Below are 57,671 nucleotides of genomic sequence, written 5' to 3'. Positions count from 1 at the left end.
CTGAGAAATTTTTTTCTGCAGATGAATTTGTATCTTGTGAGGAAAATTTAGTGATTTCTTGCTTTTTTGGTACTATTGATACCTGCTTGTCAGAAAATTCCTTGTTGTAGAAATCCGCAACGGAAGTTGTTGGATAATTACTCACCCAAAGGTATAGAGTTTTGATCAAATAAAACAATATTATCAACGAGAATACACAAAACAACAATCTGAAATTATTCATTGATAGTAAAGAATTCTCACCAAAATCATTGGTACTCAGATTAAAATAAGCAGTATCGCAAGGGGGAAATAATGCAAAATCAATATATACAAATTCTAAAGCTACTACTCTTAAAAACTTAACAGTTAAATTTTCTGTCTTCCCACAAAATTCCAAGAAAATTAATCCAGTTGAAATCAAATAAATATACCAAAGATTTAAAAGCGATGAATCGTTAGCTTGAAGAGACAAATATTTGTAAAATTTTAAAAAAGGATACTTATCTATTATTTTTCCTGCAGTAAGTAATAAATCCATCATGTTAGCAAATACTGCTAAACTTAAAATCAAGCTGATAATTCCTAGAATTGGGAACCAATGTTGGCAGTTTTCTTTATTTAAATTTTCGTTCATTTCCTATCCTTTTCGGATTCGATTTTTAGTGCTTTTTCTTCTAGAGTTTTCTTCAAATAGGTATCAGAAGTATTACTTGATCTCTGCCTCATAAGATCGATTGAGTCTATGTCGTTGGCTGCAACAAATATATCAGCTACCAGACCAGCTCCAAAATCATCCAATCTTAAAAATTCTGCACGGATTTTTTTTACAACAGTATCTGGCTTGGTTTTTTCGATAACTTTAGCTGCTGCATTTCTGATGTGAGGAAATTCACTAACATTAATTAATAAACCATACAATTCTTCGTAAATCAGATCATTATTAGAAAACGAAGCTGCCATTACAGAATTGAACCTGACCACTCTTTCATTAGATTTCAAACCCCTTTCTATAAATGGTATTGCTTCAGATGGGCTGATTTTAGCCAAACTTAACATCGCTACACCTCTCGTTTTTTCGGAGTTATTACTGTCGCTAATTATTTGTTTTAATGAACTCACAATTACTTCATCTGAATTAAAACCTCTTAATGAATAACTCGCAGCAGTAATAATTTCATCGCTTTCTGGTGGATTACTATGAAGTATTTCAAGCAAAAGATCTTTTGTTTTGTCTCTTGTATATTTCCCACCGATTAATGTTATGGCTATCTCACGCAAGTTATCTTTTCTGTCTGCCGAAATTTTAAAGATTTTTTCTTCAGATCTCTCATCATCAAAAACAGCTAAAGCTTGAATTGCTGTTGACCTGATCTCTTTTTCTTCGATTTTGTCACTCAGTATCACAAGCGGATCGATCGCACGCGGATCTTTGCTCCGCCCCAGCAGTTCGATGGACACAGCTCTGAGATAGCCGAGAGTATTATCCTGCGCAAAATCGATCAGCGGTTCTACCAGCTCTTTATAATGCAGAGCCAGAAAATTCATGCCGTTTTCGAAACCTTTTTGATCTTGATTCTGCATGGCCTGCAGCAAATCATTCAATGCTTTGAGATATTCATCCTTTATCTTTCCGATATATTTCTTCAGATAATCCCTGAGCCATACAATCTTGTTTAGATCAATTTCAGAGGTAGACACTGTCTCTATGGTTGGTGCGCTGACCGTAAGGACAGACCCTTGTGTCTGCCCAGTATCCTGCGTCTGGCCAGGTTGCGACGATACTGTCTGCGGTTGATTAATCGGCTGCACCGGGGTTTGGGTGACCTTTGGTGTGAGGTCACCTCGCCCATCCTGTTTACATGCCACTGTCTGCCTGATCAGAAAATACAGGCCCAGGGAAAAAAGAATGGCAATCAGGGTGATTTTCAAGCGATTGTGCATTTATCCTCCAGGGATTTGTTTTCAATGAATCTTTGGCCGTTTGTTCGGTCTCTTCTTCAGACCGGCAATTTGCTTGTTGTTTTGATTAGCTGAGATTTTTTTGCCTGCCACTACTAATTTTATCCGATTCACCCAAAAAAACCAGGTAAAAATAAGGTGGAGTTTTGGAAACCCGTAGTATGAAGCAACCCGTGTTGGTTGTAATGCAACTGTCCGGTTTTTTCCGGCCAGTGCTGCCTTACTTTTTCAGCACAAGTTTGTCGGCCGGGATGTTGGTGTAGATTATTTCCTCACCGAACACTGTGCAATCGTATTTCAGGGTAGCCAGCAGTTCCACGTCATCACCCTGAGTGGCGTCTGTCAGGGTAATATCGTAATCGCCGGGCGGCAGATAACCGGCAGAGTCGTTTCCCACAAAGTAGAAAAGGCGCTTCCCCTTCATCAGGTATTTGTCCTGCTTCCTGTCGTGGATATTGATCATCAGCCCCATCTTGATTGCAGGCGGAATCTCATTCCCGTCATAAGCCACGATCACCTTGGAAAATCTGTACTTCAGCACCTGCGGTTTCCCTTCTTCCACATTTACATCAGCGTAATAAATCGTCTGCCCGTTGTCTCCGATTTCCATGATGTACTCGCCCGGCTCCACGTCGGCCAGCCGCTCATTGTCGCCCAGGCCGTCGGGTGTAGTGCTGAAATTGTAATATTTATGATTGTAGCGTCCCCTGAGCTTGGCCTCGAATTGGACGAAGGTATTGTCTTTGGTGACTGTATATACATAAAGTCTGGAAGGCTTCACGAGCGGCCGCTCATGCACGACTTTCTGGTCGCTGAGAGCAGTGAAATTCTCGTTCACAGCATGCGGTTCGAGAGTGAAGTTCCCTTCCCCGTCGTTGATCCGGCCCTTGCCTGCCACCTGCCCGTTCACCAGCACCTTGAAATTGCCGTTGACCGGATGCCCGTTGGCATCTGTGATGATCACCTTCACACCCTGCTCACGGTCCGGCTTTGTCGGCATCACGTTCTCATAGTTGAAATACTTCCCCTCTCCAAAATCAGGTACTTTGAACTCGCGGCTGGTGTGAAACTCAGCGTCTTTCTGAGTGAGGTCCATTCCCAGGTTGAGGGTTCTGCCGTCATAGACGAGATAAGGAGAATAGAACCGCAGGGTATATTCCCGCGAGAGGTTGTCAGCGAGCTTTCCATACAATGCGCTGAGATCCTTGCCCTTGGGCATGTAATAATAAAAGCCGTCGCCTGCTTCCGAGATCTTCACCAGCACGTCCTTGTCAGAATCGGCTCCCAGTGCGATCGTATAGACAGGTATCGAAGATTCCTTGATGAAATCAGTCAGCTGCTTCATAGTATGCTTGGAAAGCGGCGGCGAACCGTCATAGGTCTGATCTATGCCGTCTGTGAGAGCGATCAGATAACGCGGCGCGCCTTCCATCCGGTTGAGCGATTCCAGGCTGTTGTAAACACTGTCGTAAAAAGCTGTCGCTCCCTTAGAAGAAAGTTTATCCACAGCATCCTTGAGATAAGTCTTGTCCTGGCTGAAATCGCAGAGCGGAGTCATGGTGCGGTCAAAGGCGATCAAAGAGACTTTGAAATTGTCGGGCAGCAGGTCGATGAAATATTTGGCGGCTTTTTTGAGGCCCGGAATCTCATCGCGCATGCTGCCGCTCTTGTCCAGCAGAAGCAGCACATAACCCTGGCCGGACTGGCGTTTCAACTCAAAATCGCTGATCGGGGAGCACAGCCTCAGCAGCAGCTTGTCGTCTGCCCCGATGCTCTTGGCTTTTCCCTCGTCGTCCATCACCGCGAAATTGATCTCCACATAAGGATAATTCTTGGTGTCCACCTGATGGACCAGGATCGACTGGGCTTGAAGTGACAGTGCAGTGATAGTCAGTAAAAAACAGACGATCGTTTTCATTTTTATCTCCTTGAATTATTTATTTTATGGCGATCCACCCGTAAAGACGTGCCATGGCGCGTCACTATATTTAATCGATCATCTTTCATTTCGATAAGTCCAGATAAAAATAGCACAGAGCAGTACAGCGATAATTAATAATATTTTTTTTCATAGACTTATGATGGTAAATATTATTTCGCTCCAGCACGCAAAAGTAAGCGAACAATTTCGTTGTGTCCATCCCCACTTGCGATATCAACCAAGCTGTCTCCATTCTTATTCCTGAAACTCAAGTCGGCTCCTTTTGAAATCATAAGTTCAACCATTGAATAATCATCATCTTGGATGAAAAAAAGTATTGGAGGTGCGATTTTCTTCCACTTTGCATTGACATCAGCCCCTTTTTCGATCAATATTTTTGCTGTTTTTCTTTCTCCGGCTTTTTTGTACATGTTATTACCCTTGATAAGCGAACAATGAAAAGCAGTTTCTTCATTTTTACTCACTACCTCTATTGAAGCACCGGAATTCAAAAGAAGTTCAACTATATCCGGATTATCGACAACTGCAGCGAACATCAGAGCAGTTTCGCCTTCGTTGTTCACGGCATTGACATCTGCTCCCTTTTTAATCAAAAGAGCTACAATTTCAGAATACTGATCATACGCTGCATTCATCAGAGGTGTCTGCGTTTTAGCATCTTTGAGATTCACATCTGCGCCATTTTCGATCAGCATTTTCGCTATATCAAACGCAGCAAGATTTGCTCGGGTTGTGAATTTAGTAAGCATCACTTCTGTTGTGTTTCTATCACCAGCTTTTTCGGCAAAGTAATTTCTATGAAATGGCCATTCTCTTCTTTTCAAGGCATAATGGAGAGCATTTTGACCGGATTTGTCGCATAGATTGACGTCCGCTCCTTTCTTTATCAATTCGACTACTACTTCTTTTAATTCATATCGAGTGGCGATTATCAACGGAGTGCGCAAATTCCGGTCTGTTTCCTGATAGTTATCTGTTTTGCAGATCAATTTAACTACCCTGTCATTGTCAAATTTCAGGTCTGGATTCAATTTCCAGTCTTCAAGAGCGTCAATCAAAGTCTCCTTCTCAGACATGCCGGATATTGACCATGAAAAAAAAGAATGGGCTGGACAAAGACATTTGACGCCTCGCGACCTGGAGTTTTTGATCAGATACTGGGTCACCCGCCAGTTCGGAAAGAAACTCAGAAGCTGGCATTCAAGAGACTGATGGCGATCGGCAATGTCAATTTTATATGTATAAAGAGACGCAATACTGTCTGGAAGATACCCAATATCTTCTATCCAAGTGTTTGCCTGATTTTCAAGATATCTCCGATTTTCCCGGCAAGTCCTGTCTGTCCAGATAAAAACAGCACATATCAGTATTCCGAAAATTAAAACCAGTTTTTTCATAGATTTATTATGGGAGTAAGAGATTTTCATTCCCCTCGATTTTGTAAGGCATGTTCGGGACCTCGCTACCCGCCTGTTCGCATGCAGAATACACGGATGTGGGTATTTGCTGTTTCCACCCATCTTTCACTATTTTAAAAAAACTGGTAAAAAACACTTCTGCTGTTGGAACTTGGACAGTGTCCGTCCAGCCAACCAGGGCTTTAGATTTAAATACTTCTAACCACTTTCCACCATTTTCACCTAATGCAGATTCACAGGCATTCATTATCACAAACTTTGGGCACTGCTCATCTTCAAAAAATAAAGTCAGAGCCTTAATAGTATCAGGGAAAATCTCGCCTTTGGGTTCTATTCCTGACCAGACATCACTCTTGTCTTTGAAAACATAGAACATTGTTACATCAGAAATAGTTGCACTATGCCCGATAAAGTAAATCACGGCATATTTCGAGAGATCATAAGCATTCTTGCTGAAATTATCAAAGTTGCTGACAAAAGGCACGAAGTTCACTGTGACATTGTAATTGCAGTCAGTCATTTCCTTTACTGTTTTGAGCACTTCCTTAATGCCTTCAATGACCTGGTGATATTTGCCTGTGCAATGATAAAAAATCCGCTCAGTGTCCCAGAATATTGATGAGGCTGAAGGCATTTCGTCATTCTGCAAAGCGCAAATCACAAGCGCGCCCTTACCAGAAAATTCTCTTCTATTGATGCTGTATTTCCCGGAAGAATACTTCAACTCAATTTCACCGGCAGTAGTATTGTTGCTGGGATTGACTTTCAAGACGGTATATTCTTTTCCATGAAATTTTATCTGAGGATTGACGTAGTTCCATTCAATCGGGACTATTCCATCAGATAAATAGGTGCCTGGTTTGATTTTTTTGCATTCCAATTCTCTTTCTGATTCAGCACTGCTTGATATCTTTACTTTTACCGAATCAGTGCGGGCAAGACTATCTTTGATTTGAACATGAACCACAGTATTTTTTGTTGAATAATCTTCAGGACTTAAATCTCCGCAACTTGATATGTCGATAATCTGATTGGAAGCCAGATAAAGGTCATCTCTGATCTCACTTGTACCAATGCCCGGGCCTTTCCAGATTGGCAGTTCGATTGGCATTACAGCATCGGAAAAGTATATTTTGAATTTAATTTTGTCTTGTCCGGGTAAAATATTGCGGGTATTGCTTTGAATATCTGGCAGGGGATAGATTATCTCAATAGTGCTTAAACCATTCTCAGATTGGAAAAACCTGGAGTCTTTTCCAGTTTCCGTAAACTTTAAAACAGTTTCGTGAGTATCGTCATCTCCCAAAAAAATCAGTGTGAATGAATCAACTGAATCGTCAGTATATTTTGTCAGAAATTCAATTGCGTTTGATACCGGAGTTTCAATGGCAGGTGGTGGCCCACAATGAGAACCATCGTAAGGGATATACATCGGAGCTTTTCTGATCCTCTTCCCATCCTCATTCACCAAACTCACCGGCACCTGGTTGTCGCCTTCAATCCATATCTCAGCAGAAACTGCACGGGCACCATAACCACCGGCATCGATCAAGACCTTGGCTGTCAGGATCGTGTCCATGAAATCGCCGCTGCCGCCTTTGTAGGTCGCGGAGTTGCCTGTGAAATCAAAAACGTGGTTGTCGCCTTCATTCCCGCTGCATTCCCATTTCCATTCCCTGATCGAACCTGACGGCACCATGGCTTGGGTGTCGTCTGGGTAAACTACGGTGGCTGTGAAGGTTTTGCTTTCACCTTCAGCGATGGTGTCTACCATGGGGTCGATTTTGATACGCAGTACTTTACTCAGGGTCAGCTCCTTGGCTTCCAGCACATATTCGTCAAACCAGGTGCTGGCTGAGTTATAATCTTTCACAACCTTTGCCAGGTGCTGGTGTGCTGCCTGGGGATTGCCGAGGCCGAGTTCACACTTAGCCAGGCCGAGTTCTGTGCGACAGTAAAAATAAGGCTTTGAAAAGTTATCGATGTTCAACCCGTAAATTTTATTGTACCAGTCTTTTGCTTCAGTGTATGAGGCTTTGCCGTAAAGGGAATCCGCTTTTCCCAGGTGGCTGTATTGGTAATCACTTGTAATGTCTGAATAACCTGCTATGACCTGATCATAATTACTGATCGCCTTGTCATACTCTTCAAGCCCCAGGAAGATATCGCCGCTTGAGCGTAAACTACCGGCACAATAATAACGGTAACCGTAAAGAGTGGAACTGTAGCCTGGAACCTTGGCAAATTCGTCCACTGCGATCAAGCCGTATTTCCGCTGTTTTTCCTTGTCATTGGCGATCGAATTAAATGCATCGGACAGGTATTTGTAGTTTTCGCCGAGATGGTACTGGCTCTGCAGCTTGGAACTGTCGTCAGCTTCATTCATGTTTACAACCATTTTCCAGTAATCCGAACTGAGCAGAAAGTATTTTTCCACATTGGCTATGTCTTTCTCGTTTTGATACGAAAAGGCTATGTCGCTGCAGCTGGTAGCTGCCTGCATGGCGCTGGCAGGGCGGTATCTTCCGTTTGGAAAATCTTTCAGGTACTGGTCGCAGCTTTCTACAGCGAGCAGTAAATATTCACGTCTGTAATTCATCATGCCATTTTCATAATAACTTCCCATGTTGCGGTAACAGACGCCGATATCGAGAAGCGTATAATCATACTGCGCATTAGTAGGATAATTTGTGTAGAGTTCCTTATAAGCAGCGATTGCCTTGAGATAAAATCTGTCCTTGTCAGCTCGATTGTCCAAGATCGCTTGAACATCGTATTGATAAACGTAAGCTGCAGTATGGTAATTCAAAGGACTATCGCCACTCTCCGGGTAATCACGGGCTGCTTTCAAGTATTCCTCTCCGGCCTGGTCGTAGTATGAGATCCGTTTTTCTTTGGCCAGGCTTGAAATTCTCCCCAGTTGTGAGAAAGAGTAACCGGCTTCCCTGCGGGCATTCCATTGGGCAGGAGTGCTGTAGTTTGTATTCACAGGTTGCTGATACTCTGCGATGAAAGTTCGATAAGCATCGATGGCTTTATTGTAATAAAGCTCCTTTTTCTCGTCGCTGATCCCGGAAAGTGAGGCCAGCCAATTCTGGTAAATCGCACCGATCTGGTAGCGGCAATCATTACGCATATCCTGCAAGGGTGAAATTCCGATCACATCCTGGCAGAACTTCACTGCTTTCAGATAAGTGTCTTCAGTCGTGGGCAGATTACCACCAAGATGCCAATCCAAGCCGTATTTATAGGAATAATATTTTGTCGAATCACTTGAGTCTTTGACGATGCTTTCCTTGAAATAAAAAATGGCGTTATCATAATCGTTCAGCTCGCGATAACATTCTCCGATACGTTGATGGCAGTCATGTTTGATGCCATACTGGTAATCCACACTCAGCACTTGTTTATACAGACCAATGGCGTCCGAATAACGGCCTTCATTTTTGGCTTTATCGGCTTTACTCATGACAGTCGCAACTGTGTCTGCCTTTTCATTTCTTTTATCCAAAGACAGACCAAGAATATGATAAAGATCAAAAGCTTTGATGAAGAATTTCCGTTTTTTTCCGTAATCAGCGAAATTTTTTGTGGCAGTCAATTCGTTCAATGCCTGGGATTGGTAATTCACAATCAGCATGCCGTAACAGTCGAGCATCTGCTGCAGGGTAATGATACTTGGAGCAAAGCTGACCTGGGCTGAGTTTGCTTCTGAGATGATTTCTTTGATTTCACGGAGAAAAGGTTCGAGGTTCGGTGTACGAGGAGCGGGGTTCAAATTTTTATTCCGCAGGTTTTCATCAATTTTCATTGCTAGAGTAGAAAGGCCACTTTTCTGGTTCTCGGTTGAACGGTGGAAGAAATCAGTGAATTCGCGGAAAGGATGATCATCGTCGTTTTTCAGGGACTTGGCTATTTTGATGGCTATGGAAGTGGATTCGCGGTCGATTTCGTCGAGTGAGGCGGAGTAGATTTGCTCGATGGACTCCTTGAACATCTGTTCAGTGATCTGTTTGGAAAGATAAAGAGTCCAGAGAGAAGTATCGATCAGTCCATTCAGGGATTTAAGTTCGGTTAGACATGAAACGGTTTCAGAAGTATCTGAAGAGAAAGCTGCTGATTCGTTCAGGATAATGGGGGAAGAAAAAGAAGGTGAAAAACGGGGATTTGATATCTCTGTTTGATGCTGATCGGCTATATAATAATTAGAGAAAACAATGGTTGTCTGTGATGAACATATAAATGCGAATAAAAGCTCAAAACAAACAACAAACTTCACGAGACCTCCCTTTTCATTTACAAATAAAGATTACCGGATTTCTCTTAAAAATCAAGTTATATAAAACTTGGATTTTGATAAATTCTCTCGTGATTTCTATAGCTTCTCTTTAACGATAATTTCCAGGGCTTTCCGATAGTCTTCCATGGTGTCAATCCCGAATCCCTGGTATTCAGTTACCACTACCCTGATCCTGTGTCCCCTCTCCAGTACTCTGAGCTGTTCAAGCTTTTCCAGAGATTCCAGTTTCCCCTCAGGCCAGCCTGCGAATTCGAGCAGAAAGTTCCTGTTGTAAACATACAGCCCGATATGTGCTAAAGTCTCCACATCGGCTGAATCCCTGGGAAAAGGAATCAGGTTGCGGGAAAAATAGAGGGCATTGCCTGACTGGTCCAGCACCACTTTCACCTGGTTGTGATTGACTGCGGCCTTGCCAACTTTGACCTGGGTTGCGATGGTCCCCATTTCCAGCGACTGATCTGAAAAAAAGGGTTCGACTGCTTTCCTGATCACAGCAGGGTTGATGAACGGCTCATCCCCCTGCACGTTCACAATCAGCCGTTCGGTCAGGTCTTTTGCCACAACTGCCACCCGGTCTGTGCCGCTCCTGCAGTCCGCAGGTGTAAGCACAGCAGTCCCGTCAATATCTTCCACTGATTTTTTAATCCGTAAATCGTCGCAGGCAACGATCACGCGGGGAAAAGCCTCTCTCGCCTTCAGAAAGACGCGCTGGATCAGATTGTATTTTCCAAGCTGCAGCAGGCATTTTTCCGGCAGCCTGGTCGAAGAAAGACGGGCTGGGATTATCACTGCAACATCACGGTCAGTATAATTTGCCATGCAGGAATTTTATCAGAAATCAACTGAATGTACCAACGGTTAATCCACCCGTAGGGGCACTCCTCGCGGGTGCCCGAACTACCGAGGCAATCTCCAGCGATGAAAACGTACAGGACACAACCCCTGGAGAACGGGCACCCGCGAGGGGTGCCCCTACAGCATAAAACAAGGACTCCGTGAAAATGCCTCCTATCATTCGTTTGACAATTGCATCCAACATGAATTAATTTGAATCAAAACCTGCAGAAATCGGGAAATCCGGTGAAAATCCGGTGCAGTCCCCGCTACTGTAAGGGGAACGAAAGCGGAACGCCACTCTGTAAAGGGGAAGGCCCGCAAGTAGATACTGGGTGAAATCAAACAGTAACTCAGGCCTGCATGCGAGATTCAAGCCTGACGAGGCGGACATGAACGAGCGAACGAGCCGTACATAGAAGTACTGTGAGGAGCGAGTGAATGGCCAACGAAGTCAGGCGCAGAAGATCGCATGCAGGATGCCTCTAAGCCAGGAAACCGATTCTGCAAGGTCATCATTAAACCCTACGGAGGCATAGGCGTTATGAGACTCTCAATTTTTCCGATTCTCCTCTTCCCTCTTCTTCCAGCCCTGGCATCCACATCCACAGAAATCCTGACTCTGCCGGAAATCACAGTTTATTCCTCCCGCCTTCCTGCTGCGGACTCGTTTTACTACAAGCAGCGGCTTGGCAGGAACGACTTCAGCGGAGCAGGCGAATTGACCACAGCCCTGAAAACGATACCTGACCTTGACCTTTCATTTCACAACACACCATCCGCTTTGGCTACAGCCAAGCTCGAGGGAACCGATGCCAGGCATCTGCTGGTGAAATTCGACAATCTGAAACTCAACGATCTTTTCAACGGCACATTCGACCTGAGCCTGCTGGAGCCGGAAATGATCGGTAACCTGCAGGTTGTGCACGGCAGCGCTTCCTCGCTGTATGGCGGTGACGCACCGGGCGGGGTGATCGATGCGGCAAGTCCGGACTGCCTGGAAGATTCCGCAGGGATCAGTTTGGGCAGTTACGGTTATCAGAAGATTCAGGTCAGCCATAGGCTTTCTCCAGAATCATCGATCCTGGCCCTGCATAAGGATTATTCAGGAGACCGGCCGGAAGCTGACGGCAGGCAGAACACTTTTTTTCTGAGCGAAAAAAACGCTGCCTCTTCTTTCACAGCCTTGTTCACCGATAAAAACACAGGAACTCCCGGGAGCACTTCCAATTTTTTCTGGAATACGCTGGGAGACAGGGAAATGGACGATCTCAGACTGCTGTCCTGGTCCGGAAATTACACGGAGTATTGGAAATTGTCGCTCGGGCTTTTCGACAGCAGGCAGAAGCAGCTCGATTCGAGCATGCAGGCCACCAACTCTTTCCGCAGTACCAGAAGTAACTGTGAACTTCTCTGGAAAAAAAGCAATACTGCGATCGGTATCTCCAGGGAAAATTTCAGCGGGAACGCGGAAATACACAGTGACAACGACTATTCAACTACCTGGAATCCTCCTGTGGATACACTCGATTCGATCAACAGATCCTGTTTTTGCAATTCTATTTTTTCCGAGACTGTGATCTCTCACCTTTATCTCAGCGGCAGACTGGATGATGACTCAGGTTTCGGAAAAATTTTCTCGGGAAACGCAGGATTGAAATTCGGAGCTCTGACTCTGACTGAATACCTGGGCTACAAACTTCCCACTTTCAATGACCTTTACTGGCCGGGCGGAGGAAATCCAAACCTGACTGAGGAAAAAAGCCGCGGCTGCAGCGCCAGAATCAGTTCGGGAAAAGGATTTTCAGTCCGCTGTTTCAGGACAGATTATCGGGACCTGATCCAGTGGGCTCCAGTTAATGCCTGGCTCTGGCTTCCCTCCAATGTCGGAGCGGCCAGAGTCAGCGGTGTTTCTCTCGCATGCAAAAGAGGACATTTCACGACTGAAGGCAATTTCTGCAAGCCGGAAAACAGGGTGACTGGCGAGCGTCTTCTATATAAAGAATTCCGTTCAGCCAGAGTCTCTTATCAGAATTCCTGCACTGCACTGTCATATAATTACAGAGGCCGGGAACGGCTGCAGGATAATTTCGACATTCTGGGGAAAAAAGTCCCTGACTTCAGGAATGGGACAGGCACCTGGGACCTGAGGCTGTCAGGGCACAGGGCTTTCCTGGAAATCGACGATCTCTTCAACAGGGGGCTTTTGACAGTCAAAGAATACCCGAAAGTGAGAAGAACCTGGAGGTTGGGTTTCAGCGCGGAGTTCTGAGGTTCTGACACATTTTCATTTTGTGATTATCCACTATTCCATGAATTCCCGTTCGCTCCTGCTGGGAATAATGATGCAGTAATCGGTCTGGCTGTTGAAATGATATCCCCCTACATCCGGAGACGAGCGGACAAAGATTTCCTTACCCTTTTTTTCTCCCATGATTGAGCGCAGCCGTGAAATGTTCACCCTCAGAGTCACTCCGTCGCTCTCCACATCGTATTTTCTGCCCCAGACAGCTTCGAAGAGAGTAGCGAAATCGAAGATCTTGCCCGGCTCGGCGGCCAGGACATATAAAAGGGGTACCAGGGTGCGCTTCTTGAAGAATTTCACCTTCTTGCCTCTGATCAGCAGCTCATGCTCGATGAAATCTATGAAAATCTCGAATTTATCCCTCTCAGCTCTGGTATTGCCGAGATCCCGGGTGTCTGCGGATTTCTTACCCTTGGGAGTAATCAGGAAGAATCCTTTTTCTTCAGTGGTAAAAACGTAGTCCTCATACCATTTGAAAAGCTGCGCCACCCGTTCTTTAAGGGGATTCGGCACTTCAGCGATTTTTTTCTGATATTCCGCCGAGTAGTCGCAGGCATGTTTATCCTGCAGAAGTTCTCCTGTCCGGTACAGGAAATAAAGCGATTTGACCAGAAGCTCCTTATGGGTCGCAGCCAGAGCGAATTCCCGAACTTCTTCCAGATACTTAAGGGCAGGCTCACGCTCTCCTTTGACCAGCAGGTACTGGGCATATTCCTGTTTAAGCATGGCTTCGTACAGCCGGCTGTCCGCTTTAGTGCTGATTTCAAAGGCGGTGTGAAAATTTGCTTCAGCCTCTTCCAGCTTGCCCATTCTGGTCAGAGCCCGGCCGAAGTCGCAATAAATCACGGTCTTGAGCTTGATTTCACCGCATTTCTCGGCCAGTTTCAAAGCCTGCCTGTTATGCTGGAGGGAAGCCTCGTATTCGCCTTCCAGGAAAGAGATCCCTCCCAGCAGATTCAGATGGTAGATCATTCCCTGGTTGTCAACGATCTTTTCCTTGATTTCCATGGATTCTTTAAGCGCTTCCCGCGCCCGATCCAGTTCCTGCATATTGATATAGGTCATGGCCTTGTTATAGATCACATTGGAAAGCAGGCTGAGATTGTTGGTCTGGCGATAGAGTTTTTCCGCTTCCTGATAATATTCGATGGCTCTGTATAAATCTCCTGTGGTAGACAGCATCACTGCGAAATTGGAGAGTACCCTGCCTTTCATCAGAGGCCGTTCATGCTTTTTCAGCAGTTCCAGTGAGGAAAGATAATATTGTTCGGCTTTTTTCCAGTCGCCCAGATAATAATTACAGATAGCCATGCCGTTGAGGATTTCCAGCTGCTGAGCATCACCGTTGGGATTATCCTGCGCTTCAGTGAAGCCCTTCAATGCTTCGTGATACTGGCCTTTCTGGAGGCTGATCTTGGCACCGATGAAGATCTTGTCCTGGGGATTCTTGACTTCCCCGGCGAGTTCCTCGGCCTCCTTGAACTTATTCCAGTATATCAGCAGCCAGATCTTGATCTTGATCAGGTCTTCCCGGAAATTGTCGGCACAGTTCGCGATCGCATCGTTGACCAGGTGATAGAAGTGTTCGGTCTCTTCACCCTGCAGGATGAAATGCTCGTTGATCTTGATGATGACCTGGACTGCTTCCCTCACTTTGCCGGCTTCGTGGTAATGGTAGTACGCTTCCTTGAGCTCTGCAATCTCAGGAGGTGTTTTCTGGTGGAAATACTCGGCAGCCTGCAGATGCAGTTTTTTCAGGAATTTATCGTCCAGCTTATGGCTGGCATAGTCCTTCAGAAGGTCATGGATGAAAATCCGGCCTTCCTTATTGTATTCGATCAGATAATTATCGATCAGCTGGCGCAGGGCTTTTTTCAGGATCGGGGTGGCAAGCAGGGGATACTCCTCAGCCTTGATCGGGATCCGGATGATGGACAGGGACTTCAAAACTTCCTGTTCGCTCTTTTCCAGAATTTCCCAGACCTTGTCGAGCAGGAAGCGCTCCATCTCCTCCTCGAATTCTGATGAAGTGTCCAGCAGGGAATCCAGGGAGAATCCGCCTGAGACCATCAGGCTGATAAATAGTTTGATGGAAAAAGGGTGACCTTTGACTTTGTAATAGATCTTCGAGAATTTCTCTTCAGTCAGATCTTCGAAACCATGGAATTTGAGGAGCTTTTCGATCAGCTTGCGGCAGTCTTCCAGAGCCAGGCCGTCCAGGCGCCGTTCAAACAGGTCCACTCTGTCCAGCGGAGACAGGGCCACCCGTTTTCTGGTTGTGACCACCAGTTTACCTTTGGAAAGGAATTCCTTGGCCAGGCGGATGAAACTCCTGGAAGTTTCGTTTTCCACCAGGTGGAAATCGTCGATGAAAACCGCCAGGCAGTTCTTCTCGATCAGCCTGATCACGCCTTCAGGCGAACCTTCAAGCGTATCCGAAATTTCCTTGATTTTTCCGGCAAAAGTCGCCAGCTGCTTGATGATCTGGGCAAACAGGTCCTCCGAATTCCAGCCGTGCTGGCAGGTGACCCACATCACCTTGTCCTGGTATTCGGGCATCCTGGAAACCGAGTCTGCAAAGGTCAGGGCAAGCGCAGTTTTGCCGATCCCGGCCAGCCCTGCTATGATCATCACCTTCTGGGTAGGGAAAAAAGAGAGCAAACGGGCAATTTCCCGCTGCCTCCCATAGAATTCTCCTGGCGGAGGCGGTATGTATGGCATGGCAGTAATTTTATCGTTTTTTCAGCTGTTTGTAAAACGACCTAACCGGAGACCTTGGAAATAAAGGCGGAAAAGTTTAACTGATTGTAACAATTTGTAACAGACCGGTTTTCCGCTCTTCAGATTGTAACAATCTGTAACAAAGGTATAACTCTACTGAATCGACAAGTTACTCTTCGATCTTCTGGAATCCCAGGCCCAGCACTTCATGGGCGTCGCAGACGATCATGAAGGCGTGCGGATCAATGTCCCGCACGAATTCCTTCACATCATACAGCTGCCGCCGGTTGACCACGATCATCAGCATCTTGTGGGGCCGGTCAGTGAACATGCCTGTGGCATCGATCAGGGTAACTCCGCGTCCCAGTTCGCCCATCACTTCTTCGGCGATGAACATATACTGTTCGGAAATCACGAACACCACTTTGGAATATGAAAATCCATGCTGCACAGCGTCGATGATCTTGGAAGTGAAGAAAATGGTTATGATGCCGTATAGGGAAAGTTCGATCTTGCCAAGGATCGCTCCTGAGATCAGCGAAATTGTGAAATCCGTCATGGTCAGGGAAACACCCACAGAAAAGCGCATGTATTTTGAGATTATCTGGGCTACGATATCTGTGCCGCCTGTAGTCCCGCCGAACTTGAAGACAATTCCGATCCCGATCCCGCAGAGCACGCCTCCGAACAGGCAGGCCAGCATCGGGTCAGCGGTCAACCCCTTGTTTTCTGTGATCTTCATCATCACATCGATGAAAACGGGCTGTAACAGGATCACGAACACAGTCTTCATAGAGGATTTGCCGCCGATCAGCTTCGCCTGCAGCAGGATCAGGAAGACGTTCATGAAGATCATGGAAACGCCCACCGGGAAATGCCTGCCTGACATGTAATAGATGACTGTAGCTATGCCTGAGACTCCCCCGGCCACTATCTTGCAGGGGATCAGGAAGAAAACCAGGCCAAGTGCCGAGATCGCGGCTCCGATCATGATCGCTGCAAAACTCAGAAAATTGCGCCTCAGGTCAATTTTTTTCATGTGAGTATCTTACATCCGCCCGGTGTTCAATTCAAGTAGAGGCATGCCCTGGCATGTCTTTTACCCGGCGGAGGACTGGCGTTTCATACTTGCTTTTTAGATATGCTAAAATGTAATTGATGAACGAACAAAGGCAGACTCACACGAACATATTTCCAGCTGAACGCGTGCTGGAATGCCCGAAGTGCGAACACAAGGTCATGAAATCGCGGAAGATAGGGACAATACCTGTTGATGAATGCCCTGTCTGCGATGGGATCTGGTACGATTCGGGAGAATTGAAAGCCGCCCTCGGCAAACAGTTCGACTATGACCGCATGCTTTCACGCCTTGTCCGCAAAGGTGAAGGACATGCCTGTCCTGTCTGCCACGGCAAAATGACGCTGCTCGAATACAGAAAAAACCGTTTTCAGGTGCTGATCGAACATTGCGAGGAATGCAGAGGATTCTTTCTCGATAAAGTAGAGCTGGAACAGCTCTTCACACTGGAAAAGTATCTGCAGTCCCGCACACCGAGTTTTTTCAGGCCTCTCCCGGTATTCGAGCACAGCAACGGTTTCGATTACCCGATTCTCAGGCATTACAGGTCTTTCGACTGCGAACGCTCCGCTGAAGGCCTGGAAATCTCCATGGGGATCTATTTTTTCTGCCTGCTCACCCAGTCGCCTGTGGAAGTCTACAATCCCAGAAAACTGTTTCCTGACTGGCTGCTGTTCCTGGTGGGGATCAACATGCTGGTCTCGATAGTGCTCTATCTGCTGCCTTCCCAGACCGTCAGCATGGTCTTCTATACTTACGGTGCAGTTCCTGCGGAGCAGTTGAGCTTTTTCGGTCTGATCAGGCTCCTGACTTATTCCTTCCTGCACCCGAGCCTGGGCAACGCCCTGATCAACATGTACATCATCTGGATCTTCGGCGACAATGTATATGATGTCTTCATGGACCACGGCAGGCAGAAAGGTTCCCTGCTGTTCATCAGTTTTTACCTGACTCTGGCTGCGGCAGCCGGTTTTCTGCATTGCATTTTCTTCTACTTTTTCGGCAGCCTGCCTGAAGCAGGTGTGGCAGTAATTCCAGGCAAAGTAGCAATACCTGAGATTACATCAGCTCTGATTCCGCTGGTCGGTGCAGGCGGGATCGCGAGCGGACTGCTCGCGAGTTACTGGAAATTGTTCCCTAAATCCAGGCTTTTTCAGAATATTTTCGTTTTCCCGGTCAAGATCACCATGCCTCAATACCTGGGCTTCTGGGTGCTGAGCAACATCATGATGGCCTTTTTCTATGATATCCCTGCTCCGCTGAGCCTGGCCTGCCATCTGGGGGGATTCGCCGCCGGATGGCTGCTGCTTGATTATTTCCTGCCGTATAAATCCAAAGAACTTCAGAAAAAGGGATAGCTGTGATTTACAAAGTCGGGTCGATTTTAAAGCGACCCCTCTCCTTGGAATACTTCCAACAAAATGTTAAACTTTCAGGATCTGATTCATTCACTTTTCCGCCAAGGGGGATTAATGTTCAAAGATTTCGACGAAACCAAGCGTTACATCGAGAAACACCAGATCAATTTCATTGACCTCAAATACATCGACGTGCCTGGCAGGCTGCATCATGTCACCCTGCCGACCGACTATTTTTCAGAAGATACGCTGAAAAACGGAGTTGGATTCGATGGTTCTTCAGCCTCATTTTTCAAGACTGTGGAATGCGGCGACATGTGCCTGATCCCGGATCTTTCCACGGGCTTCCGCGATCCATTCCAGTCTGATCCGGAAGAAGGCATCCAGGTACTCTCTTTCATCTGCGGAGTCTGCGAGGCTGACACCAAAAAGCCCTATCCCCTGGACCCGCGCAGCATGACGAAAAAAGCCGCAGATTACTTGGAAAAAACCTTGAAAGCAGAGAGCTTCTGGCTGCCTGAACTTGAATTCTACCTTTTTTCAGAGGTCCAGAGCATCGACCCTACCACAGAAGGCGACGAGCCGTTCCGCTTCAAGACGATCGAGAAATACCTGCTCAAGCAGAAGGCTTACGAAGCCGCACCTCCTGAAGACCGCGCCACCATGGTGAGGAACCTGGCCTGCAAATACATGAAGGAATATGCGTCGATCCCGATTAAATATCACCATCATGAAGTCGGCTCACGGGGCCAGTGCGAGATCGAATTGAACTATGCTCCGCTGCTCAAGACAGCCGACAACATCATTCTGGGCAAGTATTTCGTGCGTAACCTGGCTGACCAGTGCAATCTGCTCGCCAGTTTCATCCCAAAACCCATTTACAAAGAAGCAGGGTCAGGACTGCATTTCCACCAATATCTTAAATCCGGCGGGAAAAATATCTTCAATAAACCTTCTGGCAAGGCAGCCCATGACACAGGCTACGGCACATTGACCAAAGACGCTCTGAGTTATATAAGCGGTCTGCTCTTTCACGCAGATTCCATGCTGGCTTTTACCAACCCTTCCACAAATTCCTACAAACGGCTGGTGCCTGGTTTCGAAGCACCCGTGAAAAAATTCTTCAGTTCCGGCAACCGCTCAGCAATCATCAGATTGCCTAAATACGGCCTGGGAACAGAAAAGCTCAGCGTGGAATTCAGAGCCTCAGATGCCACCTCCAACCCATATCTTGCAATTCCTGCCATGCTGCTTTCAGGCATCGACGGGATCAAACAGAAGCTGGTACCTGCAGATTACAATTACGGACCGATCGACAAGAATGTCTTCGAACTTCCGGAAGAGGAAACAAATCTGATCGGATCCCTCCCTACGACCATGCTGCAATCACTGGAAGCCCTGAAAAACGACCACGAATACCTGCTGCCTGTCTTCACAGAGGATTTTCTAAAGCTCTGGATAGACATGAAGCTCAGGGAATACCAGGATGTGATGGAAAGGATTCACCCCTACGAAATATATCTGTACCATAATTTTTAACCCCGACCACCATGATTGAACGCCTGCAGAAAATCATTTCCCGCGCCGGAGTCTGTTCAAGGCGTAGAGCTGAAGAACTGATCGCTGAAGGTAAAGTTACTGTCGACGGCCTGGCTGTCACTGAGCAGGGCTGCAAGGCTGATCCTTCAGTAAATGTAATTTCCGTTGACGGAAAAAAGCTGGAATTCCAGGACTTCGTCTATCTGCTTTTATACAAACCCCGCAATATGCTCACCACTCTCGACGATCCGCGTGGGAGGCCGACGATCATGGACTGCCTGAGACCTGTGAAACAGAGGGTTTTCCCGGTAGGAAGACTCGATTTCGACGCGGAAGGGCTGATTTTCCTTACTAATCACGGAGAACTCGCCAACCGGCTGATCCACCCCCGCTACAAGGCTCTAAAAACCTATCAGGTCAGGGTGACAGGACATCCCAGGGAGGAAGACCTGGACAAGATCAGGCGTGGGATCGGACTGCCTGAATTCAAGGCCCAGCCGGCACAGATCAAGATCATCGAAAAAAACCAGTCAACCTGTTGGCTGGAGCTGAAAATCTCAGAGGGAAAATATCATCAGGTTAAACTGATGTGTGAAGGGATCGGGACTCCTGTGGAAAAAATCGTCAGAACAGGTTTCGCCTTTTTCACACTGGGCGGTCTGGAACCAGGCAGATTCAGGCATCTCACCCTGATTGAGATCGAAAGACTGTTGAAATCCACCGGATTGACCAGGTAGGGGTCCACTAGTCATCATCATCAGGAATATCTTTCCTGTGCTTATCGTGCCTCTGATACTTCTTTTTAAGTTTATGTCCGCTCGACGGCTTCAGGTGCTCGTTTTCCCTGCGCTTTCTTTTCAGCAGCTTTTCCGGATCAAGCCTGATCGTGATTTCGCTTTTCTCTGACATAAAATCTCCTACTGGCAATCAATTTACAGAGATCCTCATTTTTTATCGGCATTTTTTCCCTCAACTGACTCCCGGATCAGGGTCTGGTGGTAATAATTTATTTTGTAGACAATCCGTAGATTCAATTGTAAGATTATATCGGACGGACTGGTCCGTCCGCTAGAACTGGTGGTTGGATATAGATCGGGAAAGCAGGGCGGGTCCGCTCGTCTGTCGGGAGGTTAGATGAAAAAAGACTTTTTGAAAGAAAAAAGAATCATGGAGAGCGCGGTGAAGATTTTCGCCCGCGACGGTTTTGAGCGGGCTACGGTTGATGAAATAGCGGCCGATGCCGGGGTGGGAAAAGGCACGATCTACCGCTACTATAACTCCAAGGAAGAAATCCTCAGATCGATTTTCCAGATATTGATCACTGAACTTAGAGTTAGTCTGCGTGCGGTCACCAGGAATTATGAAAATGACTTTTCAGGAACTTACACTGCCGTAATGAAGCACTATTTCGATTTTTTCCGGGAAAGGAAGGAAACATTCATCCTGATCAATGAAATAAACTCACAGCTGCTCCACGATTTTTTTGATTTCTATCTTAAAGAAATGCACTCACTGGTGGATCTGATCGAAGATAAAGTCAGGGAAGGGCTGATTCGTCCGGTCAAGCCTGAAACCGTACTTTTATCAATCCTGGGCATCTTCAATATCTTCCTGTATCGGGAAATCAGATTGGGTATAAAAATGACAAAAAATGTTTTTAATGACATTCATCAATTTATCTCTATCGGTCTTCTGACTGAGAAAGGAATCAAAACATGGAAACTCTGATTCTGGCTTTTATGATTTTTTTCAGCGCCACATCCTGGGGAGCAGGAACCGCTTTTTCGGACACCGTAGCAGTCAGTCTTAATGAAGCCGTGAGCATCGCTCTTTGCAATAATCCGGAAATAAATGCCTCCCAGGCTTTGCTTGGGAAAGCGGATGAGGATTATAAGGCGGCCCTGGGTCTGAATCTGCCGGAGATTTCCGCTCGGAAAAGCTCAACCAGACTGGACAGTCCGATGGAACTCTCAGTCGGCCCTATGCATGCTGCTATCACAGACGAACGAATCGATCTGGATAAGCTGGTGCTCAACTGGCCTCTTTATATGGGGGGGAAAATCCAAGCAGGGATCAAGGCAGCTGACCTCGCCAGGAATGTTGCTGAATTTTCAGCAGTGCTCACCAGAGAAAAAATAATCCTTCAGGTATCTGAGAATTATCTGGGCTATCTGAAGGCTGCACGGCTGGAAACCGTGATCCGGGAAGCGATAGAAACCGTGAATTCGCACCGCCATGACGTGGAAAAGGCCGTGGAAAACGGTGCTGCTTTGGAATCTGATCTTCTGAGGGTGGATGTCAGGCTGGCTGAACTCAGAAAAAACCTGATTGAAGTGAAAAATGGGCGCAATCTGGCGCTGGCTGCCCTGATCAAAAACCTTGGGACTGATAAAAAATTCAGACTGATGGAGAATGACCGGCTGGTTGGCTGCGGCTTCTCTGCCGATTCCGCTGAAACTACAGCAGAAATCAGCATCCTGGTAAATCTGCTGCCTGAATCTCCGGACGGATTCGTTTCTTATGCCGGGATACGCCCTGAACTCAAGCTAATTTCCTTTAACCGCAGAATGCTCGCCGAAGCCGAAAAAGCGGAGCGGGCGGATAATTATCCCCAGGTATTCCTGCAGTATGAAAACCACAGCGGCACCGAACTGTCCGAACATGATGGCGGTTATTCCTATACCTGGGTTTTGAACTGGAAATTCTTCGACGGCGGCAGATCAGGGCACAAATCCAAAGCCCTGCATGAACAGGCCAGGGCAGTTTCATTCCAGGAACAGGACGTTAAATCAGGGCTTACGCTCATGATCCGCAGCGATTTCTTCAATCTGCTGAAATTCCGCTCCCAGCTGGAATGCGGGAAATCCGAAGTGGCTGCGGCAAAAAAGAATCTCAGCGTGGTAACAGCTCAGTACAAAGGCGGAGCAGTCAATAACAGCAATTACCTTGATGCGCAGCTTGAGCTGAACAAGGCTGAAACGGATTTGTTTTCCACAGAATATGATTGTTATCTGGCTTATTACAGATTCATGAAGTCAATTGGAAAACTGGAAAAAATGTTCCCGGATAAACTCAACACTTTGGGAGGATGCGATGAATAAAAAGACTGTTTTTTTGCTGCTGGTTTTTTCCGGAGTTCTCATCTCTTCAGCAGCGGAAAAGGTTCTGGGACAGAAAGCGCAAAAAATGCTGCTGACCAATAAATTACCTGTCAGCTCCAGCGTGGAACCTGTCCGTTCGGCAGAAATTGCACCCAAAATCGGAGGAAAGCTGGATAAAATACTGGTTTCCGAAGGGCAGAAAGTGAAACTGGGAGATCCCCTGTTTTTACTGGACACCACGGAGCGCAACCTGCAGGTCACTCAGGCCGGAGCAGCCCTTGAAATGGCCTCAGCCAGGAAAAATGCCCTGGTCCAGGCTGAAGCCACCTATAAAAACGTACGCAGTGAGTATCAAAGGGTAAAAACTCTCTATGACGTCAAAGCTGCCACCAAGCAGAATCTGGAAAAAGCAGAAACAGCGCTATCCGTCGCTGAAGCGGCTTTTCAGGGTGCCAGAAAAATGCTGGCCGAAGAAGACAGTGCCCGCTCTTACAAAACACTGATGGATATCCAATTGGCAGATACCAGAATCTGTGCACCTTTTGATGGAATTGTCAGCGGAAAACTGAAAGAGGAAGGTGAGATTCTCTCCTCCGGCAAAGCGGTCCTGATCCTGGAGCAGATCTCGCCTGTCAAAGTCAGATTCGGGCTTCCTGAATCCTTTCTGCCGAAGATAAAAGTGGGTCAGGTCGCGGAAATGCGCACTCCTGCATATCCTGAGCAGGAGTTTGAATTTGTGATCACTTCGATCAATCCCAAGGTGAACTCCAGAACAGGTGAATTCACGCTGGAAGGTCAAACGGAAAACCGGAACGAAGCTCTTACCGGAGGGATGTTTCTCGCAGGAACTTTAATTCTGGAAACAAAGGAAGCGGTTGTGGTTCCGCTGTCTTCAATCTTCAAAAAAGTGGGCATTGCAGACAGTTTTATTTTCAAGATCAAGGACGGCAAGGCAATCGAGCAGAAAGTGAAAACCGGGACTGTCGAGGGGAAATGGATCGAAATTGCTGAGGGCATTGAATCAGGAGATTGGATTGTCACTGAAGGCAAGAACAAGCTGATTCACGGAATGGACTGCGAGATCGCGGAGGAAAAATGAGTTTAGCCGGAATTTCCGTCAAGCGTCCTGTCGGAGTGACTGTTTTCTATCTGATAGTGCTGATCCTCGGCAGTATCTGCTTGTACAAGCTTCCCATTGACATGTTCCCCTCACTGGACGTGCCTTCCCTGTCGGTGATTACTATTTACCCGGGTGCCAATGCCCAGGACGTGGAAAACAATGTCACCCGCTACATCGAGGAAAAGCTGGCCAGTGTGAACAATCTGAATCACATCACCAGCAAGTCCAAGGACAATGTCTCGATGATCACGTGCCAGTTCGAATGGGGAACTAATCTGGACGAAGCAGCCAATGATATCCGCCAGCAGCTGGAAATGGCCAAAACCAACCTGCCTGAGGATGCGGAAAAAAGCGTTGTCTATAAATTCAGCACTTCCTCGCTTCCCATCCTGCTGATTTCGCTGTCCACTGATCATTACCCGGAAGACCTTTATTTTACAGCGGATAAAATCATCGGCAGGGAGCTGAAAAAATTGCCTGGCGTGGGAGCCTGTACAGTGGAAGGTTTCCGCAAACGCGAAATCCGGATCGAGGTGGATCCGGAACGGCTGCGTTTTTATGGGCTCAGCCTGGATCAGATTTCGCAGATGACTGCCTTATCCAATCTTGATGTCCCGGCAGGGACCCTGAATTCAGGCAAGTATTCTTACAACCTGAGGCTGGCCGGCAGAATCGAGAATCTGAAAGAACTCAAACGGGTGATCCTGGCTGAGCGGGACGGCAAAGCGGTTTATCTGGAGGATGTGGCTAAAATCTATGATGGGTTCGAAGAAAAAACCGCGTTGAGCCGGGGAGGCTCTGGCAAACCATCTTTGATCCTGTTCGTGCAGAAGCAGTCCGGCGCCAATACTGTGACTGTGGTGGATGCGGTGATGAAACGTATCGCTGAGCTGAAAACCAGACTTCCGGCAGGCACGGAAATCGATGTAGTTTCGGATAACTCGAAATCCATCCGGAATTCAATCAACACTCTGAGCGAGGCCGTCCTGCTGGGCGCATTCCTGGTAGCGCTTGTGACCTTCCTGTTTCTGCGGCAGATTTCCGCCAGCCTGATCATCATGGTGACCCTGCCTGTTTCCCTGATCTGGGCGTTTGTGGTGCTTTATCTTTCGGGCAGCACGATCAATCTGATTTCCCTGATGTCGATCAGCATCGTGATCGGGATGATGGTGGACGATGCAGTTGTCGTTCTGGAAAACATCCAGAGGCATATGGAAAGCGGAGAAAGCAGGGAATTCTCCTCCATTTACGGTACCTGGGAGGTCTGGGCTGCAGTGCTCGCTTCTGCGCTTACCACGGCAGTAGTATTCTTCCCTCTCTTTTTTGTGGGTGGAATTTCAGCGATATTTTTCAAGGAACTGGCCTTGATCGTGGGGTTCACTATCATGGCTTCCTGGCTGACTTCAGTCACATTGACCCCCATGCTTACCTCACGCTTCATGACTCTGCCTACCGGTGATTTTTATCAAAAAACTGAAAAATGGCTGAAGAAAATGGAGGATTTCTACCGCGGGCTGATCAGATCTGTGCTTTCCAGGCCAAAGGCTTTTCTTACAGTGATGCTGCTGATTTTTCTGGGAAGCCTCTGCCTGTTTCCACTCCTGAATTCCGAGTTCATGCCCCTGGTGGACCAGGGGGAAATGCAGATCCAGGCGGATCTTGACGCCGGAACCAGGCTGGAAGAAACCGACCGTTATTCAGTGCTGGTGGCGGATATCATACGGGAGGTTGCCCCTGAAGTGAAAGCCATGGCGATCCGCTATGGGCAGAGCAAGGACGCCAAGGGCGCCATTGTAGGAATGAAAGAGGGCAAGGAAAGCTTCATCTGTTATGCATCCCTTGTGGAGAAATCGAAGCGGAAAAGGAGCGTGCAGGAGGTCGGCAAAGCAATCGGGGATGAACTGAAAAAACGCTGCCCTGCCTTTTCCAGCGTCACGGTCAATGCCGGTGATCTGCTGATGCTGCTTTTGTTCGGCGGAGCCAAGCCGGTGACTGTGGAACTGTATGGCCCGGATTTCAACGAACTTACAACGGCGGCAGAATCTGTCTTTGAAATGATGAAAAAAGTCCCTGGCACCAGCAGCGTGGTGAAATCATTCGACCCGCCCAGACCCGAACTGGTAGTGCGGCTGAATCGGGAGCTTGCCCAGCGCAAGAAAGTCAATCCCGCACTGGCCGGGAAGACGATCCGCGATTTTTTCTACGGGAAGAAGGTCTCCATTTTCCGCGAACAGGGCGAGGAATTCGACATTTTCCTGACTCTCCCTGAAGCAGCTAAGGAAGATCTTGATTCATTGAAAAAAATATACATTACCTCAATGTCCGGGGAACTGGTGCCGCTCTCTGAAGTGGCGCAGATCGAGTTTGCAGCTGCCCCCACTGAAATCATGCGCAAGGACCAGGAAAAAATGGTGCGTGTCATGTCCGGCACATACGGACGGCCACTGTCTGCAGTGCTGACTGACGTGAAATCAGGGATGGCAAAGCTGAATCTCCCGGCTACGATCCGCATCAATTACAGCGGAGACGTGGAGGAGCAAAAAAAATCCTTTACCGATCTGTCCATGCTTCTGATAGTTGGAATCATCCTGGTTTATCTGGTGATGGCAGGCCAGTTCGAGTCCTTTAAAATCCCGTTTTTAATCATGTTTTCACTGCCCTTCACACTTTCAGGAGTGATCATTGCCCTCCTGATTACCGGCACCACCCTGAACATAATGAGCTTTTTCGGGATCATCATGCTGGTGGGAGTGGTGGTAAAAAACGCGATTGTGCTGGTGGATTACATCGGTTTCATGAGGAAACGTGGAGTGAAACTCAAGGAAGCCATTGTGGAGACAGGTGCGCGGAGGCTGCGCCCGATTCTGATCACTTCCCTAGCCACCATCTGCGGGATGCTGCCGCTCGCTTTAGGTCATGGGGACAGTTCCGAAGTCTTCAATCCGATCGGTATTACCATGATCGGGGGACTGCTGGTGAGCACTGTGACCACTCTGCTGATCATTCCGGGAATTTACTATGTTACTGAAAAGGAGGAAAAATAGATGGAAAAAATGAATCTGATCCTGGTTTATGAGGGTCTGAGGGAAAAGTTTGTGGGTATTTTACAGAAATTGAAAATCAATTCTTATACCGAATTGCCGGATGTTTTAGGGAGCGGCATGTCCTCAGGTCATCATCATGGAGACGATGTCTGGCCGAGACGTAACGTGATGTTTCTGATTGCCCTGTCTCCGATTCAGCAGGAGGAATTCGAAGGAGAGTTCGCCGGATTTAGAGAGGAGTATAAAAATGACGGGGCCAAGCTTTTCAGATTTGAGCTGGAGAAAATAATCTGATCCCACAGTGACTCAACTCAATTTAAATATCCCCGGATTCTACCGATAGAATACAATAACTGTCCGGGGGCTGTTACAGTGTCCACGAGCATTAACAGATTGATCCAGATACTGTTCCTGATCGGAGCTCTGAGCCTGTTTCTGAATGCGGAAACCTTCACCAGAATCCTGAATCCAGAGCGCTTCTCCCCTTCCATGTCGGATTTTTTTTTAAAACTTCCTTATCTGCTTCTCCTGGCCGGAGCCCTGATAGGGTGGAATTTCAACAAAAGTCAGGTGACTTTCATCAATCTCGCGCTTGCCGCCGGTTATTTCATAGCCGTGGAAGCGGTCGGGAAAAGTGATCTTTTTAGAAACAGACTGCTGTTCGAACCCTTTTTTGCCTGCCTGACTGTTCTGCTCTGCCTGAATATTCTGGTCTTTTTTCTGGGAAGAGAACGAGGCATACTCACCCGTGCCGGGATCGTCAAACTGCTGCTTCTGGTCTCAGGTTTCGGAGGATTCCTCTGTCTGTTCCTGGGCTCGCAGGAAACAATTCTTAACTTTCTAAAAGAATATCCGGTTTTTTCTCAGAAAGCCATCTGGCTCAATACTAACCTGATCGCTACTGCGGTGACGATTTTCACGGCCCTTACACTGATCGTGCTCCAGATCAGAACCCAGAATCCTACCGGACGTTTCCTGTCATTTACGGTAGTCCTGCTTTTTCTAGCCCTGAACTTCGACAAACCCTGGGCAGGCGGTAAAATCTGCCTGTACCGCACTGCACTGATTTTTTCCATCAATGCCCTGACCATGCTTTTCTGCCTGTATTTCCTGACCTGGGGCAGGGTCTTTTCAGATCAGCTCACTGGGCTTTTGAATCGCCGCGCCCTGGATGAGGCGCTCCAGAAATTATCAGGTGAATACTCGGTCTGCATGCTGGACATCGACTTTTTCAAAAGTTTCAACGATACATTCGGGCATCAGGCAGGCGATGAAGTCCTGAAATTCGTGGCAGAATCAGTGAAAAACTGCGGATTCGGAACCGGATATCGCTATGGGGGCGAGGAATTCGTGATAGTCACTCCCGGGCAGGGGATCACGGATGTGGTAAACGAGGCAGAAGCTCTGCGCAGGAAGATTGAATCCGGCAGCCTGATGCTGACCCAGGTTAAAAATCCGAAGTATTATGGAAAACGCGTTTCCCTGACTGTCAGCATCGGCATCTCGCAAAGTACCGATTTTTCAAGCGAACCGGATGAAGTGCTGCAGTCAGCGGACGCTGCATTATACAGAGCCAAGAAAAAGGGTCGCAATCGAGTGGAAATGGAAAAAAGAAAAGTGCGGAGGTAATCATGCACAGAAAAATCAGAACCCAGTACACAGCCACCAGTGAAATCAGTGAATCCAAGGCTTCAGAAAAACCGGGAAGCATGCTCACTACTGTCGCCAATACCTTTAAATACCTGGTCTATAATGTGCTGACCTGGTGAATCCGGTCGGAAAAGACAGCTGAGAATGCAGCACCCACACCTGCAGTGTGGATGTGCGGCTCTAACGGACAAGTTCGTAAGAGCCGCAGCAAATTGTAACTGGCTCTCCTCCAGTTCAGCAGGTACGATTCAATCATTAAATGCTCAAGGAGGAGAACTTGAAAAAAGGAATCATCATTTGTTCAATGCTGGCACTGCTCTGCAGTACCGCAGTCTGGTCCGCCGGCGTGACAACTGGAAGCACTGCGAACGGAACACAGTTCAACTGGTACGAACCAGGTCAGACTTTTATCGAGAAGGCTGATTCAAACCGGGAAATACAGTCGCTCTGGATCAGCTGGACCGATGCGGGCGGCACTGCCCAGGCAGGGATTTACTTCGACAACCAGCTTTACAAGACAATGGAGGTCGGGGACAACCAGATGTTCACCATCCAGGTGAACAAGAAGATCTCGCAGATCAAGATCGCGGTCGCAGCGGATGCAGCCCAGATCAACTGCTGCCTGATCCGCTACAAGTCAGAGCCTGTATTCAACGGGCCAAACGGTCCACATTACCCGGGTGGGTACTACGATCAGTATGGTGTCTTCCACCCATACTATCCTTACAATCCAAACTACCCGAATTATCATCCCTCCAGTTCATATTACGAATCCGGGTATTACAGCCAGGACGGCGTATATCACTATTACACCAATTATGGTTACTACGACCAGCATGGTTATTATCATCAGCACAACGGTCCGGTTGAAGAAGACTGGCTGTCAGGAGTATAAAAAAATATTTAACTTTGGCACATTTCAGTGTTGTGCAGCCAAATGTTTTACAAAGGCTTTGATTAGTGGCGGGTCCTGTCCTGGTGCAACTTTTTTTCTCCTTCGCTCCGCTCAGTGCGCCAAAAAGTTACACCTGGCCACCCCACAAGGATTTGGCAGGTTTTAAAAAGTAATATTTGCCAAAGCAAATAAATAGTGAAGTTTACTCAGAAAACCCCGCCAGGGGTTTTCTGCTTTTAGCGCAGCTCCCACACTTGCAGTGTGGATGTGCGGCTCTAACGAACAAGTTCGTAAGAGCCGCAGCAGATTGTAACTTGAACAGGCGCTGATTCCGGACATAATGGAAATACGTAAATCAGGGAGGGAATCATGCTTAAACTGAGAAGTATCATCATTTTCATGATCATTTTACGGTTGGCCGGACAGCTGTCTGCAGAGGGCAGGGCCTGGACAGTGTTCGTCTATATGAACGGAGACTGCAACCTGGAAGGAGCAACATTCCGCGGCCTGAACCAGCTGGAGAAAGTCGGATCAAACGACTGGATGGACATGGTGGCTCTCGTGGACCGCATTCCAGGGGAAAACACAAGCAACGGCGACTGGACAGGCGGCAAAGTCTTTCATGTGATTAAAGATACTGACACCACACAGGTCGGGGACGATGGCACAGTGATTTCACCCGTACTGGAAGATATTGCAGAACCGGACATGGGAGATCCGGCTACGCTCACCGGCTTCGTAAAAAAATATGCAGCCATGTTCCCGGCAGAGAAATACTGCCTGATCATCTGGGGCCACGGCCACGGCTGGAAGCCATATGTTTATCCGCCGAAATCGCGCGATGTCTGCAGCGACGACACTGACCGCGATACTTTGACTCTTGCAGAACTGAAATCTGCATTTTCAGAGATTACTGACAGCCTAGGTAAAAAAATCGATGTGCTGGATTTCGACGCCTGCCTGATGGGAATGCTGGAAGTGGCTTATCAGTTCAAGGACAGCGTAGATTATCTGGCATATTCCGAGGAGATCGAACCGGACGACGGCGACCCGCTCTGCTCAATTTTTTCCTCACTCACTCCGGAAGCCGGAGGTCGCGACCTGGCATTGTTGTTCGCAGAAAAATATTGCTCCTTCTATCCAGCCAAATGGTACGATGTTACCAAATCCGCGATCGACGAAAGCCGGATCAGGGCCGTGGAATCGTCCATTGCGGATCTGGCCCTGGAACTTACTGGAAACATGGGGAAATTTAAAACTGCCCTTGCAGGAGCCAGGCATGATTCACTCTGGTTCTCTGAATCTGATTATATAGATCTTGGTTTTTTCCTGCAGCTGCTTGAGAAAAGATGCAATTCAGACGATGTGCTTGTGGAAAAGATCCAGGCCGCGCGTTTTGATTACGGCAAAGCTGTAATCTACGGTGGCCACGTTGGCGATGAAAACGAGGATGCTACCGGGATGTCGATCTACTTCCCGGAAACCGGAAACAGATACTTGAAATCTTATGAGGATCTTCCCTTTTCGAAAACTTCAGGCTGGGACAGGCTGCTGCAAGAGTATTATAAATAACTTGAGTTTGGCAAATTTTTGTGGTGTACAGCCAAAGGTTGTTCGGAAAACTCGATTTGTGGCGGGTCCTGTCCTGGCATAACTTTTTCTCTCCTTCGCAAGGCTCAGATCGAGAAATAAGTTACGCCTGGCCACCCCACAAGGGTTTCAGCGGCATGATCTGGAAAATTTGCCAAAGTCGAGTAAATAACTTAACCAAGATAGATAAGTTCAGCGATCAGCTCCATTGATTGCAGCTATCAGTTTCCCTGCGGTCAGGTCCCAGTCGAAATGCGGCAGCATTTCTTGCGCGTTCCTCATTTTCTGGCAGCAGAGTTCCCTGTTCTGCGATGCGCTCCACAAAGCCTGAGTCAATTCTTCCCATTTCGGTTCAGCAATGATTGCAGTAGCCGAGCTGTTCTCATATTGAATCTCTCCGGCTTCACGCAGTTCATAATCGATCAGGAATGAGTTCTCAGGACCCAGAAATTCTGCAGGTCCGCCATACGGGCAGGCGATTACAGGCAGGCCGCAGGCTGTGGCTTCCAGGAGCACCATGCCCAAGCCTTCAGAGCGGCTGGGCTGCACGTAGCAATCAGCCTGCCAGAGAAATTCGCGCAAGCCGTCGTCAGTCAGAAACCGCTCTTCAATAATCTTGACCCTGTGGTCCCTTACTTTAGCCTCCAGCTCCCCTTCCCTGTACTCAAAATGGAACTTGCCGGTTCTGTAAGGCAATTTGATTCTGAGTTCCACATCGTCCCTGCCGGAAAAAGCCTGATAAAAACAATTGATCAGTTCCAGCAGCCCTTTCCGCTTCTGGGGCATGGCTACAGTCACGAAAATAAATTTATCCCGCACAGGCCGGGCAGTCTGAGGGTAGAAGTTTTTCCTGTTTACCCCGTATGGAGCTATCAGCAGCGGGATTTTAACTCCTGAGCGCTCGGCGAGTTTCCGGTTGAACTGATTGGGCACCCAGAGCAGGTTCAGATGCCTGTTGATGCGCTCAACCCATTGCTTTGGAAGCTCGCTCGTCTCGTAGACCATGCCGCCGATCTTGAACCTGGCTTCCAACCTGTCGTAGAAAAGGGGCATGATGAAAGCAAGTTCAGCTTCGAGATTCCGTTCTTTTTTCAGCGCTGCTTCGAGTTCCGGGGACAGCTTGATGTTAGGCTGGTACAGATGTCCCTTCTGCTCCACGATGGAAAGGTCGCAGAGATGATTCAGGGACGCACAGATTTCCCTGCCGATCCTGGCCCAGGAGACGACTGAACGCAGCAGGCCGAGATAGTTAAGGCTATGCAATAGAATCTCCGGTAGTTTTTCAGCCGTCGATAGTGGCGGTGCTCAGACAGACCCTGTTCCTGCCTTCGTGCTTGGCTTTGTACAAAGCTTCGTCCGCTGCAGCGATCAGATCGGACTTGCTCAGCGAGTTGACCGGATAAGTGGCTACTCCGATACTGAGCGTAATCTTCAGTTCGCCGTATCTGCTGGTTTTGAGAGGTGTCTCCTCGATCCGCTTGCGGATGCGTTCTGCGAGATTCACTGCGTCCGTGCTGTTGCATTCCGGGGCGATCACAGCGAATTCCTCGCCTCCATAGCGGGCCGTGATATCCACATTCTGCCGGACAGTGATGTTAACCGCTTCAGCTACAGCCTTCAGTACCAGGTCGCCTGTCTGATGGCCGTAAGTATCGTTGAATTTCTTGAAAAAATCGATGTCCATCAGCAGGAAGGAAAGCTGATGCTTGTATCTCCTGGCCCGCACCATCTCTTCTTCCAGCCTCACCTGCATGTAACGATGAACGTGAAGCCGGGTCAGCCCATCGGTCACTGACAATTCGTACAACTTGGTGTTCTCGATATTGATCGCAACCTGCGAGGCGATCGCTGTCAGCAGATTGAAATCGCTTTCTGTGTATACGCTCGCTTCTTTGGTGTTGGTGACGTTCAGCACTCCGAAAGCGCTGTCTTTCATTTTCAGGGGCACGCACATCAGATTCCGGATCTCGAACTTGACATCTGTGTTCTCCGGCTTTTTGAACAGCGGGTGATGTTCGCCTTCGTTGATGATGATCCCTTCACCTTCCTTCAGGACTTTGCCTGCGATTCCTTCACCAAGGTGCAGAAAAACCCTCTGCTTGATCATCCCCTCAGGCACTCCGAACACCATCCGCATCCCCAGTTCATCGGTCTGGGGATTTAAAAGATAGATGGAGGCTTTCTCGGACTTGAGCGCAATACATGTTTCAGCCAGTATTTTTTTCAGAAGAGTCTCACTGTTGTTTTCAAAATTCACGAGCTGCGCGATCTTGTAGAGAGTTGTGATTTCATAGATTTTACGATTGAGGTTATCGTAGCTGTCCTTTAGTTTACCCGCCATTTCATTGAAGGACGAGACCAGCACTCCAATCTCGTCTTTTCTGCGCATTTTGATGCGGCAGTCAAAGTTCCCGTCAGCAATGGTCCTGGCAGTGTGGGAGAAGATGCGCAGAGGCACCACTATGTTTCTGGAGAGGAGGAAAGCCACGATGATGGCAAGGGTAATGGCTACTGCGGTAATCAGCAGAAGATGATTCAAAAGCAGGGTGTCTGTGGTGCTGATTGCGATGCCAGGCAATCCTGCCATAATGTATAATCTGCCGTCAGTGATCTGCATCTTGTCAAAACCGGCCAGATAACGCTCGTTGAGGATTTTCCGGGATTTCACTACGAATCCTTGAGCATCCACTTCTGATTTCACCTCAGAAGCGAGTTTCTCGTCCAGATACCTGGTTCCGGAATAACTGAAGAGAGTAGTAGCCAGCGCTTTTCCTGACTGGTTGTAAATCAGGATCTGGATCTTGGTGATTTCGAAAAATGGATCCAGAAAGTCGGAAGCCAGTCTGTTAATACAGACAAGTGTGGCGTTGGGTTTGCCGCTTCTGGTGACCGGAGAGACGCCGACCAGGAGAAGGGAGTCGCTGCAGCAGAGAAGCAGGCTTTTCCATTGCTCCAGCTCCGACATCCTGAGCAGAGCGCTTGAGAGGCCCTCAGGCAGTGTGATTTTCTCTCCCAGAGAAATTTCACTGCTGCCGTCGAAAAGAACTACACCCGTAAATTCATTATCCTTTTGCAGGCTCTTGAGACTGTTCTCAAATGTATCGCAGTAGCTGAGTTTTTCAGCCGTATTTCTGACCTTGACCTGCATCTGGGATTTTCTGGATTCCAGGAAGTTGTTGACCATGCGATATGCGAGCATCAGCTTATTCCTGTTTTCCGCTCGCGTGATCTTCTTGATTTCCTGATCAGTAATGAAATATGTCACCAGCAGGGGCAGCACGATCAGACCCAGGAAGAGCGCCGTGATTTTAAGGCCCAGTGACTTCTGCATAGAAAACCTGACTTTTCCGTTTGTTTTTTTAGGATTTTAACATTTCAGGGCCGTTATGACAAATTGTTATTCCGCTTTTTTATGATATGCGGCAAGCATTTCATCCCATCTGCCGTCCTGCGCCAGCTTCAATCTTGCGTAACTGGCTGCAAATTCATCCGAGAACGGGATCTGAAGTGAAACAGGAAAATTCGGGATATACCTGGTATAAAGAGGGAACCACACGGCAATGCCATATGAATTTTTCACCCGGGTTTCATTGTACCCGTTGGCAATCACGATTCCGGAATCCTTGAAATAATCGATTACCCCGGAACAGGCGTCCCTGATTTTCTGATTCCCGATGCCGTTTAGCAGATAAGCGAAATGATATAAATCAATGTAATCGTTCATGTCGTATCTCTGCACCTTCTGCTGCACTTTCAGAATCTCAGCTTTCACTTCAGGCAGATTATCCGAGAGCACTTGAGCCAGTCTATCTGTTGCTTCCCGCAGACCTTTGTATTTACCGAGATCAATCGCCGAATATGTGGCTTCCAGCCACCAGTTGCCGGAATAACTTTCCTGCGCCTGCTCTTTGTAAAAATTGATGTATTCCCTGACTATCGAAACTGAACATTCACGGGCTGACTTGCCTTCCAGAAAGGCGGGAAGAATCCGGTCATACGGTATTCCTTCCCCGGGTTCAGTGTGCTCTGAACCGATCATGATGGCCGCAGATCGCTCTAATTCGGCTGCAATTTCCATCATCTGCATCAGGCAGGCATCAAAAACCACCAGATCAAGCTTTTGCCCCAAAACATCGCTGATCTTTTTCACTGCCTCTCCCAGAGCCGGAGTGTCGATCCGGGATGAACTGGTGATGTCAATTGAGATTCCCTTGTGCAGACAGGAATATCTTTTTTCAGCTTCATTTCTCCAGCCGTCCCCATGATCCCACAGCACCAGACAGTAATGGCGGGCTGGATATTCTGTTTTCGCCCATTCCACAAATTTCACCAGTTCTTCAGAAGACCCCATGTCCACTTCTCCCAGGTTTTCCAGTTCCGGAGATGAAATCAGACTCTCATCGCTGTCCTTTTCCACATAATACCTTCGGGTGTCTGTCCAGTTTCCGTTTGAATCGTCGTACCATTCACAGCGGTCAAACTGAACTACAAGATTCAGATTTTCTCCTGACCCTGTTTTTTCCATTTCATTGAAATCCTGGATCGCAAATGATTCCAGATTATTATCCCCATTCAGGAAAACCATGAATGTCCACTCTTTTTCGCTCGAAAAAACAATCCCCGCCCAAAACAGGAAAAAATATATGCTCAAAATTCTCACAAAATCCCTCCTGCAGAATCTGGTTCTCTCTGTTTTAAATATCCGCTGAAAACACAATATTTCCAGTTACATTGTTGTTACAAAATACTTCAGCAGAACTGATTTTACTGGCGACTTTGATTATTTGTTTTATAAGTCCCCCTTTTCTGATATACTTTTTTCCAGATTAATTTCAGGAGCCATAGATGAAAGGTAGAATCCTCTCGGGCATGAGACCGACCGGCAAGCTCCACATAGGCCATTATTTCGGTGCGCTTGAAAACTGGCTTAAACAGATGCCTGAATATGACTGCTTCTTTGAAATCGCCGACCTGCACGCGCTCACAGAAAACGCTGAAAAAAAGGATGTATGCTGCCATTCAGTAGACCTCGCGCTCGATTATCTGGCCTGCGGCATCGACCCTCAGAAATCAGTGATCTTTCTACAGTCTGCAGTTCCTGCCCATTCGGAACTGCATCTGCTGCTTTCCATGGTAACACCGGTTTCCTGGCTGGAGCGCTGCCCCACTTACAAGGACCAGATCGCCCAGCTCGATCTCGGCCCGAATGTCACTTATGGACTGCTGGGATATCCTGTACTCATGACTACTGACATCATCCTCTACAAAGCGGACACTGTCCCGATCGGCAAGGACCAGCTTCCCCACCTGGAGCTGACCCGCGAGATTGTCAGACGCTTCAACTTCCTATTCAACCGCGAGGTTTTCGTTGAGCCCAAGGAAAAACTCACCGAAATTCCGCTGCTGCTAGGCCTTGACGGCCGCAAGATGAGCAAGAGTTACAACAACTCCATTTTGCTCTCCGAAGAAGAGGACCAGCTCTGGGAAAAAGTGAGAAACATGGTGACTGACCCGGCCAGGATCAAAAAAACGGACCTCGGGCATCCTGAAGTCTGCTCAGTTTTTTCCTATCAGAAAATTTTCAACTGTGCTGCGGTTTCCGGCATCGAAGCCGATTGCCGCGCTGCTAAAATCGGCTGCGTGCAATGCAAGAAAAACCTCAATCAAATGATCAGCTCTTTCATCACCCCGATCAGGGACAGGCGCAAAAAACTGATGGAAAATCCCGCTCTTCTCCGAGAAATAATCGAAGCTGGCAACAAAAAAGCCCGGATTGTTGCTGAAGCCACTCTGGCTGAAGTCAGGGACGCCATGAAAATAGGATTTAAGGTCTGACTATGTTTTATCTATCCCCGAAAACTTTTCAGCTTTCAACTCTCCTTTCACAGACGGGAATCCGCAACAAACCACTCGGCAAGCACCGCAAAGGTGACGGTATCGCCCTGATCAGCGAAGAGGAACTTCCGGAACTTTCCGGCAAATTTGAAGACATTGTCATCTATTCGGAAACCGGTGACCTGGATTTTCTCCACAACCTGGTCCCGCTCGAAATCATCACCAAGGCACACGGTCCCAGGGAAATCGTCTTCCGCCTGAAAAACGCCGAGGAAGCCCTGAAACTCAGGGAGATCGTCAAGAACATCAACAACGAACTGTTCAAGAAGGACCAGGAGCTCTCCACGATCCATGCCTTTGAAGAAAACATCAAGACTACCTTCATCGTGGACGAACTGTTGAAAATGCTGGTGGACGTGATTACAAGAGTATTGAAATGCCAGAGGGCTTCGGTAGTACTCCTCCAGGAGGAAGGGCGCGATCTGCTGGTCAAGGGTACGATTGGTTCAGACCAGAAAAAGGTGGAAAATTTCCAGATCAAATACCGGGGCCGCGTCACCAGAGAAATTATCAGGCGCAAGAGTTCCCTGATGCTGCGTGATATCAGCAAACTCAACTGGCCCAAAGAAGATGAGGATCAGAAGTCCTATTACACTACCAATTCCTTCCTGTCTGTACCGATCCTGGTCAAGAACGAAGTGGCAGCCATCATCAATGTGACTGACAAGCAGGATTTAACCCCTTTCAATGACGACGACAGACGACTTCTGGAAATCATCGCATCCCAGGTTTCAGGCACGATTGAACGCTTCAAGATGTCGCATGAACTGCTGGAAAAAGAACGGCTTTCCAAAGAGCTGGCGATCGCCAGGGAAATCCAGATCAACTTGCTGCCCGCGCAGAATCCTGATCTCCATGATGTGGAGGCGACTTTCTTCTATCAGCCCTGCTATTCGGTTGGTGGGGATTATTTCGATTTTCTTGAGCTGGACAATCACCAGCGCGCGCTGCTGATCGGGGATGTCTCGGGTAAAGGCGTACCTGCCTCCCTGCTGATGGTAATGATCAGAAGCATTATCTGCTATGCCGCACAGCTTCATGTACTCGGCTCCCCGGAAAAAGTCTTCCAGGACCTCAACGATTACCTGCTCAAGCACTCAGCCAGGAATATGTTCGTAACCCTCTTCATGGGCATACTGGACAGCGATAACGGAAAATTTTATTTTTCCAATGCAGGGCACAATTATCCGCTGCTGTTGAAGAAAGGCCAGTTCCAGGAACTGAAGACAGGGGACATGATCCTGGGTCTGTTCGATGAAGCAAGTTATCATAGCCAGGAAATCCAGATCGACTATGAGGACCTGCTCATTTTATACACTGACGGCATCTCTGAAGCCCGCCAAAGCGATGGCGGCATGTTCGGCGAAGCCGGCATCAAGCAGTTTTTCCAGGAAAACTACCAGAAGGAAAAACCTCTCAACCAGACCATCGATGATTTCAAACAGTATTTCAGGATTTCCTGCGGCACTGCCGATCAGGCAGATGATGCCACCCTGATTTTAATGCGGAGAAAACCGCCGATATCGAATGAGTAAAAACGCAATCATCTTCCGGCTCAGACGTTCAAACGAAAAAATTGAGGAAACCAAGGCATCCCTGCTTGAACTTACTGAACTTCTGAAGACGCTCCATATCTCGGTGGTTGAAACAGTGATCCAGCATAAGGAGCGACCGAGCCCAGCCTTTCTGATCGGAGAGGGCAAGGTGGAGGAAATTGCGCAGATCGCAGCTGAGCATTCAGTTAAACTGGTGGTTTCGGACAACAATCTTACTCCCACTCAAAAGCGCAACCTTGGAAACAAACTGGAGCTGGAAGTTTCGGACCGTACAGCCGTAATTCTGGAGATCTTCCGCAAAAGAGCCCGGAGCCACGAAGGCAAGCTGCAGGTGGAGATCGCCAGCATGAAATACAGCCTGACCATGATTTCAGGCCATGGCATATCCATGATGCAGCAGACCAGCGGCACCGGAGCAGTCAGGTCAAAAGGCATCGGTGAAACCCAGTCCGAACTTGATAAGAGGAAAATCCGCAAAAGAATCCTTGTGCTGAGTAAACAGCTTGAAGAACTGATCAAGCAGCGCGGGACGCAACGCAAAAGCCGCAAAAAGCAGGGAATTCCGATAGTCTCGCTGGTAGGCTATACCAATGCCGGTAAATCCACGCTTTTTTCCCTGTTGTCCAAAAGTGAAGCATTTATTGCCGACAGCCTTTTCGCCACGCTGGACCCCAATGTAAAAAAAGTCACCCTGCCCGACGGATGCTCCTTCCTGCTTGTCGATACCGTCGGTTTCATCAAGAATCTGCCTACTTTTCTTGTCAACGCCTTCCGCGCCACGCTTGAGGAAATCCTGGAAGGGCAGCTGCTGCTGAATGTAATCGATTTTTCCGATCCCCGCCATGATGTTCAGGAAGATGCCACTCTGGGAATTCTTTCGCAACTGGGAGCCATGAACATCCCAAGGATTAATGTTTACAACAAACTCGACCTGCTGGATCGGAGCGATCAGGAAAAACGCCTTTCCCAGAACAGCCTGAATTCCGGTCATGTCTATATTTCCTGCCAAGAAAAAACAGGAATCAGCTCCCTGATCAGCCTGATCAGGAGTAAGATCTTCCAGAAAGCCGGCTGCGGAGAATGAGCATCAAGATCCTCTGCCTGGACCTGGACGGCACACTGTACCTGGATCAGCGGCTTTATCCGGGAGTCCTGGAAACACTGGAAGCACTCAGAAAAAAATACCGGATCATCTTTGTCACGAACACCACTTCCAGGCTCGCTTCTGAAATCTGCTCGGAAATCAACTCTCTGGGAATCCCGGCCCAGCCTGATGAACTTTACACTGCCTCCCGGGCGGCAAGGGAATTTCTCTGCCTGCGCGGCGATCAGAGCGGAATCCTGCTGGCGCCGCCACGAATCCTGACTGATTACACCTGGTTCAAGCAAGACCCTGAGGGAAGGTCGGTCCTGATCGCCGACGAGGGCTATGGGACGACATTCGAGGACCTGCACAGGCCTTTCTCGATTTTGATGAGGCCCGGCACCTCCTTCTATACGCTCCAGAAAAACCGCTATTTCAGTAAGCAGGGCTCTTTAAGGCTGGATATGGGTCCGCTCACAGCCGCCCTGGAATATGCATCCAACCGCGAAGCCACGATACTGGGAAAACCATCACGCCAGCTGTTTGAACTGATCGCGAAAAATTACTCTGTGGAACTTTCTGAAATGGCCATGGTTGGCGATGACCTGGAGTTCGACGTGCTGCTGCCGAAGAAGCTCGGTTTGTGCGGAATTCTGGTCAAAACAGGGAAATACCTGCCTGAGCAAGCCTTGAAAACCAGCGCTTTGTATTCCGTCCGAGCCGACCATGAACTGGAAAGATTTTCGGATCTGGCTGGAATTCTATGAATTTTCAGGATCACTCAAGGTCCAGGAATCTGTAAGTCTTCAAATTTTCTGTCGATACAATAGTCTTGAGCTTCCTGAACGCGTTTTCCAGGCTGTCGTTGATCAGAAAATAGTCGTAGCAGTCTACGAACTTGAGTTCTGTTCTGGCATTGAACAGGCGCTTCTCGATCACTTCGTCGCTGTCTGTGGCGCGGTTTCTAAGCCTTGCTTCCAGCTCCTTGAGATCAGGAGGCATGATGAAAACAAGTACAGTATCCCGGGGATACTTGCCCTTGATCTGCAGCCCGCCCTGCACATCCAGTTCCAGCAGCACATCATTCCCTTTTTTCAGGTTTTCCAGTACAAACTGTTTGGGAGTTCCGTAATAATCGCCATGCACAATCGCCCACTCCAGAAACTTATTCTCCGCGATCATCTGCTTGAAAATGTCGTCTGACACGAAAGTGTAGTCAGCCTTGTCCTTTTCGTTTTTTCTCGGATTGCGGGTAGTCACTGAAATCGAATAGGAGAAATTCCTGTCTTCCTTGAGCAGGAGCTGGCAGAGCGTAGTCTTTCCTGCACCGGATGGACCGGAAACTATCATCAGCATCCCGCGCTTCTTGGTTCTTTCATTCAACATATTCACCACCTTCGGTCAGTCGGTTGAAAAGAGTCTCAGGCTGCAAGGCTGACAGGACCACATGGTCGCTGTCTGTTATCAAAATCGAGCGTGTTTTCCGGCCAAAAGTAGCGTCAATCAGTTTGCCGTTTTCGCGGGCTTCATCCTTCAATCGTTTCATGGGAGAGGAATCAGGGTTTAGGATCGACACAATTCGGTGAAGCATCAGGCCATTGCCGAATCCTACATTCAGGATGCTGTATTTCATTCCCCCTCCTTCAGGAGCTTTTTCAGGAATCTGGCCAGATCCATTTTCCAGCCTTTAAAATACTGTTCAATCATCGCGATCAGAGCGGGTCTGTCCCGCAGGTCGTGCTCATCCAGGGCCAGGAGCTGCTTGAGATAGAAACTTGTTGCTTCCGAAATGATCGCAGCTCTGGAAGGGCCGGGTTTGGAAAGCTGAAGGATCAAACCCTCCTGGAAAAACTGGGTTTCAGGGATCTTCTTGTCGATCTGACGGGCCAGGATGAAAAGAAAATCAAATACACCCCCGATCAGATCAGATACTTTCTCCTTGAATTCAGTATCGGACAGCTTGGGTTCAATTTCCTTGAATCCCCTGATCCGCATCGTGAGATTTCTGATCTCTTCCTCGATTGTATTGGAAAGGTAGGTTTTCATTCTATATTCAGGAGCTGTTCCTTGATTTTTTCCACTTCATCCTTGATCTCCACAGCCAGGGATGAAACTTGAAAATCACCGCATTTTACTCCAAGAGTGTTGATTTCGCGCAGCAGTTCCTGGGTGATAAAAGTGAGTTTCTTGCCTGGCGAATCCTCTGCAAGAGATTTCAGAAAAAATTGAAGATGCGCATCGAATCTTACGATCTCCTCATTGAAATCCTGCCGATCCATGATCAAGGTCAGTTCCTGATACAACCGCTCCCTTGCCCCCTGGTCAGCAGAACTGAAAGTATGGCAGCGCTCCTCGAATTTCTGGCGCAGCTTTTCTTTGAATTCCGGAGCTTTCTTCCTGATCTCGCCGATTTTCGCTTCCATTATCGAGAGACCTTTTCTGATCTCTTTCTCATGCTTTTTCCCTTCCCGGTCGCGGAACTTCCCATACTCATCAAGCACGGACTGAAGATGTTTCTTGAATTCCAGTTCCAGCTTCTCATCCCTGTCGGAAGACTCGCTCTTGAAAGCTTCGCTTCTGAGCACCAGAAACGAAGGGTCCAGCTTGCGTTTGATCTTTTTTTCAACCGCAGCCAGCTGTTCAGCAGCCAGAACCAGGAATTCCTCGTTCAGTGCGAACCCGCTGCCTGAGATACGCTCCTCTCGGGCATTGAAATACACTTTACCGCGCATGATGCGCTCGCCAAGGATTTCCCTCACTTCCGGCTCAATTCTGGCCAGGGATTCCGGCAGCCTGGTGTTCAGGTCCTTGCCCTTATTATTGTAACTCTTCAATTCGAGAGAAAAGGCGCAACCGCCGTATTCAAATTTTTCGTAAGCGAAACCGGTCATGCTTCTGAGCATCATTCCACCTTAAGATTGCTGTTCCTGGTCTCCCCGCTCTGCCAGACTGCCGATCCGAGGGCTGTGGCGCGGTATCCGTTGAGATAGAAAGTAATGGTGTCACCGGGATCAGCGCCGCCATCCCCTGCTGAACTGTCATCGCCATAGACCAGGATGTAATAGCTCCCTATACTTGTGATCGAAACGAAACCGCAGAAAACACCCTGCGGATCAAATGCACGTACTTTCATACCGGCTGCGGCCTGGGTTCCGAAATAGGAAGCCGTGCCAGTGAAACTGCAGGGTTGCAGCATGGTCGGGACAACGGCCTGCACCTTTGCCATATCAGTAGACTTGGCGTTGCGGCCGAAATCATCGTATACAAATGCAGAATAGTAATACTCCCTTCCGCTCTGGAGTCCTGAATTATCGAGGAAACTGTATTCTGTACTGACTGAAATCTCCCGTGAATAAACGAAATCTCCAGTGGTCATGGTCTGGGGATAGCCGGAGATCGCACGCCTGAGCATCAGATATTTACCGGTGTTGGCAGAGGCGGTCTTAAAATATACTTCCAGGCTGCCTGAAGAAACCGGCAGCACTTTGAGCATGGAGAGACCTGCCAGCTGATTCTGGTTGTCTTCATAAATACTGGTGGTATTGCCGAGAAAATCCGTTTTCATGTTCCCCACCGAATCGTAGGACAGGACTGCATAATAATAAGTGCCTGAAGTGGGTGAAGGTACGCTGAAATTGAAACTCTGCAGATTCCTGCTCAAGCCTGAACCGATCACTGAAGCCTGGGCGTAGTTTGAACTGCGGATCTGCTGGTTATAGCGCAGGATCTTGTATTGCTCCCCGCTGTTGGCTGAAACATCGGTCCAGGTGACTGTAGTGAGATTTGTCTGATAATTATAGGTAGCGCTGACATTGGTTGGTTCATCAGGAACCACGTTGTCTTCAAAGATTGAATTCACAAGGGAATTGGAGCCGGAAAAATCGCTGTCAATCGATTCGTCGGCATGCACTGAAACGACAGCATAAAAAAAATATCCTTCAGTGCCGGAAACCAGTGTGTATAAATACTGGCCGATTCCCTGCCCGATGCCGGTTGCGATCGGAGTAAGCTGGCCCACATCTGCGGCAGTTATCTTCTGGGTGTGCCGGTAAACCTTGTAAGAGGTGCCTAGCGGATCGTCCTCCCAGGTGATTCTGGTCTTCCCCTGGCTCTGCAGATATTCAGCCTGCAGGTTTGTAGGTTCGTTCAGCGCATACAGTATCGTAAAATTCTTGCCTGCCGGATCGATTTCATTCCTGGTCAGGTCGAACACAGTGCGCACTTCGCCGTGGTAGAGACGGCCTGGGGTCATGATCGAGGTGGAAAGCTGGACTGAAGTTCGATCACCCTGCAGTTTGGAGGACAGCACGTTAAGCCCGTAATCGAAGAAATAATTCCCAGTCTGTTCCACGCTTGCCTGGTCCATTATTTCGCTGAATCTGACCAGCAGGGTAGTCTGATTTAAAAAGATGCAGCTCGCGGGAACAACCTGGGGTTTCACAAGGTCTACCCATGTGGATAGAGTAGAATCTCCGTGATTTATGGAATCCGACAGGTCCAGCATGCTGTGGACCGTCACCTCCAGAGAGTCACCATTGCCGCCCGAAACCATTTGCGACATGGAAAATTTCACCTGGCTCTTGAAGCTGTCGTTTTCATAGATCGATTCATAGGAAAAGGCGGCATGTGAAAGATCCAGGTCGCTGCCGCAAAGCCTCACATAATATTTATTCGTGTCTGCAGCGGAAACCGGGTCTACCAGTTCGCTGTATTTGACAACCAGGGAAAATCTGTCCTGGGAAACATTGGCGATCTCGATCACAGGAGAGTAAATATCGTCGGACAGGAAAACCGTGGAAACTGTTTTCTGGCTCTTCATCGGATCCTGAGACTTGATGGTCTGGTTCGACAGGTTGGTGATCAGTTGGGCTTTCAGGGTGAAATTCGAACCCCTTTTCATGGCCTGCCGCAGCGTCAGCACAACGGTTCTGTTGTCGGGTAGAAGCTGGGCTGCAGCCGGATTCTGGCTTACTGCAGCACGCTCCGGGGCATTCAGAGCCGTGCCTGACAATTCATAATACTGGACATTCTGTGCGCTTCCGGCAGTCACAGGTTCGGAAAATTTCACTGCCAGCTTCCGGTCGTCGATAGGGATGGCCTGCTGGATGTAAAGTGTATCTGAATCTCCATAAACCGTGGAAGAGCCGCCTCCGAACGTGCCTCCTCCCCCGCCGGCGCAGGAATAGAAGAAATACAGGCTGAAGATTATAAAAAACAGTAAAAGTGCCTTTTTTGACATCAAATTCGCCCCAGCATAGGTTTTAAATATTTTATGATAAGAAGGATTGTTTTGCAAGAATCTGCATTAAATAATATAGGGACGAACGGCCGTTCGTCCCTATATGGTAATTATATCATTTTACAGATTTATTTCGGTGCGCCCATTTTCGCCGGCGCAGGTGCCGGAGCTGGAGCGATCAGACCTTTCAGAAAATCAGGCCATTTGCTGTTGCTGCAGAAATCCAGCGGTTCGTAATACTTGGCCAGCACCTTGTACAAATCGATCTGTTCCGGGAAGAAAAGCCCGACATGGGCATTGGTCATTGTCTCGTCGGTTCCGACTACTATGAACTCAGGCTCCAGAGTCTTGATATCTTTCAGAAGTTCATCAGCTGCCTGATTGGGTTTGCCGTCTGCCAAAGTTTCGAACTGACTCACAAAACTCAGGATGTCCACATAGAAAGTACCGTACTTATCGCCGAAAGCGGAATTGATACTGGTTGATTTTTTCCTGGCATCCATTGCTCTGGTTCGGTCAGTGGCGGTCTTGATGAATTCATCGAGCTTCTTCATGAAATCAGGAAGCTTGGTCAGATCCATGTAGCCAAAATTCAGCACCTGCATCTTGAAAGCCTGGGCAGCGGCGTTATCTACATCTTCCTGGTTGTCGCTGATATACTTGTCGGCATACATGTCGATGAAAGCATCAAACTGGTCTGCAGGGATGTTGTTCTGCGCCATGGCCTGCAGCACCTGATCTTTTTTGGCACGCAGGCTCTTGAGAATCCGCTGCTTGATCGTGGCAACGAAGGCCGGTTTGAACAGGTCTTCAGTAGTGTAGAATTTCTTGTTGTTGTCCAGCATGGATTTGGCTAGTGTGCGGCCGTCGATGGACGGATTATCAGAAAGCGGTGAAAAGCAGCCGGTATACCAGTACCCGCCGCCCGGGAAATAGGTGAAAGCAGCGGCTACATTGGAGGTGTAGTCCTTTATCTGATAAAGCACTTCAACCTGATTCATGATACAGGCGTCGAAGCTGATCAGCTCGAATTTGAGGTTGGAATCATTGAGTGCTTTCTTGAACTCGACCATGGTAATGCAGTCTTTGGAGGATTCATCGTAGGCGAAAGACTTGGACTGCGGATCTGTTCCGATCAGTTTGGCTACAGCCAGGCGGGCAAAAACTTTGTCCATGGCATAGTCATTGTCCAGTAATCTGGCTGCCTTGGCATTGCCGGATTTGCTGTTCTGATTGTTCAGATCGTCGATGATTGTGCCTGGACCTGCCAGGGAAAGCAGTCCACTGCCGTGTCCCCAGAGATGGAGCAGATATTTTTTTGCAGGGTAATTGGCTGCAGCGTCCTTGATGAAACCTGTGAGAGTGGCCGGATCACCCATGTTGATTTCGTCGTATTTTTTCTTAAGATCATAATCCTTGCCGTTATAGACATAGAGCCCGTCAAAATCCTTGCCGCCGAAGTCCACGAGCAGCACCAGGTTGACTTTGGAATTGTCGATCTTGGCTCCAGCCATTTCCAGCATGTCGATGTGTCCGTCGCCTTCCAGGTCTTCGGTTGCGGCATTATCGCCGGCCATGTAGACCATGATTGTCCATTCCTTGCCGCCTGCAGGCTGTTCTGCGAAAGCATAGAAAGCGAAAGCGAACATAAACAGGATTCCCAGCAGTTTCATCCGACTTCCTCCTTGACTTTTGTAGTAAAATAATTATACCCGGATTCGGACCTTACTCAATTACTTTGTACAGAAATCTGATCAAAACATCATCCTAGAACTCATCGCAGGCCAGGCGGACTCCGCCATAATCCACCTTGAGAGTTTCGACATTCCGCACGCGGCAAGCACTCCGGCAATCCACTATCGTGTTGCTGAAGCATCCTCCCCGGATGACACGGGCCGGCCTTTTATCGCCGGATATTTTAAAGCAGTTCGAGTTGCCTTCAGCAGGACCCTGAGGGTCAGTATCAGGAGAAACGCTGTAATAATTTTCATCGAACCAATCCTGGCACCATTCCTCCACATTTCCGCATATATCAAACAGACCCCAGGGATTGGGCTGCTTCAACCCCACTTCCTGGGCCTTCCCGAAGTGAGCGCCGCTGTTATCGGGATTGTTTCTTACATCCCAGCAGTATTTGTCTATTTCTTTGAGGTTTCTTTCAGTTATGTCTTTGGGATATCTGTCAGGAAGCATATCATCCAGAGGATCGCCCCAGAAGCATTCGGTAGTAGTCCCTGCCCGACAGGAATATTCCCATTCTGCTTCGCTGGGCAGGCGGAAATTTTTCCCTGTCATTTCCCTGAGCCTCTTTGTGAACTGCTGGCAGTCTGTGAATGACACGCATTCCACAGGCCTGGAGTCGCCCTGGTACATGCTGGGGTTATCTCCCATCACTGCCCTCCACTGGGCCTGAGTAACCTCGTACTTTCCAAGCAGAAAGCCCTTTGTGATCTTCACCAGATGCTGCGGGTGCTCGTTTTTGAACCAGGCAGCTGTTTTTCCGCAATTGACGTTATCGGTATCATATTTCCATTCAATCTCCTGCGGGGAATATGGGCAGCCCATCAGGAATTCCCCTGGCAGGATATGTATCATCTGAAGCTTTACTCCGCCAGGCAGGTCAAAGCTGATTTCACTGCTTCCTGCAGTCAGAAGTTGAGGCTTTACAGGAGTGGAAAGTACCTTTGGCTGGGAGGTTTCATCGTCAGCCAGGCAACAGAAGGCGAAGATAAAAAGTCCTGCAATCATCATTTTTTTCATTGACCTGTTCCTTTTTCAGACTAAAACTCGTCGCAGGCCAGGCGCAGTCCAAGGTAAAACTGCTTGAAAGTTTCTACATTCCAAAGTCACAAAATCAAGCACCGTGCCTGTTCTACCTATTATTCACCTTCCCCCTCCATTTCATGCAATTCACCCTGTCCCATCCAGTAGCACAGAAGGGGTGCAGGAACGCGCATGATACGCCCAGTGACATCATCTGTCCCGCCCAGCAATCCGAAATCATCAATGGACTTGGTTATCACATAACCATGGTCGATCTTCTTGTCCTTCATCAGTTCGACGAGTCCCTTGAGATCGCGTACTCCAGTGTGCTGGGCGCGGTATTTGACTTCAAACGGAATGATCTGTCCGGCAATCTCCGCCACCAGATCGACTTCATGATCTTTTTTGCCTCTCCAGTAGGTGAAACGCACATTCTGCCTGTAATATCGCGCGAACAGATGCTTGAAAACAGCGGTTTCAGTTGCAGTGCTCAAAACGGTCTGATCTTCCAGCATGATCTTGCCCTTGAGCATGACAGCCGGTGCTATCGCGGCATCAGCCAGGTAGATTTTATGGCGGGCTCGTAGAATGGATTTACCGTAGCCATATGGAGGTAGCTTGTAAATCAGATGCGTGGCTTCCAGCAGCTCGATAAAGTTCTGGGCTGTAGGCCGCTTAACCTCCAGACTGGCGCAAAGCGCCGTCATATCCAGAAGTCCCCCATCGTGCATGCACAGGTACAGGAACGTGTATTCCAGATCCACGACCCTTCTCACGCCGAACATGGCGGTCATGTCGCGCTTCAGGACTTTGTCGATGATGTCTTCCCGCAGCAGGCGCTGGGCCTGGGTTACGCTTTCCACCAGGGCGGTCTGAGGAAATCCCCCTCGCACCAGATATTCGTGGAAATGGCCGACATACTGCCCTGCGGATCTGGAAATGCGGCCGAATTGATGCTGTTGCCATTCAAACAGGTCGCGCAGGGAAGAAAGCCGCGGCAGCTCAGGCAGTTCCAGCTTTTTCAGCTTAATGTATTCGTAAAAAGACAGTGTTGTCAGTTTGAGGTTGTGCCAACGGCCCACTCCCGATTCCTGAGCTTCCTGAACCGGCAGGGACGAGCCTGTGAAAACGACCCGCCTATGTTTATGGAAATCCACCTGTAGTTTGACCCAGGTTCCAAAGTCGCGGATATTCTGGGCTTCATCCAGAAACAGGTACTCAGTTCCCGGTACCCGTGGTTCCAGTTCCCTCCAAGCTTCGATCACGGCATCCGCTCCGGATAGTTTGAGGACAGGATGATCGAAAGTGGCGTAGAGAATGTTTGCTCCAGGCACACCGTCCTGCAGAAGCTTCTCGATGGCCTGCAGAAGAAGAGTGGTCTTTCCGACCTGCCTCGCCCCGGACAGCAGCACCGCCCTGGGAGCAGGAGGCTTGTATATCCATGTATAAAGATCGCGGAACACGGCCCTCCGCCATTTCGGCAGATCAGGCACGCTTTCCCTCCTCCACCATGGATTGAACTGGGACAAAATGGAAATTATTTCCTGGCTCGATATCTTCATGGTCAAAATATACTTAATTTCATCATTTAATGCAAGTATATTTTAACTAAAATGGTATTTTAAGAAGAATAAGTTGATTTAAAAGATGTTTTCAAATAGAAGAATCCATTCAGGACTCAGGACAACAAAACGCTGCTGGGACAAGATTCGGGGACGCCTTACTCATCTGTCTTTACCTTCCACATGTCGGGATTAAACTGTCTCGTCACAATAAACGGTCGTTCCACAGACACAAGATCAAGCCTCACCGCTCGTGTGTCCTGTGCAATGTGTAGGTCTGACCCCATAACCCTTTCGTGGGGACCATCTCAGTTTTTTGTCCACTTTTCAAGCCTTTTCGCAACTTCATCATGGTTCAGACCTTTTCCCTCGTCCAGTTCCCTCAGTCCAGCCTCAACCTTGAGCTTGAAATACAGCTTTTCCATGATCTGGTCAACTGTAACGCTGTCTGGAAGTCCCCTGATGATGCTGATAACCTGCTGCTTCACGCTGGGCATATTTCCTCCTGAGGTCAGAATTCCTAATAAAAGCAGATCAATCGTAAATCTGCTTAATTGACCGTTTTAAATAGATCTGATGGCCTGCATCTCCGCCTTCTTGATACATAATGATACATCCAATCCTGGTTCAGGACAACAAATCGCTGCCGGATGTGCCTGGTTTCCATTGTTTTCGAAGCTGTCCTCCAGATTCCCCAAGTCATGATTTCCAACTTCGTCGATATTGATACTGTATTTCACGCTCAGATCTTCCTTTCCAGGATCCCGAATGTTTCTCCAAATCTACTTTCCAAGTGGCTTTCATACCCCAGATTGCTCGTTTTTATTTAATCAGTAAATCATCCTATTAATTGTCACTTCCCACATGTAATAACGAAAAGCATATACGCTGACGATAAAAAGAATAAAAAATAACCCTCTGGTTATTGGAATTGAAGAGTATTCCTTGAGTATCTTCAGATGTGTAAAAGAAATCTTGCTGCAATTGTTAGCTAAGATGAGCATCATGAGGAAGTTTGGCATTAAAAATGCCAGTGAAATAATGAAAACACCTAAAATATCACCAAAATCTCCAGAACCGCCCAAATCTCTAAAACCAACGATCAAAACAGAATAGTTCATGAAATCATAGACTGGACTGAAAAGCATCAACGCTATCAATATTAAGCAAGATAGGAGCAATTGTTTCATAAAATTTTTCCCATTAATATCCAGCCAGACAGCTCTGACAAAATTCAAAAAAAATAGTAAAGGGGAGAGCATTAAATATGCAAAGACAGTCAATTGCTGTATCGTTTTGTTGCCGTGCCCATCATCCAGGACATGTATATATTGGCTTCCTTTGGCATTATATTTTTTGCAGATTTTGATAAAATTACTATTTGTGCTCCTACAGTCATCTCTAAAAAGAGAATCAATGTCAGCACCTGATTTTATTAAGAAATCAAGTAAATCATAGTCCATTCCTTTGGGTAGGTCCCGAATACCATAAATATTCAATACGGCTCCGGAATCAAAAAACAAAGTACTTAAGATGGTTTCAAGGTTCCATTTTTTGTGTTTAACGTCCGCTCCATTTCTCACCAGGGATTCAACAACTCCTTTGTTCCTGTTAAGAATCGCAAACATTAAGGGTGTATATCCTGATTCTTCTTCGGCATTTACATTTGCTCCTTGATTTATCAGACCAATTACTTCCTCCGATGATTGTGCAAAAAAGAGTTTCTTTGTTGCTATATCGATATTCTCTTTTGTATCTTTCAAATTTATAAAATTTGAATGACTCATAGAACCTTGTTCCATTGCTTCTTTTCTAAGTCTAGAATCATCATTTACTTTAATAGGTTGAGCAAAAAATATTCTGACCAATACAAGAATGATTAGAATAACAAAACCGATAAGATTTAAACTGAGAGTTGATAATTTTGTGAATGCATAGGATGAGATAAACTTTATAGACTTTTCTTCGTTATCTGAAAACCAGAAAGGCGAAGTAATTAAAAGCAAAAAAAGAGGTAGTAAAAATGGACCTAATATGAAATCAAAAACGCAACCAATAAAACTATGGTACATTAAATAAAAATTCCAATTTTCTACCCCAGCCTGCTTGTTTTGCTCTTGTTTCCCGGTAAATCACGCGCTTCGAACTCAAAAATACAGTGTTCCTCGTCGTTTTTCTAACGAGCCTGAAAATTCATCATTTTCAGCAATTATTGTAACCAATTATAATATGTTGCTGACAAACTGTACAGGAGCAGATGAACGCCAACCGCCGGGGTCAGGTTGTGGTCTGGGGCAGAAAGGATCGGTCCCTTTCGCTTTGCTCAGGGGATTAAGAAGCTGTAATACCTCGCGATGCTCGGGAACAGCTTCTAAAGAACAACCAGACCCCGTTCTCTGCTGAGCACGACATGACCCCATCTTTCCCCTTCTCTTCCAAACCCCTCTCAGCTGCTCCCGTATATGGTGGGGTCGAGAGGGTCGCACCAGACCCTGGGTAAAGACGCAGTAATTCTCTTAGTCAGAATACCAATTCTGTTATCAAACATCTGGTAAGAAAGTACTGTGATAGAAGTAAAACACCTCGACACCCCGCATGGGGATTCAGGGGGACAAAGTCCCCCTGATTGGAGGGTTTGCAAAGGGGGGACGAACTCCCCCCTTTGACTATTTCCTAAAACTCATCGCAGGCCACCCGCACTCCGAGATATTCCAGCTTGGAATATTGTGACTCCTTTTAAATTTCATCTCTTCCAATGAGTTTACCTCTTTTTGCACAATGCAGCTAACTGTAACTGGATTGAAAAGCAGATTGCTTTCATAATCAGTTCAGAATCTGATTCAGCAAATCGATTCGAAAAAAAAGAATTCATCGAGGAGGTAAAGTGGAAAGGAAATTCAGATTGGGAGTTCTTGTGCTTGGGCTTGTGTTTTTCAATGCCAGCCTGGCCATGGCCGCAGGGCAGTATGCCGCACTGACGAGAGTCATTGTGCCCAGGCCATTGTCTCTTACGCCGGTACTGGCCGCTTCAGAGACTTCAATCTGCTATGAAATTCTGGAAGGTTCTTTCAATACCGCCGGTGAGGCCCAGGCTCTGGCCCTGAAGAACAAGGATGCTGCAGAAGAGCAGGCTTTGCTCACTGCAGTAAAAGCCTGGGGTCTGAATCAATATCCGGAAATAATCAGAACATTGAGACCTACAACCATCTGCATGGCAGTTAATTGTTCCACCAGTAAGAGTGGAGTTCTTTACTACAGCGGCAGAGCTGAAATCACGCTCGACAAGCCCGAAAGCATTGCCCTGGAAAGTCTTCCTGCAGGAACCCCTGCATCCATCACCCGCAGCCTTGTCAACGGGTATTTCCGCAGCTCAGCCGAAGCCCTGAAAGAGGCGCGGACTGCCATCATGAACAAAGTGCTTAAATCAGCCCTGGAAGAAGCCATTCAGATCTGGAAGCTGGACGAGGAATCAATCAAAGAAGTCAAAATCACGAAAACGAGCGGAGTAGTTGAAATGCCAGCTTTTTAGGCTCAATTCGCTCTCAATATACTCATGCTTCGGGCTGCCGGGAATGGCAGCCCTTTTTTTATATTTTTCCAGGAATACAACGGGAGCTTTAGATGAAGGCTTTCAGACGCAGGGAAATGTAACTGGCTGAAAAGCGTATATTACTTATAATAACATCAAAGACGAAAAATGAGGTGATCAGATGCGTCGGACCCTGTGCCTGTTTCTCTGCCTTGCACTTTCCCAGCTCCAGGCCTCTCCGGAAAAATGGAAATTCTATGATTTCAAAGATAAGGACAGAATCACTGAGCAGAAGGTGCAGGAATTGACGGCAAAGGGTCAGACGGCTGAAGCAGCCAAGCTCCAGGCCGACTATCAGGACCTGAAAGTCAGGGCCTATCTTTCCAACTGGCCGCTGCTTCTGACAGTGCATAATAAAGTTGTTGAGAAAGGTGAGGCCTGGGCCATGACTTTCCTCGCAGACTGGGCTCTGGCGCTTGTGAAAGATACTGTCGAGACTGGTGAAAATTCTCAGGATACCTTTCTGAAACCGCTGCTGGGACCGGATGCGTCAGCCGAAATTTCCGATCTGCAGCAGGCTGCGGTTTTCTTGTCAAAAAAAGGCGATCAGATCCTGGCTGCATCCTCCGATTATTTCGGCATCCTGAAACTGCTTTGCGGAAGTCCTGATCTATGCGGTTTTTACAGGGCTGTCTGCAGCGTTAATCTGGATCAGGCCCGGAAATCGGCTGCAGGTGTCATCAGTCTTCCAGCCGAATGCGGGCTGCCTGAAAAGCTGCTGAGCCTTTCCCTGCAGGCGGACAGCCCGGAGCTGATGGATCTGGTTGTGAAAAAGGTCTGCCAGGAAGAGTTCAGAAGGCTGTTTCCAGACCTTTTTTCCAGAGCAGTCTCCAGGGAGCTGACACGCACCGTAAAATATCTGCTTTCCAGTTCCGAATTCCAGGCACATGTTTTCACAAAATCCAAAGATCCTCTTCTTTATGAACTTGTGCAAAGATCCAGGGATGAGGAAATATTGGATCTGATGCTGGCAAAAGGAACTGTGGAACTGCAGGTCGAACTGCTGCCTGCAGTGAAGACAAAGGAAACAGCGGCTAAACTCAGAATCGAGCTGCTGAAAGGGCCTAAGGATCGGAAGCTCGCTGCGATTGAGGCGGTGTCGACTTATGCTGCAGCCGAATACCTGATCGAGAAAGGTCTTGACCCTGACCAGGAAGAAGGCTTTGAAGTCCCGCTTACAATCACCAGTGAACCAGAAGTCGCCAGAGCCCTGCTTGCCCATGGCGCTGACCTGAACATACTGCTCTCCAACAGGAAAAACCCTGGTGCCACCAAGGACTGCCTGTTGAGCAGGGTCAAGAATCGGGCGATTGCGGACCTGCTGATCGCGAGCGGCCTGGATCTGAAAAAAAAGGGGCCTCTCGGCAACACAATGCTGCATTGTGAAGTAATCACCAGTGAAATTGCCTTGATGCTGCTCGATTACGGGATTTCTCCCAATGAACGCGACAACTCGGGCAGAACTCCCATTTTCTGCATGCCGAACAATCTGCCTGTGGCGAAACTGCTGCTCGACCGGGGAGCTGACCCGAAGATCCGGGACAAGGCCGGCAATACACCGCTCTTCTGCTCCTATTTCGATCCTGAGGTGGCGAAACTGCTGCTGTCCAGAGGGCTGTCTGCAAATGATACCAATGAGGCGGGTGACACTCCGCTGCATTTAATCAGTTTTGATACTGAAAGCGTCGAATTCCTGATCAGAAATGGAGCGGATGTGAACGCCAGGAACAGGAAAGGCGAAACTCCCATTTTTGGATTGAGCAAAAAGCCTTATATTCTGAAAATTCTGATTGCCCATGGTGCTGACCCTAAAGCAGTGAATCTGGAAGGGAAAAATGCCGCAGATGTAAATGTGGGCATTGAGTCCCAGAAATTTCTCTCTGATCAGGGAGTGACTGCCAAGCGGAAAAATGATCTGAAGCGCGGCTCAGACCTTCAGGAATATCTGAAATCAGTAAAATCAGGGGAAGACATCCTGGCCGAGTACCCTTTAAGAAGCAAGCCGGTGATGGAAGAGAGGATGTATAGGTATCCTTTCTTCAAGCATATTTATGAGGATTGTTACAGATTCCTCGCCAATCCTATTTACCCGGAATCTCACGACGAAGCCATCAGCCAAGGAATCGAGCTGATCGACATTTTTCTCAAAAAAGGCGGGAAGCCGGATCTCCAGTCAATGGGCATGACCCTGATGATGATGATGCCGTACCCTAAACCAGTCAGGATGCTGCTTGATGCCGGGGCAGATCCTTTTGCCGCTGACAGCCTGGGCAGGACCCCGCTTTTTTATGCGGCTGACCTGGAGAACAATCAGGAAGCAGTGGAAATGCTGGTTTCCGCAGTAACCCGGAAAGGTGTCAAGCTGGCCGACCTGACCGACAAGAAAGGCTGCAATCTGCTGATGACCTGCAGGAAAGAGTATACCGATTACTTCCTCAAACAGGGAGTTCCGGTGAATGCCACTGACAAAACCGGGCGCACAGTTCTGATGGGACCGTCAATGTTCGGAGATAAACTGGATAAACTCATCGCTGCCGGGGCAGACTGCAACGCAGTGGACTCAAACGGTGACTCAGCCCTGCATCACGCTGTCCTCCGGTGCATCAAGGCTTCAGTGGAGAGGCTGCTCAAGGCAAACGCCAACCCGGTGATCAGAAACAAGCAGGGAAAAACCCCGCTGGATGTAGCCCTGACCATGGCTGAAAAAAAGGCGGTTTCAGACTATATGATGAATGATCTGCTGACCATCATCGAACTTTTAAAGCAGGCAGAGAGGAAAAAGTGATCACTCCTTGAGCAGCTTTTTCCACTTGTAGATCTTTTCCAGGGCACGCATGGGAGTAAGCTTGTCAGGGTTGGTTTCCAGCAGATCCTCGGCAATCGATTTCAGGGAATCTTCTGTGGTGACCTTGCGCTGCTCGCTGATCCCGCCAAACAGGTCCATCTGAGAAACCATCTCGAGCGAAGGCAGCTTCTCGAACACAGGTTCCGCTACGCCGCCGGCCTTTTCACGCTCCAGTTCGAGCAGCAGCTCCCTGGCCCGCCTGATCACTTCCTCAGGCAACCCGGCTAGTCTTGCCACTTCGATGCCGTAACTGCGGTTCGCCTTGCCTGGCACCACTTTATGCAGGAACACCACTTCCTCATTCTCCTCAGCTACAGCCATGGAAAGATTCACTACTTTATCGTGGGTCTGGGATAATTGAGTGATTTCGTGATAATGGGTGGCGAACAGTGTCTTAGCGCCCAGGTGCCGCGAGGAATAGAGATACTCCGCCACAGCCCAGGCGATCGCCAGTCCATCGAAAGTGCTTGTGCCACGGCCGATCTCATCGAGTATGATCAGGCTGGCTGAGGTGGCATGCCTCAGAATGTTGGCGGTTTCCTTCATTTCCACCATGAAGGTGGATTCGCCTCTGGCCAGATTGTCTGAAGCACCGACCCTGGTGAGTATCCTGTCAACCAGGCAGAGATCTGCAGATTCGGCAGGCACGAAACTGCCCATCTGCGCCATCAGGGCGATCAGGGCCACCTGCCGGATGTAAGTGGATTTCCCGGCCATATTGGGTCCGGTCAGGATCACCAGGCGCTCCCGCTCGTTATCCAGACTGGTGTCATTGCCTGTGAAAAGAGTATCGCTCAGCATGCGTTCCACAACCGGATGGCGTCCCCCGCGTACTGTAAAGGAGGTCCCGTCATTGATCTCAGGCCTGACATAATTGTACTCGTAGGAAACACGTCCCAGCGAGAGATACACATCCAGTTCGGCCAGGATTCTGGCGTTTTTCCTGATCTCTGCTTCGCATGATTTCACCTGAACCACCAGATCCTGGAAAATGCCGTCCTCCAGTTCCTTGATCCGCTCCTCAGATCCCAGTATCACTGATTCTTTTTCCTTCAGTTCCTGTGTATAATAACGTTCACCGCCGGCAATTGTCTGCTTGCGGATGTATTCCTGCGGCACCCGCTCGAGCTGGCCTTTGGAAACTTCGATGTAATAACCAAACACCTTGTTGAACTTTACTTTGAGATTCCTGATCCCAGTTTTGTCGCGCTCGCGCTGCTCCAGAGTACCGAGATAAACCTTGCATTCGGTGATCACCCGCTTGAATTCATCCAGTTCTGAGGAAAACCCGTCCCTGATGAAATGCCTTCGCTCAACAGAGGATGCGTCATCGTAGAGAGCCCGGTCGAGCAATCCGGCAAGTTCAGGGAGCGGATCCAGTCCTCTGCAGAGTTCATTAGCCCGCTCCGTGGAGACGAGTTTTCCAACCCTGGGAATCGCCTGCAGCGATTTCTTCAAAAGCAGCAGGTCCCGTAAACCTGCAATCCTGGATTCAAGCCTGGAGATGATCCGTTCGAGATCGGCAACTCCGGACAACTGTTCCTGAATGCCTGGCAGGAGTGTCGGCAGGTCGTGGAATTCGGCGATGATCCTTTGTCTCTGCAGCACTGCTTCCCGGGAAAGAAGCGGAAAACTGATCCACTTTTTCAGAAGCCTCCCGCCCATCGCTGTCACTGTCCTGTCCAGCACATGGCAGAAAGTGGCGCGCCTGTCCCCTGAAAACGAATCGAGCAGCTCCAGATTCCGGAAAGTAGCGGCGTCCAGCACCATGTATTCATTTTCCTCGTAATAATCCGCTTTCTGGAGATAGGTCATTTCCGACATCTGGGTGGATTTCAGGTAATCCAGCAGAAAACCCGAGGCTGACCTGGCTTCGGGTTTACCCCTGAAAACCTCCAGATCCCCGAAATGACGCTGAAAAACCAGCTGAGCATCAGGCTCCTCAATTTCCCTGCCGTCAGGCCTGCGGGCACGGCATAATCCTAAATAGCGCACGAGATTCTGAATTTTTTTATCGGATCCGGCTGGACCGCAGAGCAGAACTTCAGCAGGCTTGAGCCGTGAAAGCTCTGCCTCCAGCTTCTCATAGCTCAGCGGGAACTGGGTGCAAAAGAAATCGGCGGTAGAGATGTCGCAGTAGGCAATCGCCAGATTCCCATTTCCAGAGCAGATGCTGAGCATGAAATTGTGCTTCTTCTCTTCAGGCAGGTTCTCTTCCAGCAGCGTGCCGGGCGTGATCGTGCGGATCACCTCGCGCTTCACGATGCCCTTCGCCTTGCGCGGGTCTTCCATCTGATCGCAG

The 57,671-nt window shown here is 48.1% G+C and carries 42 protein-coding genes and 1 riboswitch (1 of these 43 running past the window's edge); of the genes, 19 read left to right on the top strand and 23 right to left on the bottom strand.

All coding sequences use genetic code 11. The features are described from left to right. The 6 genes from PHW04_08645 to kdsB form a co-directional block, all read right to left on the bottom strand. Positions 1-616, bottom strand: partial view of a hypothetical protein gene (locus tag PHW04_08645; GenBank protein ID MDD2715946.1) — the 5' portion only. The gene continues 350 nt to the left of window position 1, outside the view; 616 of the gene's 966 nt are visible here — the first part of the coding sequence; its start codon is at positions 614-616; the stop codon falls past the left edge of the window. Then, positions 613-1,923, bottom strand: coding sequence for a hypothetical protein (locus tag PHW04_08640; protein ID MDD2715945.1), 1,311 nt, complete (start codon positions 1,921-1,923; stop codon positions 613-615). The genes PHW04_08645 and PHW04_08640 overlap by 4 nt, the downstream gene beginning before the upstream one ends. 238 nt (positions 1,924-2,161) lie before the next feature. Next, the gene (locus tag PHW04_08635; GenBank protein MDD2715944.1) at positions 2,162-3,859 is read right to left on the bottom strand and encodes a VWA domain-containing protein; all 1,698 of its coding nucleotides are present in this window, start codon (positions 3,857-3,859) and stop codon (positions 2,162-2,164) included. Between the two features lie 173 nt (positions 3,860-4,032). Beyond that, positions 4,033-5,280, bottom strand: coding sequence for an ankyrin repeat domain-containing protein (locus tag PHW04_08630; protein ID MDD2715943.1), 1,248 nt, complete (start codon positions 5,278-5,280; stop codon positions 4,033-4,035). A 7-nt stretch (positions 5,281-5,287) separates the two neighbouring features. Beyond that, entirely contained in the window at positions 5,288-9,580 is a 4,293-nt protein-coding gene (locus PHW04_08625) for a hypothetical protein (GenBank protein ID MDD2715942.1), read from the bottom strand. Between the two features lie 96 nt (positions 9,581-9,676). After that, entirely contained in the window at positions 9,677-10,420 is a 744-nt protein-coding gene (gene kdsB, locus PHW04_08620) for a 3-deoxy-manno-octulosonate cytidylyltransferase (protein ID MDD2715941.1), read from the bottom strand. 213 nt (positions 10,421-10,633) lie between these two features. Further along, a riboswitch (cobalamin riboswitch) is annotated at positions 10,634-10,957 on the top strand. Positions 10,958-10,979: 22 nt separating this feature from the next. Between kdsB and PHW04_08615 the strand changes: the two genes are divergently transcribed. Next, positions 10,980-12,707: a TonB-dependent receptor plug domain-containing protein gene (locus PHW04_08615; GenBank protein ID MDD2715940.1), complete on the top strand. Its 1,728-nt coding sequence runs from the start codon at positions 10,980-10,982 to the stop codon at positions 12,705-12,707. 33 nt (positions 12,708-12,740) lie between these two features. Here PHW04_08615 and PHW04_08610 read toward each other — a convergent pair whose 3' ends face one another. Further along, positions 12,741-15,461 (bottom strand): tetratricopeptide repeat protein, encoded by a 2,721-nt coding sequence (locus tag PHW04_08610; protein MDD2715939.1) that lies wholly within the window; start codon positions 15,459-15,461, stop codon positions 12,741-12,743. Between the two features lie 169 nt (positions 15,462-15,630). Next, positions 15,631-16,500 carry a YitT family protein gene (locus tag PHW04_08605; protein MDD2715938.1) on the bottom strand — a complete coding sequence of 290 codons (870 nt, stop codon included), beginning with the start codon at positions 16,498-16,500 and terminating at the stop codon, positions 15,631-15,633. Positions 16,501-16,619: 119 nt separating this feature from the next. Between PHW04_08605 and PHW04_08600 the strand changes: the two genes are divergently transcribed. The 3 genes from PHW04_08600 to PHW04_08590 all read left to right on the top strand — a co-directional run bounded on the left by PHW04_08600 (position 16,620) and on the right by PHW04_08590 (position 20,173). Then, entirely contained in the window at positions 16,620-17,897 is a 1,278-nt protein-coding gene (locus PHW04_08600) for a rhomboid family intramembrane serine protease (GenBank protein ID MDD2715937.1), read from the top strand. Positions 17,898-18,011: 114 nt separating this feature from the next. After that, a complete protein-coding gene (locus tag PHW04_08595; GenBank protein ID MDD2715936.1) occupies positions 18,012-19,436 on the top strand; it encodes a glutamine synthetase beta-grasp domain-containing protein in 1,425 nt (474 codons plus the stop codon). A gap of 11 nt (positions 19,437-19,447) precedes the next feature. Beyond that, the gene (locus tag PHW04_08590; GenBank protein MDD2715935.1) at positions 19,448-20,173 is read left to right on the top strand and encodes a pseudouridine synthase; all 726 of its coding nucleotides are present in this window, start codon (positions 19,448-19,450) and stop codon (positions 20,171-20,173) included. 7 nt (positions 20,174-20,180) lie between these two features. On the opposite strand, the gene PHW04_08585 is transcribed toward PHW04_08590, so the two are convergent. Next, positions 20,181-20,345, bottom strand: coding sequence for a hypothetical protein (locus tag PHW04_08585; GenBank protein MDD2715934.1), 165 nt, complete (start codon positions 20,343-20,345; stop codon positions 20,181-20,183). A 225-nt stretch (positions 20,346-20,570) separates the two neighbouring features. Between PHW04_08585 and PHW04_08580 the strand changes: the two genes are divergently transcribed. From PHW04_08580 to PHW04_08540, 9 genes are all read left to right on the top strand, one after another. After that, positions 20,571-21,164 (top strand): TetR/AcrR family transcriptional regulator, encoded by a 594-nt coding sequence (locus PHW04_08580; protein MDD2715933.1) that lies wholly within the window; start codon positions 20,571-20,573, stop codon positions 21,162-21,164. Further along, positions 21,152-22,537: a TolC family protein gene (locus tag PHW04_08575; GenBank protein ID MDD2715932.1), complete on the top strand. Its 1,386-nt coding sequence runs from the start codon at positions 21,152-21,154 to the stop codon at positions 22,535-22,537. Before PHW04_08580 ends, PHW04_08575 begins: the two co-directional genes overlap by 13 nt. After that, the gene (locus PHW04_08570) at positions 22,530-23,636 is read left to right on the top strand and encodes an efflux RND transporter periplasmic adaptor subunit (GenBank protein ID MDD2715931.1); all 1,107 of its coding nucleotides are present in this window, start codon (positions 22,530-22,532) and stop codon (positions 23,634-23,636) included. Before PHW04_08575 ends, PHW04_08570 begins: the two co-directional genes overlap by 8 nt. Continuing rightward, entirely contained in the window at positions 23,633-26,701 is a 3,069-nt protein-coding gene (locus PHW04_08565; GenBank protein MDD2715930.1) for an efflux RND transporter permease subunit, read from the top strand. The genes PHW04_08570 and PHW04_08565 overlap by 4 nt, the downstream gene beginning before the upstream one ends. Further along, positions 26,702-26,995, top strand: a complete 294-nt coding sequence (locus PHW04_08560) for a hypothetical protein (protein MDD2715929.1) — start codon at positions 26,702-26,704, stop codon at positions 26,993-26,995. A 78-nt stretch (positions 26,996-27,073) separates the two neighbouring features. Next, a complete protein-coding gene (locus PHW04_08555; GenBank protein ID MDD2715928.1) occupies positions 27,074-28,330 on the top strand; it encodes a GGDEF domain-containing protein in 1,257 nt (418 codons plus the stop codon). 2 nt (positions 28,331-28,332) lie between these two features. Further along, positions 28,333-28,470: a hypothetical protein gene (locus tag PHW04_08550; GenBank protein ID MDD2715927.1), complete on the top strand. Its 138-nt coding sequence runs from the start codon at positions 28,333-28,335 to the stop codon at positions 28,468-28,470. A 158-nt stretch (positions 28,471-28,628) separates the two neighbouring features. After that, positions 28,629-29,246, top strand: coding sequence for a hypothetical protein (locus PHW04_08545; protein ID MDD2715926.1), 618 nt, complete (start codon positions 28,629-28,631; stop codon positions 29,244-29,246). 369 nt (positions 29,247-29,615) lie between these two features. Continuing rightward, positions 29,616-30,818, top strand: coding sequence for a clostripain-related cysteine peptidase (locus tag PHW04_08540; GenBank protein ID MDD2715925.1), 1,203 nt, complete (start codon positions 29,616-29,618; stop codon positions 30,816-30,818). Between the two features lie 210 nt (positions 30,819-31,028). Here the strand turns inward: PHW04_08540 and PHW04_08535 are convergent, their stop codons facing one another. The 3 genes from PHW04_08535 to PHW04_08525 all read right to left on the bottom strand — a co-directional run bounded on the left by PHW04_08535 (position 31,029) and on the right by PHW04_08525 (position 35,496). Next, positions 31,029-32,099 (bottom strand): glycosyltransferase, encoded by a 1,071-nt coding sequence (locus PHW04_08535; protein MDD2715924.1) that lies wholly within the window; start codon positions 32,097-32,099, stop codon positions 31,029-31,031. Positions 32,100-32,118: 19 nt separating this feature from the next. After that, positions 32,119-34,167: a diguanylate cyclase gene (locus PHW04_08530; protein MDD2715923.1), complete on the bottom strand. Its 2,049-nt coding sequence runs from the start codon at positions 34,165-34,167 to the stop codon at positions 32,119-32,121. Between the two features lie 66 nt (positions 34,168-34,233). Continuing rightward, entirely contained in the window at positions 34,234-35,496 is a 1,263-nt protein-coding gene (locus PHW04_08525; protein ID MDD2715922.1) for a clostripain-related cysteine peptidase, read from the bottom strand. A gap of 185 nt (positions 35,497-35,681) precedes the next feature. Here PHW04_08525 and trpS point away from each other — a divergent pair, with 185 nt between their 5' ends. The 4 genes from trpS to PHW04_08505 are packed head-to-tail and all read left to right on the top strand — an operon-like array spanning position 35,682 to position 40,138. After that, the gene (gene trpS, locus PHW04_08520) at positions 35,682-36,671 is read left to right on the top strand and encodes a tryptophan--tRNA ligase (protein MDD2715921.1); all 990 of its coding nucleotides are present in this window, start codon (positions 35,682-35,684) and stop codon (positions 36,669-36,671) included. A gap of 2 nt (positions 36,672-36,673) precedes the next feature. Further along, positions 36,674-38,266 carry a SpoIIE family protein phosphatase gene (locus PHW04_08515; GenBank protein ID MDD2715920.1) on the top strand — a complete coding sequence of 531 codons (1,593 nt, stop codon included), beginning with the start codon at positions 36,674-36,676 and terminating at the stop codon, positions 38,264-38,266. Beyond that, on the top strand, positions 38,259-39,371 hold the full coding sequence (gene hflX / locus PHW04_08510; protein ID MDD2715919.1) for a GTPase HflX: 1,113 nt from the start codon (positions 38,259-38,261) through the stop codon (positions 39,369-39,371). The genes PHW04_08515 and hflX overlap by 8 nt, the downstream gene beginning before the upstream one ends. Further along, positions 39,368-40,138, top strand: a complete 771-nt coding sequence (locus PHW04_08505; GenBank protein MDD2715918.1) for an HAD hydrolase-like protein — start codon at positions 39,368-39,370, stop codon at positions 40,136-40,138. Before hflX ends, PHW04_08505 begins: the two co-directional genes overlap by 4 nt. Positions 40,139-40,148: 10 nt before the next feature. Here PHW04_08505 and gmk read toward each other — a convergent pair whose 3' ends face one another. The 10 genes from gmk to PHW04_08455 form a co-directional block, all read right to left on the bottom strand. Further along, positions 40,149-40,757: a guanylate kinase gene (gene gmk, locus PHW04_08500; GenBank protein ID MDD2715917.1), complete on the bottom strand. Its 609-nt coding sequence runs from the start codon at positions 40,755-40,757 to the stop codon at positions 40,149-40,151. Beyond that, complete coding sequence (locus tag PHW04_08495) at positions 40,747-41,004, bottom strand: DUF370 domain-containing protein (GenBank protein ID MDD2715916.1); 258 nt, start codon at positions 41,002-41,004, stop codon at positions 40,747-40,749. The genes gmk and PHW04_08495 overlap by 11 nt, the downstream gene beginning before the upstream one ends. Further along, positions 41,001-41,417, bottom strand: coding sequence for a hypothetical protein (locus PHW04_08490; protein MDD2715915.1), 417 nt, complete (start codon positions 41,415-41,417; stop codon positions 41,001-41,003). The genes PHW04_08495 and PHW04_08490 overlap by 4 nt, the downstream gene beginning before the upstream one ends. Continuing rightward, a complete protein-coding gene (locus PHW04_08485) occupies positions 41,414-42,274 on the bottom strand; it encodes a YicC family protein (GenBank protein ID MDD2715914.1) in 861 nt (286 codons plus the stop codon). The genes PHW04_08490 and PHW04_08485 overlap by 4 nt, the downstream gene beginning before the upstream one ends. Beyond that, positions 42,274-44,610, bottom strand: coding sequence for a hypothetical protein (locus PHW04_08480; protein ID MDD2715913.1), 2,337 nt, complete (start codon positions 44,608-44,610; stop codon positions 42,274-42,276). The genes PHW04_08485 and PHW04_08480 overlap by 1 nt, the downstream gene beginning before the upstream one ends. Before the next feature lie 128 nt (positions 44,611-44,738). Beyond that, the gene (locus PHW04_08475) at positions 44,739-46,283 is read right to left on the bottom strand and encodes a clostripain-related cysteine peptidase (GenBank protein ID MDD2715912.1); all 1,545 of its coding nucleotides are present in this window, start codon (positions 46,281-46,283) and stop codon (positions 44,739-44,741) included. A gap of 94 nt (positions 46,284-46,377) precedes the next feature. Further along, positions 46,378-47,370 carry a formylglycine-generating enzyme family protein gene (locus tag PHW04_08470; GenBank protein ID MDD2715911.1) on the bottom strand — a complete coding sequence of 331 codons (993 nt, stop codon included), beginning with the start codon at positions 47,368-47,370 and terminating at the stop codon, positions 46,378-46,380. 119 nt (positions 47,371-47,489) lie between these two features. After that, positions 47,490-48,935 (bottom strand): ATP-binding protein, encoded by a 1,446-nt coding sequence (locus PHW04_08465; GenBank protein MDD2715910.1) that lies wholly within the window; start codon positions 48,933-48,935, stop codon positions 47,490-47,492. Positions 48,936-49,243: 308 nt separating this feature from the next. Further along, entirely contained in the window at positions 49,244-49,432 is a 189-nt protein-coding gene (locus PHW04_08460; protein MDD2715909.1) for a hypothetical protein, read from the bottom strand. A gap of 333 nt (positions 49,433-49,765) precedes the next feature. Then, complete coding sequence (locus PHW04_08455; protein MDD2715908.1) at positions 49,766-51,007, bottom strand: ankyrin repeat domain-containing protein; 1,242 nt, start codon at positions 51,005-51,007, stop codon at positions 49,766-49,768. Between the two features lie 812 nt (positions 51,008-51,819). Between PHW04_08455 and PHW04_08450 the strand changes: the two genes are divergently transcribed. Together PHW04_08450 and PHW04_08445 are read left to right on the top strand one after the other, a co-directional pair. After that, positions 51,820-52,464 carry a hypothetical protein gene (locus PHW04_08450; protein MDD2715907.1) on the top strand — a complete coding sequence of 215 codons (645 nt, stop codon included), beginning with the start codon at positions 51,820-51,822 and terminating at the stop codon, positions 52,462-52,464. Positions 52,465-52,645: 181 nt separating this feature from the next. Continuing rightward, positions 52,646-55,309: an ankyrin repeat domain-containing protein gene (locus PHW04_08445; protein MDD2715906.1), complete on the top strand. Its 2,664-nt coding sequence runs from the start codon at positions 52,646-52,648 to the stop codon at positions 55,307-55,309. On the opposite strand, the gene mutS is transcribed toward PHW04_08445, so the two are convergent. Continuing rightward, the coding region (gene mutS, locus PHW04_08440; protein MDD2715905.1) for a DNA mismatch repair protein MutS at positions 55,310-57,671 on the bottom strand (2,362 nt) is incomplete at its 5' end.

The sequence above is a fragment of the Candidatus Wallbacteria bacterium genome (assembly GCA_028687545.1).
In the GTDB taxonomy this organism is placed as follows: domain Bacteria; phylum Muiribacteriota; class JAQTZZ01; order JAQTZZ01; family JAQTZZ01; genus JAQTZZ01.
The sequence above is the reverse complement of the archived record's forward strand: the minus strand, read 5'-3'. Positions and strand labels throughout refer to the sequence as shown.

Coding starts and splice junctions, on each gene's coding strand:
- PHW04_08640 (MDD2715945.1), bottom strand. CDS start 1,923: ATGCACAATCGCTTGAAAATCACCCTGATTGCCATTCTTTTTTCCCTG.
- PHW04_08635 (MDD2715944.1), bottom strand. CDS start 3,859: ATGAAAACGATCGTCTGTTTTTTACTGACTATCACTGCACTGTCACTT.
- PHW04_08630 (MDD2715943.1), bottom strand. CDS start 5,280: ATGAAAAAACTGGTTTTAATTTTCGGAATACTGATATGTGCTGTTTTT.
- kdsB (MDD2715941.1), bottom strand. CDS start 10,420: ATGGCAAATTATACTGACCGTGATGTTGCAGTGATAATCCCAGCCCGT.
- PHW04_08615 (MDD2715940.1), top strand. CDS start 10,980: ATGAGACTCTCAATTTTTCCGATTCTCCTCTTCCCTCTTCTTCCAGCC.
- PHW04_08610 (MDD2715939.1), bottom strand. CDS start 15,461: ATGCCATACATACCGCCTCCGCCAGGAGAATTCTATGGGAGGCAGCGG.
- PHW04_08605 (MDD2715938.1), bottom strand. CDS start 16,500: ATGAAAAAAATTGACCTGAGGCGCAATTTTCTGAGTTTTGCAGCGATC.
- PHW04_08600 (MDD2715937.1), top strand. CDS start 16,620: ATGAACGAACAAAGGCAGACTCACACGAACATATTTCCAGCTGAACGC.
- PHW04_08595 (MDD2715936.1), top strand. CDS start 18,012: ATGTTCAAAGATTTCGACGAAACCAAGCGTTACATCGAGAAACACCAG.
- PHW04_08590 (MDD2715935.1), top strand. CDS start 19,448: ATGATTGAACGCCTGCAGAAAATCATTTCCCGCGCCGGAGTCTGTTCA.
- PHW04_08585 (MDD2715934.1), bottom strand. CDS start 20,345: ATGTCAGAGAAAAGCGAAATCACGATCAGGCTTGATCCGGAAAAGCTG.
- PHW04_08580 (MDD2715933.1), top strand. CDS start 20,571: ATGAAAAAAGACTTTTTGAAAGAAAAAAGAATCATGGAGAGCGCGGTG.
- PHW04_08575 (MDD2715932.1), top strand. CDS start 21,152: ATGGAAACTCTGATTCTGGCTTTTATGATTTTTTTCAGCGCCACATCC.
- PHW04_08570 (MDD2715931.1), top strand. CDS start 22,530: ATGAATAAAAAGACTGTTTTTTTGCTGCTGGTTTTTTCCGGAGTTCTC.
- PHW04_08565 (MDD2715930.1), top strand. CDS start 23,633: ATGAGTTTAGCCGGAATTTCCGTCAAGCGTCCTGTCGGAGTGACTGTT.
- PHW04_08560 (MDD2715929.1), top strand. CDS start 26,702: ATGGAAAAAATGAATCTGATCCTGGTTTATGAGGGTCTGAGGGAAAAG.
- PHW04_08550 (MDD2715927.1), top strand. CDS start 28,333: ATGCACAGAAAAATCAGAACCCAGTACACAGCCACCAGTGAAATCAGT.
- PHW04_08540 (MDD2715925.1), top strand. CDS start 29,616: ATGCTTAAACTGAGAAGTATCATCATTTTCATGATCATTTTACGGTTG.
- PHW04_08530 (MDD2715923.1), bottom strand. CDS start 34,167: ATGCAGAAGTCACTGGGCCTTAAAATCACGGCGCTCTTCCTGGGTCTG.
- trpS (MDD2715921.1), top strand. CDS start 35,682: ATGAAAGGTAGAATCCTCTCGGGCATGAGACCGACCGGCAAGCTCCAC.
- PHW04_08515 (MDD2715920.1), top strand. CDS start 36,674: ATGTTTTATCTATCCCCGAAAACTTTTCAGCTTTCAACTCTCCTTTCA.
- hflX (MDD2715919.1), top strand. CDS start 38,259: ATGAGTAAAAACGCAATCATCTTCCGGCTCAGACGTTCAAACGAAAAA.
- PHW04_08505 (MDD2715918.1), top strand. CDS start 39,368: ATGAGCATCAAGATCCTCTGCCTGGACCTGGACGGCACACTGTACCTG.
- gmk (MDD2715917.1), bottom strand. CDS start 40,757: ATGTTGAATGAAAGAACCAAGAAGCGCGGGATGCTGATGATAGTTTCC.
- PHW04_08495 (MDD2715916.1), bottom strand. CDS start 41,004: ATGAAATACAGCATCCTGAATGTAGGATTCGGCAATGGCCTGATGCTT.
- PHW04_08490 (MDD2715915.1), bottom strand. CDS start 41,417: ATGAAAACCTACCTTTCCAATACAATCGAGGAAGAGATCAGAAATCTC.
- PHW04_08485 (MDD2715914.1), bottom strand. CDS start 42,274: ATGCTCAGAAGCATGACCGGTTTCGCTTACGAAAAATTTGAATACGGC.
- PHW04_08480 (MDD2715913.1), bottom strand. CDS start 44,610: ATGTCAAAAAAGGCACTTTTACTGTTTTTTATAATCTTCAGCCTGTAT.
- PHW04_08475 (MDD2715912.1), bottom strand. CDS start 46,283: ATGAAACTGCTGGGAATCCTGTTTATGTTCGCTTTCGCTTTCTATGCT.
- PHW04_08470 (MDD2715911.1), bottom strand. CDS start 47,370: ATGAAAAAAATGATGATTGCAGGACTTTTTATCTTCGCCTTCTGTTGC.
- PHW04_08465 (MDD2715910.1), bottom strand. CDS start 48,935: ATGAAGATATCGAGCCAGGAAATAATTTCCATTTTGTCCCAGTTCAAT.
- PHW04_08460 (MDD2715909.1), bottom strand. CDS start 49,432: ATGCCCAGCGTGAAGCAGCAGGTTATCAGCATCATCAGGGGACTTCCA.
- PHW04_08455 (MDD2715908.1), bottom strand. CDS start 51,007: ATGTACCATAGTTTTATTGGTTGCGTTTTTGATTTCATATTAGGTCCA.
- PHW04_08445 (MDD2715906.1), top strand. CDS start 52,646: ATGCGTCGGACCCTGTGCCTGTTTCTCTGCCTTGCACTTTCCCAGCTC.